Source organism: Massilia sp. YIM B02763 (assembly GCF_030412015.1).
In the GTDB taxonomy this organism is placed as follows: domain Bacteria; phylum Pseudomonadota; class Gammaproteobacteria; order Burkholderiales; family Burkholderiaceae_D; genus Telluria.
Genome location: NZ_JASNRD010000028.1, coordinates 1 through 50,536, shown reverse-complemented (window position 1 = coordinate 50,536; position 50,536 = coordinate 1). Strand labels below are relative to the sequence as shown.

At 71.0% G+C, this 50,536-nt stretch carries 42 protein-coding genes; 15 read left to right on the top strand and 27 right to left on the bottom strand.

The features are described 5' to 3' along the window. The first annotated feature begins 123 nt into the window (after positions 1 to 123). Entirely contained in the window at positions 124 to 972 is an 849-nt protein-coding gene (locus QPK32_RS24000; protein WP_290415300.1) for an aldo/keto reductase, read from the top strand. Between the two features lie 12 nt (positions 973 to 984). Here QPK32_RS24000 and QPK32_RS23995 read toward each other — a convergent pair whose 3' ends face one another. The 3 genes from QPK32_RS23995 to QPK32_RS23985 are packed head-to-tail and all read right to left on the bottom strand — an operon-like array spanning position 985 to position 4,493. Next, positions 985 to 2,775 (bottom strand): bifunctional diguanylate cyclase/phosphodiesterase, encoded by a 1,791-nt coding sequence (locus QPK32_RS23995; protein ID WP_290415299.1) that lies wholly within the window; start codon positions 2,773 to 2,775, stop codon positions 985 to 987. Positions 2,776 to 2,788: 13 nt separating this feature from the next. Continuing rightward, positions 2,789 to 4,096: a sensor domain-containing diguanylate cyclase gene (locus tag QPK32_RS23990; RefSeq protein ID WP_290415298.1), complete on the bottom strand. Its 1,308-nt coding sequence runs from the start codon at positions 4,094 to 4,096 to the stop codon at positions 2,789 to 2,791. Positions 4,097 to 4,103: 7 nt separating this feature from the next. After that, positions 4,104 to 4,493 carry a phosphonate transporter gene (locus tag QPK32_RS23985; protein WP_290415297.1) on the bottom strand — a complete coding sequence of 130 codons (390 nt, stop codon included), beginning with the start codon at positions 4,491 to 4,493 and terminating at the stop codon, positions 4,104 to 4,106. A 177-nt stretch (positions 4,494 to 4,670) separates the two neighbouring features. Between QPK32_RS23985 and QPK32_RS23980 the strand changes: the two genes are divergently transcribed. Next, positions 4,671 to 5,888 (top strand): AMP-binding protein, encoded by a 1,218-nt coding sequence (locus QPK32_RS23980; RefSeq protein ID WP_290415296.1) that lies wholly within the window; start codon positions 4,671 to 4,673, stop codon positions 5,886 to 5,888. Between the two features lie 17 nt (positions 5,889 to 5,905). Here QPK32_RS23980 and QPK32_RS23975 read toward each other — a convergent pair whose 3' ends face one another. Continuing rightward, positions 5,906 to 6,346, bottom strand: coding sequence for a thioesterase family protein (locus QPK32_RS23975; RefSeq protein ID WP_290415295.1), 441 nt, complete (start codon positions 6,344 to 6,346; stop codon positions 5,906 to 5,908). 104 nt (positions 6,347 to 6,450) lie between these two features. Here QPK32_RS23975 and QPK32_RS23970 point away from each other — a divergent pair, with 104 nt between their 5' ends. Continuing rightward, a complete protein-coding gene (locus QPK32_RS23970; RefSeq protein WP_290415294.1) occupies positions 6,451 to 6,804 on the top strand; it encodes a hypothetical protein in 354 nt (117 codons plus the stop codon). A 1-nt stretch (position 6,805) separates the two neighbouring features. Here QPK32_RS23970 and QPK32_RS23965 read toward each other — a convergent pair whose 3' ends face one another. From QPK32_RS23965 to QPK32_RS23955, 3 genes are all read right to left on the bottom strand, one after another. Further along, positions 6,806 to 7,510 carry a hypothetical protein gene (locus QPK32_RS23965; RefSeq protein WP_290415293.1) on the bottom strand — a complete coding sequence of 235 codons (705 nt, stop codon included), beginning with the start codon at positions 7,508 to 7,510 and terminating at the stop codon, positions 6,806 to 6,808. A gap of 7 nt (positions 7,511 to 7,517) precedes the next feature. Next, positions 7,518 to 10,181: an aminopeptidase N gene (gene pepN, locus QPK32_RS23960; protein WP_290415292.1), complete on the bottom strand. Its 2,664-nt coding sequence runs from the start codon at positions 10,179 to 10,181 to the stop codon at positions 7,518 to 7,520. 157 nt (positions 10,182 to 10,338) lie between these two features. Beyond that, positions 10,339 to 10,830, bottom strand: coding sequence for a type II secretion system protein (locus QPK32_RS23955; RefSeq protein ID WP_290415291.1), 492 nt, complete (start codon positions 10,828 to 10,830; stop codon positions 10,339 to 10,341). Between the two features lie 170 nt (positions 10,831 to 11,000). Here QPK32_RS23955 and QPK32_RS23950 point away from each other — a divergent pair, with 170 nt between their 5' ends. Further along, entirely contained in the window at positions 11,001 to 11,141 is a 141-nt protein-coding gene (locus tag QPK32_RS23950; protein WP_290415290.1) for a hypothetical protein, read from the top strand. 17 nt (positions 11,142 to 11,158) lie between these two features. On the opposite strand, the gene QPK32_RS23945 is transcribed toward QPK32_RS23950, so the two are convergent. The 5 genes from QPK32_RS23945 to QPK32_RS23925 form a co-directional block, all read right to left on the bottom strand. Continuing rightward, entirely contained in the window at positions 11,159 to 12,133 is a 975-nt protein-coding gene (locus QPK32_RS23945; protein WP_290415289.1) for a succinylglutamate desuccinylase/aspartoacylase family protein, read from the bottom strand. Between the two features lie 144 nt (positions 12,134 to 12,277). After that, positions 12,278 to 13,072, bottom strand: a complete 795-nt coding sequence (locus QPK32_RS23940; protein ID WP_290415288.1) for a hypothetical protein — start codon at positions 13,070 to 13,072, stop codon at positions 12,278 to 12,280. A gap of 233 nt (positions 13,073 to 13,305) precedes the next feature. Beyond that, entirely contained in the window at positions 13,306 to 13,779 is a 474-nt protein-coding gene (locus QPK32_RS23935) for a hypothetical protein (RefSeq protein WP_290415302.1), read from the bottom strand. Between the two features lie 120 nt (positions 13,780 to 13,899). After that, positions 13,900 to 14,775 (bottom strand): pirin family protein, encoded by an 876-nt coding sequence (locus QPK32_RS23930; RefSeq protein WP_290415287.1) that lies wholly within the window; start codon positions 14,773 to 14,775, stop codon positions 13,900 to 13,902. A gap of 63 nt (positions 14,776 to 14,838) precedes the next feature. After that, positions 14,839 to 15,429 carry an FMN-dependent NADH-azoreductase gene (locus QPK32_RS23925; protein WP_290415286.1) on the bottom strand — a complete coding sequence of 197 codons (591 nt, stop codon included), beginning with the start codon at positions 15,427 to 15,429 and terminating at the stop codon, positions 14,839 to 14,841. Between the two features lie 115 nt (positions 15,430 to 15,544). Between QPK32_RS23925 and QPK32_RS23920 the strand changes: the two genes are divergently transcribed. After that, positions 15,545 to 16,456 (top strand): LysR family transcriptional regulator, encoded by a 912-nt coding sequence (locus QPK32_RS23920; RefSeq protein WP_290415285.1) that lies wholly within the window; start codon positions 15,545 to 15,547, stop codon positions 16,454 to 16,456. Between the two features lie 120 nt (positions 16,457 to 16,576). Here QPK32_RS23920 and asd read toward each other — a convergent pair whose 3' ends face one another. Further along, the gene (gene asd / locus QPK32_RS23915; protein WP_290415284.1) at positions 16,577 to 17,428 is read right to left on the bottom strand and encodes an archaetidylserine decarboxylase; all 852 of its coding nucleotides are present in this window, start codon (positions 17,426 to 17,428) and stop codon (positions 16,577 to 16,579) included. Between the two features lie 182 nt (positions 17,429 to 17,610). On the opposite strand from asd, the gene QPK32_RS23910 reads away from it, so the two are divergent. Next, complete coding sequence (locus tag QPK32_RS23910) at positions 17,611 to 19,842, top strand: TonB-dependent siderophore receptor (protein ID WP_290415283.1); 2,232 nt, start codon at positions 17,611 to 17,613, stop codon at positions 19,840 to 19,842. Here QPK32_RS23910 and QPK32_RS23905 read toward each other — a convergent pair. From QPK32_RS23905 to QPK32_RS23885, 5 genes are all read right to left on the bottom strand, one after another. Then, the gene (locus tag QPK32_RS23905) at positions 19,839 to 20,714 is read right to left on the bottom strand and encodes an EamA family transporter (protein ID WP_290415282.1); all 876 of its coding nucleotides are present in this window, start codon (positions 20,712 to 20,714) and stop codon (positions 19,839 to 19,841) included. The genes QPK32_RS23910 and QPK32_RS23905 overlap by 4 nt on opposite strands. Next, on the bottom strand, positions 20,711 to 21,937 hold the full coding sequence (locus QPK32_RS23900; protein ID WP_290415281.1) for a TCR/Tet family MFS transporter: 1,227 nt from the start codon (positions 21,935 to 21,937) through the stop codon (positions 20,711 to 20,713). The genes QPK32_RS23905 and QPK32_RS23900 overlap by 4 nt, the downstream gene beginning before the upstream one ends. Before the next feature lie 74 nt (positions 21,938 to 22,011). Continuing rightward, complete coding sequence (locus QPK32_RS23895) at positions 22,012 to 22,659, bottom strand: HD domain-containing protein (protein ID WP_290415280.1); 648 nt, start codon at positions 22,657 to 22,659, stop codon at positions 22,012 to 22,014. Then, positions 22,649 to 23,338 (bottom strand): ribonuclease HI family protein, encoded by a 690-nt coding sequence (locus tag QPK32_RS23890; RefSeq protein ID WP_290415279.1) that lies wholly within the window; start codon positions 23,336 to 23,338, stop codon positions 22,649 to 22,651. Before QPK32_RS23890 ends, QPK32_RS23895 begins: the two co-directional genes overlap by 11 nt. Before the next feature lie 85 nt (positions 23,339 to 23,423). Beyond that, a complete protein-coding gene (locus tag QPK32_RS23885) occupies positions 23,424 to 23,963 on the bottom strand; it encodes a YXWGXW repeat-containing protein (RefSeq protein ID WP_290415278.1) in 540 nt (179 codons plus the stop codon). A gap of 161 nt (positions 23,964 to 24,124) precedes the next feature. Between QPK32_RS23885 and QPK32_RS23880 the strand changes: the two genes are divergently transcribed. The 7 genes from QPK32_RS23880 (at position 24,125) to QPK32_RS23850 (ending at position 35,877) form a co-directional block, all read left to right on the top strand. Then, positions 24,125 to 27,295 (top strand): penicillin-binding transpeptidase domain-containing protein, encoded by a 3,171-nt coding sequence (locus QPK32_RS23880; RefSeq protein ID WP_290415277.1) that lies wholly within the window; start codon positions 24,125 to 24,127, stop codon positions 27,293 to 27,295. Between the two features lie 107 nt (positions 27,296 to 27,402). Beyond that, positions 27,403 to 28,740, top strand: coding sequence for a hypothetical protein (locus tag QPK32_RS23875; protein WP_290415276.1), 1,338 nt, complete (start codon positions 27,403 to 27,405; stop codon positions 28,738 to 28,740). Next, positions 28,733 to 29,302: a hypothetical protein gene (locus QPK32_RS23870; protein WP_290415275.1), complete on the top strand. Its 570-nt coding sequence runs from the start codon at positions 28,733 to 28,735 to the stop codon at positions 29,300 to 29,302. Before QPK32_RS23875 ends, QPK32_RS23870 begins: the two co-directional genes overlap by 8 nt. 15 nt (positions 29,303 to 29,317) lie before the next feature. After that, complete coding sequence (locus QPK32_RS23865; protein ID WP_290415274.1) at positions 29,318 to 30,436, top strand: hypothetical protein; 1,119 nt, start codon at positions 29,318 to 29,320, stop codon at positions 30,434 to 30,436. Next, positions 30,433 to 31,458 (top strand): hypothetical protein, encoded by a 1,026-nt coding sequence (locus tag QPK32_RS23860; protein WP_290415273.1) that lies wholly within the window; start codon positions 30,433 to 30,435, stop codon positions 31,456 to 31,458. The genes QPK32_RS23865 and QPK32_RS23860 overlap by 4 nt, the downstream gene beginning before the upstream one ends. A gap of 109 nt (positions 31,459 to 31,567) precedes the next feature. Next, entirely contained in the window at positions 31,568 to 33,589 is a 2,022-nt protein-coding gene (locus QPK32_RS23855) for a hypothetical protein (RefSeq protein ID WP_290415272.1), read from the top strand. A gap of 11 nt (positions 33,590 to 33,600) precedes the next feature. Then, positions 33,601 to 35,877: a bifunctional serine/threonine-protein kinase/formylglycine-generating enzyme family protein gene (locus tag QPK32_RS23850; protein ID WP_290415271.1), complete on the top strand. Its 2,277-nt coding sequence runs from the start codon at positions 33,601 to 33,603 to the stop codon at positions 35,875 to 35,877. A 262-nt stretch (positions 35,878 to 36,139) separates the two neighbouring features. Here QPK32_RS23850 and QPK32_RS23845 read toward each other — a convergent pair whose 3' ends face one another. From QPK32_RS23845 to QPK32_RS23810, 8 genes are all read right to left on the bottom strand, one after another. Beyond that, on the bottom strand, positions 36,140 to 37,732 hold the full coding sequence (locus QPK32_RS23845; protein ID WP_290415270.1) for a methyl-accepting chemotaxis protein: 1,593 nt from the start codon (positions 37,730 to 37,732) through the stop codon (positions 36,140 to 36,142). Positions 37,733 to 38,170: 438 nt separating this feature from the next. Beyond that, positions 38,171 to 39,718, bottom strand: coding sequence for an FHA domain-containing protein (locus QPK32_RS23840; RefSeq protein WP_290415269.1), 1,548 nt, complete (start codon positions 39,716 to 39,718; stop codon positions 38,171 to 38,173). A gap of 131 nt (positions 39,719 to 39,849) precedes the next feature. After that, complete coding sequence (locus QPK32_RS23835) at positions 39,850 to 40,824, bottom strand: PP2C family serine/threonine-protein phosphatase (protein WP_290415268.1); 975 nt, start codon at positions 40,822 to 40,824, stop codon at positions 39,850 to 39,852. Between the two features lie 72 nt (positions 40,825 to 40,896). Beyond that, positions 40,897 to 41,391, bottom strand: a complete 495-nt coding sequence (locus tag QPK32_RS23830; RefSeq protein ID WP_290415267.1) for an SH3 domain-containing protein — start codon at positions 41,389 to 41,391, stop codon at positions 40,897 to 40,899. Continuing rightward, positions 41,388 to 42,914: a hypothetical protein gene (locus tag QPK32_RS23825; RefSeq protein WP_290415301.1), complete on the bottom strand. Its 1,527-nt coding sequence runs from the start codon at positions 42,912 to 42,914 to the stop codon at positions 41,388 to 41,390. The genes QPK32_RS23830 and QPK32_RS23825 overlap by 4 nt, the downstream gene beginning before the upstream one ends. Continuing rightward, on the bottom strand, positions 42,797 to 45,307 hold the full coding sequence (locus QPK32_RS26765; protein ID WP_290415266.1) for an FtsW/RodA/SpoVE family cell cycle protein: 2,511 nt from the start codon (positions 45,305 to 45,307) through the stop codon (positions 42,797 to 42,799). The genes QPK32_RS23825 and QPK32_RS26765 overlap by 118 nt, the downstream gene beginning before the upstream one ends. Continuing rightward, positions 45,304 to 46,284 (bottom strand): protein kinase, encoded by a 981-nt coding sequence (locus tag QPK32_RS23815; protein ID WP_290415265.1) that lies wholly within the window; start codon positions 46,282 to 46,284, stop codon positions 45,304 to 45,306. Before QPK32_RS23815 ends, QPK32_RS26765 begins: the two co-directional genes overlap by 4 nt. Before the next feature lie 105 nt (positions 46,285 to 46,389). Further along, the gene (locus QPK32_RS23810) at positions 46,390 to 46,854 is read right to left on the bottom strand and encodes a PXPV repeat protein (RefSeq protein ID WP_290415264.1); all 465 of its coding nucleotides are present in this window, start codon (positions 46,852 to 46,854) and stop codon (positions 46,390 to 46,392) included. 249 nt (positions 46,855 to 47,103) lie between these two features. Between QPK32_RS23810 and QPK32_RS23805 the strand changes: the two genes are divergently transcribed. Together QPK32_RS23805 and QPK32_RS23800 are read left to right on the top strand one after the other, a co-directional pair. After that, entirely contained in the window at positions 47,104 to 48,240 is a 1,137-nt protein-coding gene (locus tag QPK32_RS23805; RefSeq protein WP_290415263.1) for a metallophosphoesterase, read from the top strand. Between the two features lie 96 nt (positions 48,241 to 48,336). Next, positions 48,337 to 49,875 carry a M20/M25/M40 family metallo-hydrolase gene (locus QPK32_RS23800; RefSeq protein ID WP_290415262.1) on the top strand — a complete coding sequence of 513 codons (1,539 nt, stop codon included), beginning with the start codon at positions 48,337 to 48,339 and terminating at the stop codon, positions 49,873 to 49,875. A 114-nt stretch (positions 49,876 to 49,989) separates the two neighbouring features. On the opposite strand, the gene QPK32_RS23795 is transcribed toward QPK32_RS23800, so the two are convergent. Then, positions 49,990 to 50,361 carry a DUF1566 domain-containing protein gene (locus tag QPK32_RS23795; RefSeq protein WP_290415261.1) on the bottom strand — a complete coding sequence of 124 codons (372 nt, stop codon included), beginning with the start codon at positions 50,359 to 50,361 and terminating at the stop codon, positions 49,990 to 49,992. Between the last annotated feature and the right edge of the window lie 175 nt (positions 50,362 to 50,536).

The window sequence follows — 50,536 nt, the reverse complement described above, 5'->3', positions numbered from 1 at the left end:
ATCCTGGAGAAGCCTGATGACCAACACAACATTATTATCCCAAACAGCAGTGCGCCTTCGCGGGAACGACGTTTTTTGTTTTTGGGGTATCTTCGATAACTCGACTTCGAACGCGGAGGCAAGATGAAACAACTGACTCTTCCCAGCGGCCGCACGATTCCCATCCTCGGCCAAGGCACCTGGAACATGGGCGAAGACCCGGCCGCCCGCGCCGCCGAGGTCGCGGCCCTGCGCCTCGGCCTGCAGCTCGGCATGAACCTGATCGACACGGCCGAGATGTACGGCGAGGGCGGCGCCGAGGAAGTCGTGGGGGAGGCGATCGCCGGCCGCCGCGACGGCGTCTACCTGGTCAGCAAGGTCTATCCGCACAACGCCAGCCGCGCCGGCGTGCGCGCCGCCTGCGACCGCAGCCTGCGCCGCCTCGGCACGGACCGCCTCGACCTGTACCTGCTGCACTGGCGCGGCGGCGTGCCCCTCGCCGAAACGCTGGACGCCTTCCAGCGCCTGAAGGACGAGGGCAAGATCCTCGACTACGGTGTCTCCAACTTCGATCTCGACGACATGCTGGAAGCGGCTGCCTTGCCGGCCGGCGCCGGCATCGCCGCCAACCAGGTGCTGTACAACCTGGCCCAGCGCGGCATCGAATGGGACCTGCTGGGCTGGTGCCGCGAGCGCGGCATTCCCGTGATGGCGTATTCGCCGCTGGAGTCCTCGCCCTCGGAGCAGGCCGGGCTGCTGGGCCGGCCGCAATTGCGGGCCGTGGCCGCGCGCCACGGCAGGACGCCGGCGCAGATCGCCCTGGCCTGGCTGCTGCGCCAGAAGGGCGTGGTGACGATCCCGAAGGCGGTGCGGCTGGAGCACGTGCGCGCCAACAGCGAGGCGCTGGACATCGAACTGAGCGCCGAAGACCTGGCCCAGCTCGACGCCGGCTTCGCGCCGCCGCAGCGGCGCCGGCCGCTGGCGATGCGCTGACCGGCGCCGGCGTCAGGCGGCGACCGTGCTCGACGATGCCCCCGTCCCGGCCAGCCAGTCGAGCAGGTCGCCGGACGGCAGCGGGCGGCTGAACAGATAGCCCTGGCCCTTGGCGCAATGCAGTTCGCGCACCACGCGCGCCTGCGCCTCGGTCTCGATGCCTTCGGCCACCGTGTTCATGCCCAGGCTCTGCGCCACCTTGACGGTCGCTTCGATCAGGACGCGGTGGTGGTTGCTGGTATCGGCCTGGCATACGAAGGAGCGGTCGATCTTGACCGTGTCCACCGGCAGCAGGTGCAGGCTGGAGAGCGAGGAATAGCCGGTGCCGAAGTCGTCCAGCGCCAGCTTGACCCCGAGCGCCTTCAACTCGTGCAGGCGTTCCTGGACGTGCTGGTCCTGGGCCGCCAGGCTTTCCGTCACCTCGAGCTGGAGCTGCCGCGGCTGCATGCCGTATTCGCGCAGCACGGCGGCGACGGTGACGGGCAGGTCGGCCTGGCCCAGCTGGGCGCGCGACAGGTTCACGGCCAGCAGCCGCGGTGCGCGCGGACCGAGTTCACGCTGCCAGGCGGCGAAGTCGCGGCAGGAGCGGCGCAGCACGAAGTCGCCGAGCGCGCCGATCAGGCCCGATTCCTCGGCCACCTGGATGAAGTCGATCGGCGGGACGATGCCGCGCACCGGATGGCGCCAGCGCACCAGCGCCTCGACGCCGGCGGCGTGGTCGATCGAGCCCGCCGGCGCGAAGCCGACCACGGGCTGGTACACGGTGAACAGCTGGTCGTCGGCCAGCGCCAGGCGCAGGTCGGATTCGATGTCGGCGCGGCGCGCGGCGCGTTCGCGCATCGCGGTCTCGAACACCACGCAACGCGCGCCGCCGGCGCGCTTGGCCTCGACCATCGCGATGCTGGCGTCGCGCAGCATCTCGCCGGCCAATCCGCCGGCATCGTCGCTCCATACCAGGCCCATGCTCATGCGGCAGGTGATGTCCTGGCCCGGCAGCTGGTGCGGCCTGGCCAGCGCATCGAGCAGGCGCAGCGCGACTTTTTCGGCGTCGGCGCGGCAACGCATGCCGTCCAGCACCACGGCGAATTCGTCGGCGCCAGTGCGCGCCGCCAGCTGGCCGCTGCCGGCGGCCGGGTCGATGCGGTCGCTGGGCGGGCGCAGGGCGGCGCGGATGCGCTCTCCCACCTGCACCAGCACGCGGTCGCCGACGGCCTGGCCGTGGGCATCGTTGATCTGGCGGAAGCGGTCGCAATTCAGGAACAGCAGGGCGAAGCCGGCGGTGGCTTCGCCGGCCGGCCGAGCCAGCATTTGCTGCAGCTGTTCCAGCAGCGCTTCCCGGTTCGGCATGCGGGTCAGCGCATCCGTGCGCGCCTGGCTTTTCAGGCGGCGCGCCAGGCGTTCCTGCTCGCGCTGCATTTCCGCGGTGGCGTCGGTCACGGTGGCCATCAGGCGGGTGCCGTCGAGCTTCAGGATGGACAGCGACAGTACCTGGGGACCGCCCGGCACGGCGGCATCGCCCAGCGGCAGGCGCAGGCCTTCGCACACGACGCCGGACGGCTCGGCAAAGGACGCGGCCACGTCGCGCAGCTGCGGCGCGACGTCCTGCAGCACGGTGAACAGGTTGTCCAGGCTGCCGTCGCGCGCCAGCGGCATCAGCAGGCTGGACGACATGGGGTTGAGCATGTCCACGGCGCCGTCCAGGCCCGCCTGCACCAGTCCGATCGGGGCGCGGTAAAGGAACTGGACCAGCGCCTCGTAGGCATCGATCTTGTCGGCGTGCGGCGCGAGTTCGTCGTGTGTCATCGGATCCCCGGGGTCAGGAAGCAGTCCAGCATTCGATGCGATTGCGGCCATTGGCCTTCGCGGCGTACAGCGCGCTGTCGGCGCGCTTCATCAGGGTATCCAGGCTGACCGGCTCGCCGTCGGTCGCGGCCACGCCGACGCTGACGGTGCAGGCGATCTCGCGGCCGTCGAACACGATCGGCTGCCGCGCGATCGACAGGCGCAGGCGCTCGGCGACGGCGGCCGCGCCGGCCAGCGTGGACGAGGGCAGCAGCACGGCGAATTCCTCGCCGCCGACGCGCGCCACCACGTCGACCTGGCGGAAGGTGCGCGTCAGCAGGTTCCCCAACGCGTGCAGGACGGCGTCGCCGCCGGGATGGCCGTAGCGGTCGTTGACGTCCTTGAAGTGGTCGGCGTCGATCAGGATCAGCGCGGTCGGGCGCGGCGCGCGGCGGTTGCGCTGCAGTTCCAGCTCGGCCGCCTCGAAGAAGGCGCGGCGGTTGGCGACGCCGGTCAGGTGGTCGGCGAACAGCGCGTGGCGCCGTTGCTCGATGGCGTCGTGCTTGTCGCTGATGTCGCGCACCACCATGCAGTAGGCCGGCTCGCCCGCTTCCTCCGCGGCCTCGTCGCGGTCCGGCAGCGGCGAGATCATCGTGCTGCCCCAGAAACGGCGGCCGTCGGCGCGCAGGCGCGGGCCCTCGTCGAGCGACCAGCCGTTCTGGTCGGCTTCGCGCAGGCGGTCGCCGGCCTGGTCGGGCGTGGTCGCGTCGGGCGGATAGAACACGGAATACGGCTGGCCGACGACGCCGGCGTCGTGGCCCGTCACGCGGCCGATGGTCTCGTTCCAATCGCTCACGCGCCCCTCCCGGTCGAGGCCGACCAGCGCATAGTCGGTGATGCTGGTGAGGAGGGCGTTCAGCCAGGCATCGTTCTGGCGCAGCTGGCGTTCGCGCCGCACCTGTTCGCTGACGTCCTGCAGCACGGCCATGAGTCGGGTCTCGTCCAGTTTCAGCAGGCTCAGCGACAGTACCTGGGGACGCCGGCGCGCGGGCGGCGCGGCGCCGTTCAGGTGGATGTGCAGGCCGTCGCAGACCATGCCGCTGGGCTGGGCAAATTGCGCGCACAGGTGCCGCAGCTCCGGGGCCACGCGTTCCAGCGCCGTGAACAGATTGGTCAGGTTGCCGTCGCGCTGCAGCGGCATCAGCAGTTGCGCCGAAATCGGGTTGATCATGACGATCTCGCCGTCGGCGCCCGCCTGCACGAGGCCGACGGGGGCCAGGTACAGGAACTGGATCAGGGCCTCGTGTTCGGCGGCCAGCTGGGCGCAGGCATCGTGCGTCATCGCGGCATCACACCTTGCGCTGGACCAGCACGTAGCGCGTGGCCATGCCCGGTTCGGCCAGCAGGCGCAGCGCCACCTTGATGGGGCGCATGCGCAGCGTCAGCACGTAGTCGATGGTGTCGTCCAGGCTGGCCGACTCGTCCTGCGCATCCTCGAAACGCTGCGCCACCATGAAATTGTTCAGGCACGGGGCCACGTTGGTAAACAGCGGTTGGCCCACCACGCGCGGCGCGGTCAGGCCGGCCGCCTCCGATTCGACCCGGTTGTAGCGGCTGACGTTGGTGTCGCCGTCGAAGCCGATCACGCCGAAATCCAGGTTGTCGAGCGCATCCGCATCGAGTTGCTCGAGGCGGGCGAAAAGGCCGGGAGCGGAAAAAGTCAGGTCGGCGGCGTTCATGGTGTCTCCAGCGAAGTTTGGGCGGGAATGTTGCAGATAAGAAAGTCATAGTGACACGGCGTCATGTCCCTGTCAAATCAATCGTGCGCAGGTATTGACGTGGGTGCGGGCTGGCGATTTGACAAGCCTTGGACATGCGTTATGCTGCGCTCCCGCCCCTTTTTTGCGATGCCGACCATGTCCCAACCAAGCCTGCCGCATGCCTCCTGGTGGGAGGATGCGAACGCGCTGAGACGCGTCGTCGCCGACCTGCTCGCCGCCGAGCTGGCGCTGGCGCGTCCCGGCCGGCCGCCGCCGCCGTCCCCGTGGCCGGACGGCCTGGACCTGGTGCGCGACCTGGGCGCCGATTCGCTCGAGCTGATGGGCATGTCGACCGCGCTGGCGGAAGCGCTGCACCTCGCGCCCGGCAGCGCCGACACGCACCTGCTGGCCGAGCCCCGGTTCGCGCACTGGGTCGCGGCGGCGGCCGCATCGTTGCGTGTCGACGACAGCCGGCTGACCTTCCGTACTTCCGGCAGTTCCGGCAGCCCGAAGCGCTGCACGCATGCATTGGCGACACTGTGGCAGGAAATCCACACGCTGGCCGATTTGCTGTCCGGGCGGCGCCGCATCCTGTCGGCCGTGCCGTCCCACCACATCTACGGCTTCCTGTTCACCGTGCTGCTGCCGCGCCGCCTCGGCATCGCGGACGTGGTCGACCTGCGCGCCGTCGGCCCCGCCGCGCTGGCCGGCATGGCGCGACCCGGCGACCTCGTCGTAGCCCATCCGGGGTGGTGGGATGCCGTCGCGCGCCTGGCGCCGACATTCCCGGCCGACGTCGTGGGCGTGACGTCGACGGCGCCGTGCCCCGATCCGCTCGCCGATGCCCTGGCAACGGCCGGCCTGCGCCTGCTGCAGGTCTACGGCAGCTCGGAGACGGCCGGCGTCGGCTGGCGCGAGCAGGGCGGGGCCCCGTACGCGCTGCTGCCGTACTGGTCGCGCACCGACGAGGCGGCGCAACTCGCGCGCGCGCTGCCCGACGGGACGATGGCGCGCTATCCGCTGCAGGACAAGCTGGAGTGGATTGCCGCGGATTGCTTCCGTCCGGCCGGCCGCATCGACGCGGCCGTGCAGGTAGGTGGCACCAATGTGTTTCCGGCCTACGTGGCGGACGTGCTGAGGATGCATCCGGCGGTGCTCGACGCCAGCGTGCGCCTGATGCGTCCCGACGAGGGGACGCGCCTGAAGGCCTTCGTCGTGCTGCGCGACGGCGCGCTTGCATCGCAGGAGGCGTTGCTGGACTGGTGCGCGCAGCGCCTGTCCGTGCCGGAGCGGCCGGCCGCCCTCACGTTCGGACAGCGCCTGCCGCGCCAGGCCAGCGGCAAGCCGGCCGACTGGATCATCGACGCGCAATAGCGGGCGTCGGACGGACGTCAGGCAGCGGCGGCCACCACCACCGGCATGTAGGTATCGAGGAACTCCTGCGGCATGCGGCGCGGCCGGCCGCTGCTGATCTCGATGCAGACGAGGTCCCAGCGGCCGCGCAGCACGGTGGCGCCGTCGCGTTCGCGCACGAGCTGGAAGCGGCGCTCCATCGCCAGCTTGCCGTCGCCGCCCACGAGCCAGGTCGCAAGCAGCAGCGCCTCGCCCTCGGCGGTCGGCAGCAGGTAGTCGTAGTCGCCGCGGCGGATCGCCATGGCGCGGTCCAGGCGCCGGTAATCCTCGAGCGACAGGCCCAGCGCTTCCGAATGCGCCCAGCCGACCTGTTCGCACCAGCGCACGTAGACGGCATTGTTCGTGTGGTTCAGGCCATCGATGTCGGCCGGCTGCGGCGTGCGCGGCAGCGTGAACGGATTCGGGTAGTCCCAGTCCAAGTCGTTTCCTCGTTCGTCAGTGCAGCCGTATTCTACGCTGCCGCGGCGTTTGCGATAATGGCAAGGAGCCAGTGGCAAGGAACTGGAGCACAAGAAAGGTCCCCATGTATACGATGATACTGTTGGTGTACCTGCAGCAGAACCTCGACGTCTCGCTCGACCAGGCCAGGCTGCGCGGCGAGTACCTGCGGCAAGCCGACTGCGAGGCGGCGGCGCGCAAGCTGCGCGGCCCCGTGCCGATCCCCGCCAACTACGCGGCCGCCTGGCAGGACGTCATGTGCGTCAAGGTCGCCAACAACGTGCGCGTCAACGAAGCCGCGCCGCTGGACCTGGCCAGGGCGCTGCAGGCCCATGCGCCGCTGCGCTGCCAGGCCGAGGGCGCGTGGGAGCGGCTTGCCGCGCAGTGCCGTCCGTCCGAGACGAATGGAGCGGCGGGGGAAAAGGCGGCGCGCCGCTGAGTCAGTCGCGCTGCCAGGAGGCGCCGCTGGGACAGGGCACGTTCGCGGCCGATCCCGCTTCGGCCATGCTCTGCGGCAGCACGCCCACGCCGCCGCTGCGCCTGCAGCGCACGCGGTTGCCCTGGCGGTAGCGATAGTAGATCACGCCGTCGGGCGACGTATAGGTGTCCGTCGCCAGCGTGCGCGAATCGTCGATGTGCGCCGCTTCCAGCCCGCGCCGGAAGCGCGCCCACGGCGTGTCCGCTTCCAGCGGCACCCCGGACTTCCCGTTGCGCAGTTCGCGGTCGGCGCGGCCGGCCTGGCGCCGCGCCAGGCCCATCGCGAAGCCGCCGGCGGGCGCCCCGTCGGCGGCAGGCGCCGCCGCGGGCGCCTCCTCTGCGGGCGCCGCGTCCGGCTGCGCGGGCGGCGCGGCAGGCGTGTCGGCGACGGGGGCATGTATTGCCGGCGCCGTCGCGGGAACGGCCTTGCGTCGCGGCACGGGCGCGGGAGGAGGAGAGGAAGCCGGCGCGCGCGGAACCAGGGCCGGCGCGGGCAGTTGCAGCAGGACGCCGACGACTTCCGGCGCGTGCGTGTCAGGCGGACGGGCCTGCTGGCGCAGGAACAGCAGCAGCGCCAGCAGGTGGAAGGCACACGTGAACCCCAGCGCCAGCCGCCTGCGCGAGGCGTCCGGCGCGCCGTTCCACACGGCCGTGGCGCCGGCGTTCACGCGTGCGTCACTTGGCCGTCATCGCCTGCTTGATCGCCACGCAGCGCTGGTCTTCCTGCAGCGTGTCGAGCAGGTTGCGGCGCGTGCCGGCCGTCAGGTCCTTGTTCGCGTCCGCGGCCGCCTGCAGGCGCTTGACGCTGGCCGGCGTGCAGCCGACCGGGATCATCGAGGCGCCGTAGGCACGCATGAACACGGGGCCCGCCGCCTTGTCGATCGCGGCCAGGCCGGACAGGCGCTGCGCGGCGGTCTGCTCGCTCAATGCGCCCTGGCCGGCCGGGTACATATTGCCCATGGCCGTGCGCACGCGCGAGAACTGCAGCTTGGTCTGCAGGTCCTGGATCTTGCCCAGCCATTCCGCCTTGACGGCCGGATCCGGACGCACGACGGTCGCGCCCAGCGCCGCGGCCTGGCCCGTGTCCGACTTGTCGCGCGCCTGTTCGGCCGCGATCAGGGCGGCGGCGCCCGGATAATCGTAGCGGTTCAGGCGGTTGATGATGGCCCAGCGCAGGTCCTGGTCGACGGTGAGGCCCTGCACCTTCTGCTTGCCGTCCAGCAGGGCCGCGAGGCGGTCCAGCGCGGGGCGCGAGCTGGCGACGGACAGGTAGGTGCTCATCCAGCGGCGCTGGAAGTTGGCATCGGCGCTGTTGGCTTCCACGGACGTCCACGCCATGTCCTCGAGCTGGCGCGTGGCGGCCTGGGTGTAGGCGCCGTTCGGGTCGATGTTGTCCAGGTAGCGCTTGGCGGCGTCGATCTTGCCCGCGATGTCGCCTAGCAGCGTGTAGTCCTTCTCTTGCGGCGCGTTGTTCAGGGCGGTGGCGATGAAGTCGTTCAGCGGCAGCTTGGCGTCGCGCACGCCGTCCCACAGCGCCTGCCACAGCATGGCGCGCAGCAGCGGGTCGTCGACCTTGGCCAGGTGGGCGCGCGCCGTGTCGAACGAGCGCTGGTCGAGCTGCACCTTCACGAAGCCCCAGTCGCCGTAGTTCGGGTAGACCAGGTCCGGGCAGGCCGCGCCGGCCATGGCCGGTACCGACGTCTTCGCGCCCTTGTAGATCACGGGAACCGTGCGGTCGAGCTTGACCTCCTTGCCGTCCAGCCTGAAGGTGGCGATCTGCACGCGCTGCTCGCGCAGCGTCGGCAGGGCCTTGCTCGGCGCCGTCTGCTCGATGGCGAAGGACGTCACTTTGCCGTTCGCGCAGCTGAAGTTGGCGGCGATCGTGTTCACGCCCGCCTGGTACAGCCACTCCTTCGTCCAGCCCGAGAGGTCGCGGCCGGCGGCCTGGCCCAGCGCGCCGATGAAGTCGTCCAGCTTCGCATTCTTGTACTGGTACTTGACGAGGTAGTTATGCACGCCCTTGCGGAACACGTCCGCGCCCAGCAGGTGGCGCAGCTGCATCAGCGTCGATGCACCCTTCGAATAGGTGATGGCGTCGATATTGTCGAAGGCGTTCTCGGTGGACGGCACCGGCACTTCGATCGGGTGCGTGGTCACGCGCTGGTCCTGCGCGTAGGCGGCCTGCTTGCCCTGCGAGTAGAAGGCGCGCCAGGCATCCTTGAATTCCGTCGCCTCGGCCGTGGCCAGCGTGCCCATGAAGGACGCGAAGCTCTCGTTCAGCCACAGGCCGTTCCACCACTGCATGGTGACGAGGTCGCCGAACCACTGGTGCGCCATCTCGTGCATGATCACGCCGGCCAGGCGCGCGCGCTGCTCGGCCGTCATGTCGGCCTTGAACAGGAAGCCGCCTTCCGCGAAGGTGATGGCGCCCGCGTTTTCCATCGCGCCGTACAGGAAGTCCGGCACCAGCAACTGGTCGTATTTCTCGAACTGGTAGGGGATGCCGAAATAGTCGTCGAAGAAGGCCAGGCCCGCCTTGGTGTAGCGGAACCATTCTTCCGGCTTGACCTGGGACGCGACCGATTGGCGCGCCATCAGGCGCATCGGGTATTTGCCGCTGTCGTCTTCCCAGACTTTATAGGGACCGGCGTGCATGGAGAAGTTGTAGGGGCTGAGCTTCTTCGTTTGCTTGAACGTCCAGCGCTTGGCGTCGCCCACCGTGTCCACCCTGGTTTCGCGGGTGGTCGAGACGACGGTCCAGTCGGCGGGGGCGGTCGTGGTGACCGTATAGGTGGCCTTCAGGTCCGGCTGGTCGAACACGGCGAACATCTGGTGCGCGGCGGCCGGCTCGAAGTGCGAATAGGTGTAGACGCGGCCGTCGACCGGGTCGACCATGCGGTGCAGGCCTTCGCCGTTGGTGCTGTGCTTGCGTTCGTAGGCGACGACGACCGTGTTGCGGCCCTTGGCGAGGTCCTTCGCCGCCAGCGTGATGAACCAGCCGTTGTACTGCGGCGTGACGCTCTTGCCGTTCACGCTCAGCGACTTGATCGTGGCCTTGTCGAGGTCGACGGTCAGCGGGCTCGCCGTGTCCTTCAGGTCGAACGCAAGGGTCGTCGTGCCGGAGAAGGTTTCCTTGCCCGTCAGCGTGAAGTCCAGCTTGTAGTCGACGTTCGACACGCGCGCCGAGCGGGCGGCCGCTTCGCTCTGTGACAGGAAGGCGTTCTCGGCGCGCGCCGCATTGACGGTTGCCGCGGTGGCGGCGTGGGCGATCGAGACGGAGGCGAGTGCCAGCGCGGAGGCGACGGCGAGCGACATCAGGCGGGGTACGAGGGTATTCACGATGATCCTTGCGAGGATTGACGACATGGACGCGGCTTGTGGCCCCGCCCTTGGGAATTTCGCAAGAATAGCATGACAGCAACGCTATCCGGACCGCATGGAAACGGTTTTTTTACTGGCCGGCGCCCGGCGCGTATGCATGCATGGATCGGATGGTTCAGCTGCAGTCCGACGTCGTGACGGCGATGGCGGGTGCAATGCCCGGTGCCGGCGCCTGCGCGTACGTGACGTTGCACCGGTCCACGGCATGCACGCCGGCCGGCGCGACGACGACCTTGCCGCCGGCGAACGCGACCTGCCAGTCGGATTGCCCGTCTTCCGTCATGAAGCCGGCCGCGGCGGCCAGGCCCGCGTCGGCCGCGGGATAGCCGTTGCGCAGGGTGACGGTCGCCGACTCCAGCCGCAGGGCAGTGCCGTCGCCGCGCGCTTGCGGATCGACCAGGTGGCTGGCGTGGACGGTTCGCGCCACGGTCCCGAGCGAGGCCCGTGCCGACTGGAGGACGGCGGCGCGGGCATCGGATTCCAGGTGGGCGTAGGCCGGCAGGGCGGTGGCCGCGAGTACGCCGACGACCGTGACGACGGCGAGCAGTTCCACGAGCGTGAAACCCGACTGGGCGGCCCGCGCGCGTCGGGCAGAGATGGCGTTCATCGATGTCCTCGTCCTGATGGAAGCGTTGACCCGATTGTAGTGTTATCAATAATGCAATGGCGCGCGATTGGGCGCGCCGGCTTGCATGAGCAAAAGTGCGTGGTTATGCTTGGGGCATCCCGCTGCCGAGGGGCTCGGCGGCGACATCGACACATGCCTCAAGGAAAACCATGAAAGACGTGAAAGTAGATGTGCGTGTCAACGTGGGCGTCGACGCCGCGAGCGTCGTCCTGCTGCTCGCCTCGGCGGCGACGGCCCTGTTCCTGTACAAGCAGCACAAGGAAGACAAGTTGAAGCTCGCCGGGTCCTGAGCAGGACCCGGCCGGGCTCATTCGCGCCCGAAGTCCGGATTCCGTCGCGTCATGTAGTACCACTCCTGGTTCGGCCCCGCGTTCGTGTCCGGGAACAGGATGCGGCCCGAGAACTCGGCCAGCACCGGCGTGCCGTCCGCGCGGGTGCCGATCCGTTCGCCTTCCTCGACCGGATCGAAGCTGGCCCACGCGCGGCTGAACGTGTCGCCCGCGTCCAGCCTGTCGTGCACGACGACCATCTGCAGCGCTTCCATTTCCTCGAACGGTACCGGCTGCGGCGCCGGCGCCTCGACGATCTTCAGGTGAGCCAGCGTGTTCATGATGGCGCGGTAGGCCACTTCCGGCGCCTGCGGGTCGAGGTGCTGGCCGCATTCCAGCGTCAGCGCATAGCCGCCCGTGCTGCGCATGTATTCGGTGGTGCCCACGCCGTAGCGCATCACCGTCTCGAGTTCGGCCGCATTGCCGCGCGCGCGGCGCTGCACGCCGCCGCCGTAGGCCGCCATCCAGCCCGTGACGAAGCGCCGCACGCCCAGCACGCGGGCCAGCGCGCGCTCCTCGCGCATGTGCTTGAACGGTTCGATGGGGCCGTCGTTGTCGAGCGGGCCGACCATGACGAAGGGCTCGCCGTGCGCCGCATTGAACGAGTGCAGGTCGAGCAGCACGTCGTGTTGCGCCAGCAGCGGGCACAGCCAGTTGGCGACGTGGTCCTCGAAATCCTGCGGCGCGGCCTTCGGGAACAGGTCGCGGTTCAGGTTGCGGTCGCCCGAGCGCGTGTTCTTCTCGTACGCGAGCGGGTTCACGACGGGCACGAAGGTCACGCTGCCGGCGGCGACGTGCAGGCGTCCGCTGTCGATCTCTTCCATGACGCGGCGGATCGCGATCGTCCCGCATTTCTCGTTGCCATGGGTCGCGCCCATGACGATGACCTTCGGGCCCGGCTGCATGCCGGTGTAGTTGACGGACTTGAACTGGTACTGGCTGGCGGCGCTCATGCGGCGGCTTCTCCGTGGGTTGAATCCGGGAATTCTAGCGGAACTTTGGGGGCTGGACGCCGACCGCGCGCATTCGCGCATCGCCGCGTCCCTGACGGGGACCGTCAGGGTCGGCCGCTCGCCCGTGCGTTTGGCACCTTGGCCTCAGCCGCGGTACCAGGGCTGTGCGGTGCCGTCCGCAACATACCGAACGATGGGCGCTGCCGGCGCGTTGACATGCTGCATGAACAGCAGCACGTCGAAGACACGTCCGTATTCGCCTGCAAGCTGGGGATAGTGGCTGATGGCGATCGCCGCATCCAGCAGCGTCCCATTGCGCGCGGCGCACTCGGCCACGAGGAAAGGCAACATGCACAGCTTGCGCGCATTGGCGCATTCCCGGTCCGGGAGCGGAAGGCTTGTTGCGCCGACACCGCTCAGCCCAGCTGTTGCCATGCCACCGCGGACCCGGCCGTCCAGCGCCGGCATCAAGCCGGTGATCAACAGCAGGACCTTCATCGGATAGGTGACATTGGTCGCGCCGTAGAACAGGCCGGCGGCGAGCTTGCGCAGCGCTGCGAGCAGGCACTGGTCGAAATGCGCCGCCGTAGCGAACGGTGAGCCTGCTGCGAGACGACGCCTCCCGCACCCCGGTTCGGGTTGCATGGCCAGGAATGTCCGGCTGGCGGCCAACCGCCGCAACATGTCGTGCAGCACTGGATCGGCCAGCGCCTCGGCAGCTGCGTGCATCGGGCGGCAGCGCGGTGCGCGACGTCGTTCGGCACCCCAGCAACGCAAGACGGGCTGGAGCAAGGGCACCAGGACGGAGGCGTACCGTGGCGATTCCAGATAGGCGCGGGCATGCGGCCGCATGTCGAGATAGTCGCGGTGGTAGCGTTCGTCGAAAGCGTCGATCGCTGCGGCGAGGGGGATGGGATCCGGGGTTAGTTGAAGACGCATGGGAGCTCCGTGAACGGGTTGACGACGTTCTGAATGAGAACGAACCAACCAGTTATTCACGGCCATGCCTCAGCGATTGCTGCGGGAGCGCGCTTGCCAAGCGCCATGGGGCGATGATTCACCGCTGCCAGATCGGGTTGAACGGGTGTGATCGGCAGCGATATCGGTGGAAGCGGCTATTAACCCGCTGCCAGCACTAGCTTGCTTCTGGTGGGAAGATTATAGCGCGAACTTCAGCTGCGCGCCTCGATGACGTCGAACGCCGCCGGCATGTCGAGCAGGTAGGCCTGCAGGTGCGCCACGCGCATCGACGGGTCGTAGCCCTGCGTCGAGGCGATGGCCGCGCGCAGGCCCGGCAGCGCTTCCGGCGTGTGGGGACTGTCGTAGGCGTCGATCAGCATGGCGACCAGCTCCGTCGGCGCGCTGGCGCCGCGGCGCAGGCGGGCGTGGATGACGCCCAGCAGCGTGCGCTGCATGCGCGGGGTGGGGTGCGCGATCCAGGCGAATACGCTGGGCGTGTTGGCGATGGCGTCGCAGATCGCCGTTTCCATCTGGTCGGACTTGAGGTCCGAGGCGATGTCGAAGTAGGCCTGGTCCCAGCGCGTGCGCGGGTACTGGTGGCCGGGCGGGAAGCGGTCGACGCTTTCCAGGCCGAGCGCGCGGCTGGCGCGCGAGAGCAGGTTCGAGAGGACGTGCAGCAGCGGCATCGTGGACAAATAGGCTACGTTGAAATGAATGCCGCGTAGTGTAGCCGAAGAAAACCATGAGCGCGGGGGGCGGTCGCAAGGACCGCCCGCCCGCGCGGAAAACGGTGGCGAAGCCGGTGCTCAGGCCGCGGCGAAGCGGCCGGCGCGGAAGTCTTCCACGGCCTGGAAGACCTCGGCCTGCGTGTTCATCACGAACGGGCCGTACTGGGCGATCGGCTCGTTCAGCGGACGCCCGGCGATGAGCAGCAGGCGCGTCGCCGTCGCGGCCTTGATGCGCACGCCGTCGGCACCCTGCGCATTGTCGAGGATGGCCATGCGCGCCTGCGGCACGCCCTTGCCCTCGACGACGGCTTCGCCGCGGAACACGTACAGGAAGGCGTTGTGGCCCGCCGGCAGCGGCTGCTCGAAGGTCGCGCCTTCCGGCAGGTCGATGTCGAGATACAGCGGCTCGGTGCCGTCGCGCTGCACGGCCCCGGCCACGCCGTGGCTGCTGCCGGCGATCACCTGCACGGTCGCGCCGGAGGGCAGGGCGAAGCGCGGCACTTCCTCGTTCGGGATGTCGCGGTACCACGGCGCGCTCATCTTGTCCTTGGCCGGCAGGTTCAGCCACAGCTGGAAGCCTTCCATCAGGCCTTCTTCCTGTTCCGGCATCTCGGAGTGGATCACGCCGCGGCCGGCCGTCATCCATTGCACGCCGCCGTTGGTGACGAGGCCTTCGTTGCCGGCGCTGTCGCGGTGGCGCATGCGCCCGGTGAGCATATAGGTGACGGTCTCGAAGCCGCGGTGCGGGTGTTCGGGGAAGCCGGCGATGTAGTCGCCGGCCTTGTCGCTGCCGAAGGCGTCCAGCATCAGGAACGGGTCGAGGCGGCGCTGCAGCGGCTGCGTCAGCACGCGGTTGATCTTGACGCCCGCGCCATCCATCACGAACTGGCCGCCGAGCACGCGCTCGACGCCGCGCGTCCTGGTCACGGTCTGGGTTGCCACTTGCTGGGTCATGATGTCGGTCTCCTTCGGAAAACGCCGCCCGGATGAGTGCGGGCGGCGGTACTGCATGTTTGCTTAGATGGCTGCGACGGCGGCGTCGGCGGTGGCCTGGCCCTTGGCCGCGGCTTCCGGACCCATCGCCAGGCCTTCCGAGTAGATGAAGGTGCTGTCGGTCATGCCCAGGAAGTTCAGCAGCATGCGGATGTGCGGCACTTGCGGGTCGGCGTCGGCCGGGTACACGCCGCCGCGGGCGATCGTGACGTAGACTTTCTTGCCTTTCAGCAGGCCTTCCGGACCCGCCTCGGTGTAGCGGAAGGTGGTGCCTGCGCGGCAGATGGCGTCGAACCACGACTTCAGCTGGCTCGGCATGCCGAAGTTGTACATCGGCGCGCCGATGACGACGACGTCGGCGGCCTGGATCTCGGCGATCAGCGCGTCATCCTGCGCCACGCGCGCCGCCTGCACGGCGTTGCGGTTCTCGGCCGGGGTGAACAGCGCGCCCAGGGCGGCGCCGTCCAGCTGCGGCAGCGGATTGGCGCCCAGGTCGCGCACGGTCACCTGCGCGCCGGCATTGGCGGCGCTCAGCTTGGCGACGATCTGCTTGGCGACACGGGTCGATTCCGAATCGGTGGCGCGCTGGCTCGAGTTGATCTGCAGGATGTTCATTGTGCTTCCTTCGTCGTTGGGTGTGGTTGGACTTGCGATGGAGACACTTTAACGGTTCCAAATAACGAACGGAAGACGGTAGAATGGATAACATTATTCAACCGATGGAACAATCATGGACGTCGAACCGAACGACCTGCTGCTGTTCGCCCGTATCGTGGAAGCGGGCAGTTTCAGCATGGCGGCGCAGCGCCTGGACCTGCCCAAGTCGACCGTGTCGCGCCGCATCGCGCTGCTCGAGGCCAGCGTGGGCGAGCGCCTGCTGCAGCGGACCACGCGCCGGCTGGTGCTGACCGAATTCGGCGCCAGCCTGCTGGAACACGCGCGCAAGGTGGCCGAGGAGGTCGAGGCGGCGGGCGCGCTGGCGCAGCACCGCCAGGCGGAGCCGAGCGGCAAGCTGCGCGTGTCGGTGCCGAACGACTTCGCCAACATCGGCATGACGGAGCTCATTCCGCGCTTCTGCGAGCGCTATCCCGCCGTGTCGCTGGAACTGGACTTGTCGCCGCGGCGCGTCGACCTGGTGGCGGAAAACTTCGACGTGGCGATCCGCATGGGCGACCTGCCCGAGGATTCGACGCTGGCCGCCCGGCGCATCGCCGTCGAGCGTTTCGGCCTGTACGCGGCGCCGCGCTACATCGCCCAGCACGGGCTGCCGGAACAGCCGGACGACCTGCTGGCCCACGACCTGCTGTGCATCCTGAGCCGCAGCGGCGGTCCCATGCCCTGGACACTCACGCGCGGCAAGGTGAAGTGGGAGCGCGCGCTGCCCGCGCGCCTGACGGCCAATTCCCCCGAGCTGCTGGCGCGCATGGCGCGCGGCGGCGCGGGCATCGCGGCCAGTTCCGACCTGTTCGTCGCGGACTACGTCAAGAAAGGGGAACTGGTGCGGGTATTGCCGGAGTGGGAACTGCCGACGGCGACCGGCTGGGCCGTGTTCCCCGGGCGGCGGCTGATGCCGGCCAAGACCCGGGTATTCCTCGATATGCTCGAAGAGATGTTCTGCAAGGACCGCGACAAGGACGCGTGAATCACCGGTAGCGGGAACGACGTCGCGCCTGCGCAGGCAGGGGCCCAAGGTTGCATGCGTAGGCGCAGCGCGTCGAAAATTGGGTCCCTGCCTGCGCAGGGACGACGTGCTCGAGCCGCGTTACGCCGGCCGGTTGCCCATCAACTCGCCCAGCCGCACCGAGCGCTCCGGCGCCCAGTCGCCATTGAAGGCGATGGTGTCCTGCCGGAACAGCATGACGATGGTCGACCCGAGCAGGAAGCGGCCCATTTCCTCGCCCTTCTTGAGCACGATGTCCTGGTCCGCATACGTCCATTCGGACACCTTGTTCGTCCGCTTCGGATTGACGACGCCGTGCCACACGGTGGCCATGCTGCCCACGATGGTCGCGCCGACCAGCACCAGCACGAAGGGGCCGTGCTCCGGCGACTCGAACACGCACACGACGCGCTCGTTGCGGGCGAACAGGTTCGGCACGCCGCGCGCCGTCGTCGGGTTCACGGAGAACAGGGCGCCCGGCACGTAGATCATGCGCGTCAGTTTGCCGTCGCAGGGCATGTGCAGGCGGTGGTAATCCTTGGGCGACAGGTACAGGTTGGCGAAGCTGCCGTGCCGGAACTGCGCCGCCAGCGTGGCGTCGCCGCCCACCAGTTCCGTCGTCGTGAAGCGGTGGCCCTTGGCCTGCAGGATGTGGTGGTCGTCGATGGCGCCGAACTGGCTGATGGCGCCGTCCACCGGGCACACGAAATCGGCCTGCGCGAGCGGGCGCACGCCGGCTTTCAGCGGGCGCGTGAAGAATTCGTTGAAGCTCTTGTAGCTGGCGATGTCCGGGTTCTCGGCCTCGTTCATGTCGACCCCGTATTTACCCACGAACCAGCGGATCAGGCGGGTCGTCATCGTGCCGCCCTGGGCGCCCGCGACGCGGCCGGCAAAGGAGGTCAGGCGCTGCTTGGGCAGCAGGTATTGGGGCAGGACTTTCAGGCGATCGGACACGGTAAACCTCGGATGGAAGACGGCCCATTATAGCCGCACGGCCGGCAGGGGGAATGGTTTTGCCGGCAAGCTCCCATGGCTGGACATGCATATTAAATTTATTTTCGTAAGAGCAACAAAAAGATTGCAAGATCGAGCACAATATCGCCGCCCCCACTTCGACGATGTCGCCCGATTCCGCCATGCCTACCGCCGTGCCCCCGCTTCGCCCGACGCTGCTCGCCGCCGCGCTGTCCCTCGCGTTTTCCGTCCATGCCCAGCAGGCCGCGCCCGACAAGGACCATGCGGCCGACGCCGCGCCCATGACCCGCGCCGAGGCGGACAAGACGCAGAAGGCGCAGAAGATGCAGACCGTGGAAGTGAAGGGCGCCGCCGAATCCTACGATCCGCGCCGCGACGACACGGCCAGCAAGATCGTCGTCAACCACGACGAGATCACCAAGTACGGCGACACCAGCGTGTTCGACGTATTGAAGCGCGTGCCCGGCGTGACGGTCAGCGGCAGCGGCGGCCGCGGCAGCGAGATCCGCATGCGCGGCCTGGGCGCCGGCTACACGCAGATCCTGCTCAACGGCGAACGCGCGCCGGCCGGCTTTTCGCTGGATTCGCTGGCGCCGGACTCGATCGAGCGCATCGAGGTCCTGCGCGCGGCCAGCGCCGAGTATTCGACCCAGTCCATCGCCGGCACCATCAACATCATCCTCAAGAAGACGATCAAGACCGCGCAGCGCGAGGTGAAGACGCACTATGGCTACGCATCGAACGCGCAGAATCGCGGTGTCAACGCGCTGTTGTCGGACAAGGCCGGCCAGCTGTCCTACTCCGTGAACCTGAACCTGTTCCGCGGCCACTTCACGAATACGAGCACGTCGACGGAGGAATTCTTCGACGCCGCCGGCAACCGTACCGGCCTGCGCCTCGGCGAGGACGGCGGCCCCGGCACGTTCACGGCCATCAACCTGGGGCCGCGCCTGAACTGGACGTTCAAGAACGGCGACACGCTGACCTCGCAGACCTTCGTCAACATCCTGCATTTCAGCCAGCACGGCGACGAAACGTTCGACACCGTGTATGGCCAGCCGCCCGCGTATCCCGTCAGCGGGCAATCGGTCGCCAACGACAACCGCTTCTTCCGCGAGGAGCTGAACTGGGTCCACAAGTTCGCCTCGGGCGGCAAGCTGGATGCCAAGGCGAGCGCCTTCTTCGCGAACACCGCGAGCGACAGCTGGCGCTACGGCGACGGCAACCCGGCCGTCGGCGACCTGCACGACCGGATCCTGACCGACGGCGTCGAGCGCGGCGCTTCCAGCCAGGGCAAGTACACGAGCGCGCGCTGGGAAGGCCATGCGCTGGCCTTCGGCTGGGACGGCGGCTACTCGACCCGCGGCGACGCGCGCCGCGAAAGCGACTACCTGCGTCCCGATACGGTCGTCCCGGACGGCATCGAGGACTACGATTCCTCGCTGGCGCGCCTGGCCGTGTACGCCCAGGACGAATGGAACGTCACGCCGCGCTGGTCGGTCTACCTGGGCGCGCGCTGGGAAGGCATCCGCATCCGCACGGCCGGGGAATCTTTCGGCGTGGGCCATTCGCGCTCCTCGGTACTGAGCCCCTTGATGCAGACGCTGTACAAGCTGCCCGATACCAAGGGCGACCAGGTGCGCTTCGCCATCACCCGCACCTACAGGGCGCCCGGATTGCAAAGCTTGATCCCGAGCCGCAACATCTCCGTCAACAACAGCCAGACCGAGCCTGATTCGATCGGCAACCCGAACCTGAAGCCCGAGCTGGCGCTGGGCTTCGACGCGGCCTACGAGCACTACTGGGCGGAAGGCGCGCTGCTGTCGGTGAGCGGCTCCACGCGCCGCATCGAGGACTACACGCGCAACCTGACCGTGTTCGACGGCGCGCGCTGGGTGTCGACGCCGTCCAACGCCGGCGATGCCCGCACCTACGGCCTGGAACTGGAAGCGAAGTTCCCGCTGAAGGCCGTCATGGACACGAAGGAGGCGCTGGACCTGCGCGCCAGCGTGTCGCGCAACTGGTCGACCGTGGATTCCGTCCCCGGGCCGGACAACCGCCTCAACGCCCAGACCCCGCTGTCCGCGACGCTGGGCGCCGACTACAAGAAGGGCCCGTTCACGGTGGGCGGCACCTACGTCTTCAAGAACGGCGGTCCCGTGCGCGTGTCGTTCAACCAGTACAGCTACCAGTCGGTGCGGCGCGACCTCGATCTGTACGCGCTGTGGAAGTTCGATCCGAAACTGCAGCTGCGCGTGGCCGGCAGCAACCTGCTGGCCCAGGACTGGATCAACGAGGGCAGCTACGTGACCCCTGGCGTGGGTTCGCAGACGTTGCGCACGCTGCAGCCGGGCCACCGCAGCGTGCGGGCGACGCTGGAGATGCGCTTCTAGCCGAGCCGCATCGCCACCGCCCCGCAGGCGATCAGGCAGGCAGCCGCCACGCGCGTACGGCCGACCGGTTCGCGCAGCACGCAGGCGGCGATGGCGGTGGCGAACAGGATCGACGTCTCGCGCAGCGCGGCGACGGCCGCCACCGGTGCGCGCGTCATCGCCCATAGCGCGATGCCGTACGAGGCCAGCGATGCCAGCCCGCCCAGCGGCGCCATCAGCGGCTGGGCGCGCGCATGGGCCAGCAGCGCGGGCAGCCGCCGGCGCGCGGCGATCAGCCACGCGGCCACGCCCGTGAACAGGAAGATCCACAAGGTGTAGGCGGCCGGCGCGCCGGACCTGCGCACGCCCGCGCCATCCACGAGGGTATAGGCGGCGATGACGCAGGCCGTCGCCAGGGCCAGGCCCGTCGCCCGCCCGCGGCCGCGCGCGCCCAGCCACATCGCCAGCACCCCGCCGCAGATGAGGCCCGTCGCCAGCCATTGCGTGCCGGCCAGGTGTTCTCCCGTCAGCGGACCGTTGGCGAGGGCTACCAGCAGCGGCGCGCTGCCGCGCATCAGCGGATAGGCGTGGCTGACGTCGCCCGCGCGGTAGGTGGCGGCCAGCAGCAGGTAGTACGCGGTCTGGAGGACGCTCGAGGCGGCGATGAACGGCCAGCTGGCCGGCGCCGGCGCGTCCAGGAAAGGCAGCAGGATGGCCGCGCAGCCGGCGGCGCCCGCGACCACGAGCAGCGTGGCGACGAGCGGGTCGCCGGTGACGGCGCCGCTGCTCGTGTTCGCAACGCGGCGCTTCAGGAGCGCGTTCCACCCCGCGTGCAGCAGCGCGGCCCCGAGTACGGCGCCCAGCACGAACGGCGGTATCGCGCCCGCGCTCACGCCCTGGCGCGGAAGTGGTGGCGTGCCGCGAGCAGTGCCGCGGCCTGCATCGCCGCGCACAGGAAGAAGGTGCCGCCCACGCGCCAGTCCTGCGGCGGCAGGTGGCTGGCGGCGCCGAGGATGGTGCTGCCCAGCAGCGGCATCAGGACCAGGCCCAGGCTGGCGATCGATTGCAGGGAGCCCATCAGCTCGCCCTGGGCACGGGCCTCCGTCGTCTTGGACAGGATGCTCTGCAGCGCCGGGCCGGCCGCGAACGCGAGCACGTTACACAGGATGAACACGTACATCATCCAGCCGCGCGTGGCGAGGCCGTACAGCAGGTAGGTAATGGCGCCCGAGCCCAGGCCCAGCAAGGTGAGGCGCACCTCGCCGAAGCGCCGGATCAGCAGCGACAGCAGGCCGGCCTGCACGGCGATCGAGCACACGCCCACGCAGAACAGCGACAGGCCGTTCTCGCGCGGGCCCCAGGCGAAGCGGAAGGTCGTGTACAGCACCCACGTCGACTGCAGCATCATCTGGGCGAACTGCAGCAGCGTGTAGCACGCGAGCAGGGCGCGGATGTCGGTGCGGCGCGCCAGGCGCAGCAGCGCGGCGAAGGGATTGATGCGATGCCAGGCGAACGCCGAGCGGCGTTCCGGCGGCAGCGATTCCGGCACCGCCAGCCAGCCGTAGACGAAGTTCGCGGCCGACAGCGCGGCGGCGATGTAGAAAGGCAGGTGCAGGTCCTGGTTGCCGAGCAGGCCGCCCAGCACGGGGCCGCAGACGAAGCCCAGGCCGAAGGCGGCGCCGATCTTGCCGAAGCTTTTCGCGCGGTTTTCCGGCGTCGAAACGTCGGACGCGTACGCGGAGGCCACCGACATGCTGGCCGACGAGGCGCCGCCGATCACGCGGCCGATGAACAGCCACGCGAGGCTCGGCGCCCAGGCCGTGCTGAGGAAGTTGATGCACATGCCGGCCATCGAGTACAGCAGCACGGCGCGGCGCCCGATGCGGTCGCTCAGCGCGCCGACCATCGGCATGCACAGGAATTGCATCAGCCCGAACACGGCGCCCATGACGCCATACCACAAGGCCTGCTGCTCGCGGCCGTGCACGTATTCGCCCACCAGGGCCGGCAGCACGGGCACGATGAGGCCGATGCCGAGCATGTCGACGAATACGCAGATCAGGACGAAGTTCAGGTTGCCGGACGGCGGTTTGGCCAGGGTCGCGCTGCTGGTCATGGGAAGGCTTCTCGCGGGAGACGGATTCCCATGGTAGCACTGATTGCTACAAAGACATGAAGGACGCGAGGCGCCTAGGTCCCGCTCCATTCCGCGGCGAACGTGGCCCGGAACGTTTCCAGCAGCGCCAGCCGCGCCTCGGCCAGGGCGCGCCCCGCGTCCGTCTGCATCATGCCCGGCAACAGCGCCAGCTTCACGGGGATGTGGTCGAGCGCATAGCGCTTGTCGTCGAGCGGACGGTCCCGCGCGAGCGGATCGCTGCCGTGCGCCAGGCTGCTGCCCATCCGCCCGGCGATATAGAACATGCGCGCCAGGCCCACGGCGCCCAGGCCGTCGAGGCGGTCGGCATCCTGCACGATCTTCGCTTCCAGCGTCTCGGCCGGAATCCCCGCCGAAAAGCTGTGCGCCGCGATCGCGTGGGCGACGGCATCGAGCCGGTCGGGCTGGAACCCCTGCTCGGCCAGCAGGCGCCGCGCCAGGTCGGCCGACAGCGTGGACGCCTGGGCGCGGCGCGGGTCGTTCTTTTCCAGGTTGACGAGATCGTGCAGGTAGCAGGCGGCCAGCACGACGAGGCGGTCGGCGTGCGGGTAGTGTTCCATGATCGCCTCGGCATTGCGCCGCACGCGTTCCAGGTGGCTGGCGTCATGGGCGCCGTCGTCGCCGGCAGCGCTCCTGGCGATGGCGGCCAGGCGCGGCTGCCAGGTGTCGAGTTCAGTCTGCATCGGATTGGGTGGTGAGGGTGCGTTCCAGCGCGCGTTGCGACAGCGCGTCGGCATCGAGGTTCCTGTGGCGCGGCACCCAGCGCAGCGTCGCCTGCGGCAGGCGCGCGAGCAGGGCTTGCGCCCTGATGCGCCAGGCGGCCAGCACGGGAGCGGCCATGGCGTCGGGGGCCGCCACGTCGTCGATCACGACGCGGCTGTCGCCGTAGATGGTGAGGTCGGCAGCGCCATGCTCCAGCGCCGCTTCCAGCACGGCGACCAGCGCCGCATATTCCGCTTCGCTGCTGTTGCCATGGCCGACGTCGCGCGCGATCTCGACGGAGAATCCGTCCGGCCCCGTCAGCAGCGCGCCGATGCCGCAGCGGCCCGGGTTCGGGCGCGCGGAGCCGTCGAACCAGGCGCGCCAGGCCGTCGGCCGGCCCGCATGCCGGGCATCGCGCCTGGCCTTGGCGGCGGCGCGGAGCAGCGCCCGTGCGGACGCGCGTTCGGCGTCGCGCGCGCGCACCAGGGCGCGCTCGGCCAGCAGGGCGGGGAGGCCCGCCTTGCCGGCGCTCGTCTCCAGCGTGCGCTTGAGCGCTTCCGCTTCGCTAAGGCCCAGCGTGCGCGCCAGGCGGCGGCTGGCCGTGCGCTCGCTTTTATAGGCGGCTTGGGCGAGATCCTGTTCGTCGACGACATCGTTCATGCCGGAAGGATACCCGATTTCAGCGCCAGCCCGCCAGAATGCGAAAAAGCGCCCGGAGGCGCTTTCGAGGGGACCGGCCTGCGAATCAACGGCGCCACGCATTGTCGGGCCGGTGGTCGTAGCGGTTCGGTACGCCGTCGCCATCGCGATCGCGGTCGTAGCGGTTCGGGATGCCGTCGCGGTCCTCGTCGTGGCGGCCGCCCGGACGGCCGTAGCGGTCGTAGCGGTCGCGGTAGACCGGACGGTCGTAGCCGTAGCGCGGGCCGTCGTAGCGGCGTTCGAAGCGGTCCGGCACGCCGTCGCGGTCGCGATCCCGGCCGTAGGGCGTCCAGGCCGCGGGGCGCATCGCCCAGCCGCCGTTCGACCGGTACCAGACCGGCGCGCTGTAGGCATAGCCCGGGCGTTCGACGACCCACACGCCGCGCGACCACACGTGGCGACGGCCGTTCCACTCCCAGTGGCCTGGCGCCCAGACGTAGCCGCGGCGCGGCGCCGGCACGACTTCATACAGCGGCGCGGGCGGCGCGGTCGATACGAACAGGCTGACGTCGGCGTGGGCCAACGCGGGGAGCGGGGCGGCGACGGCGCCGACGGCGATCAGGGCGGCAAGTGCGAAGGGTTTCATGTCTGTCTCCAAAAACCGGGATTCCGATGGCTTCACTATAGCGTGGTCCGCCGTGAAAAAAGCCTGTTGAAGCAACTACTTACATCTGATACGAGTTTGTTCGGCCCGCCTTTTCGGCGTCCCCCGGCTAGGCAGGGGAAACACCCATGGGGAGAGGACGGATGATCGGAGCGGTAGTCGAGGCCCTGGCGGCCAACCGTACGCGCTGGCGGCGCGCGCGCAACCTGCGTGCGGGGACGCGCGGGAGCCGCCCGGTCCAACTCGGCGCGCATCGTGGCTGGCGCATGGCGTGGCCGTCGCCGCTGGGCTGGTTGACGGCCGCCTGCGCGTTGCTGGCCATCGCCGGCGCCGTCGTCATCGCCCTTCATGCGCGCTGGCTCGCGGGCGCGGCGGGCGCCGCGGCCGAAGTCGATGCGCGCCTGGCCGCCTTCCAGCCGGTACTGCCGGGCGTCGCCTTCACGGTACCGGAGGGCGCTGGCATCCAGGTGCGGACGCATGGCGGCACGACGCTGCTGATCCTGTCCGGCATGCAAGCCGAGCCGGCGCAGCGCATCGATTTGTGCACGCAGATGCTCGATCCCTCGCGTCCCGGGCGGCTGCTGGCCCTGCGCGCCGGCTGGCGCTTCGACGACGTGGCGGCGCTGGCGGCCCGCAACGCCGTGGCGGCCAATCCTGTCGCGCTGCGCAACATCGTGCTGGCCAGCGATCCGATGCCGCGCGTCCTTGTCTCCGGCTGGGCTGCGCCCGACTTCCGCCAGCCTGGCGCGCGCGGCCTGGACCTGCGCTGGGAGGGGCAAGCGGCGCGGTGGCTGGGCGGCGGCACCCCCCTGGCCGCGGCGCCGAACGGCGAGGCCGCGCTGGGCACGGGCGGCTGGCTGCTGTGGGGCGACCGTGCGCTGCGCATCGCGCGCCACGCCAGCCGCACCTGCCCGACCGCCGGGGAGATCGTCTTCCAGCTGTATCGCCCGGCGCCGTCCGACACTGCTTCGGCACGCGCGCTGGTGACGGCCTTGCCCGCCGCCGGCGCGCCCCTCGAGACCTGGCTGGCGCCAGGCGACTGGCGCGTGCCGGGCGCCGCCCCGGCCGCGCGCGAAGACCAGCAGCTGTTCGAGCGCCTCAGCGCGCGCGGCCTCGTGCGGCTCGATGCCGGCGGCCTGGCCGAACTGGCGCCGCCGGACCTTGCAGCCTGGCGCGCGCAGGATCCGAAGGCGTGGGAAGGCGTCGCCGTCGACGACGAGGCGAAGCGCCTGCTGGAACAGCTGTACCGCCGCGCCGACGGCGCCTACGTGCGCGAACAGGTGCGCATCTTCAACGGCGAGCGCCGCCTGCTGGCGTGGCGGACGAGCGCCGGCCGCCCGCTCGCCGCCCGTGCCGAAGCATCGGGCGACGCCCAGCGGCGCGACGCCATGCCGGTGACGGTGGCCGACGACATGCCGGCGGCCGCGGCCCGGCTGTTCGCGCGCCTGCCGCAGGGCTGGGCGCCGTGGCGGCGCGTCGCGTCCTGGCCGGCGGCCAGCAGCGCGGCCCGGCTGCGCCTGCAGCCGGACGGTGCGCAAGCGGTGCGCCTGATGCTGGCCGGTCGCCTGCTGGGCGTGCAGGGCGCGCAGCTGCGCGGCGCGCCGGCGCCCGCCTGCGACGGGCGCGCCTGCCGCCGTCCGGACGAGGTGCAGGTGCTCGACCTGGTGCCGGAAGCCGGCGGGCGCGAGATCGTGCTGGACGTCGCGCCGCTCGGCATGGACGCGCTGGCGACGCCGGGCGACGCCCGCTACCGCCACCTGGCCGTCAAGAATGGGCGCCTGGCATGGCAAGCGCTGCCCATCGGCGCCGGCACGGCCCGGCCCGCGACGGCGGACGTGGCGCTGGCCGACCGCAACGGCCAGCCCCTGTGGCGCGACGGCGTGCCAACGGATGCGGCGCGCGACGCGGGCCTGGCCACGCTGCTGGGCGTGCACGCGGGCCAGGAAGGCGGCGTGGCCGGCATGCTGGGACGCCTGCGCGGCGCGCGCCACGAGGCCCGTCTGACGCTCGACCTGGACCTGCAGCGTGCCGCCCACGACGCGCTGGACTGCATCGGCCTGCGCGGCGGCCGCTGGGACGGCAAGGCCTGCGGCGGCGCCGGCGCGGTGCCGGCCGGGCGCCAGGCCGGTGTCGTCGTGCTGGACACGGAAACGGGCGACATCCTGGCCGCGGCGGGCGCCGGCAACGGCCGCGTCGATGCCGCCAACTGGCGCGAGGCGCGCGACTTCGACCGCATCGACCCCGCCGCGAGTCCGCTGCGCCTGCCGGCCTGGCAGCACGACGGCGGCGCCGAACGCAGTCCCGGCTCGACGTTCAAGATCGTCAGCGCGCTGGGCCTGGAGCTGGCTGCCAAGCGCGACCGCGAACTGGATGCGCTGCTGGACGGCCTGCCGCTGCCAGCCATCAACGGCCTGGCCGCGCGCCGCGGCTACGCCTTCCGTACGGACGCTCCCGTCTATCCGCTGGACCAGGGCGCGAAGATCACGAACTTCCGCGACCAGGGGCTCGACCGGCGCGCCCAGGACGGCCGCCTCGGGCTGGCCCAGGCGCTGACCTACAGCCTGAATACCTGGTTCGCCTGGAGCGGGGAGCTGTCCGACCGCAGCCTGCTCGGCAAGCCGGACGGCGGCGTGCCGGACCTGCAGCCGCTGGAGCCGGGCAGCCTGGATGAGGTCCGTCCAATCGTCGCCATGGCGCGCCGGCTGGGCTTCGGCGCGGCGCTGCGCCTGGACGGCGGCCTGCTGCCGCCGGACTACCGCTGGTCGGCCTGGGACGCGTTGCAGGCCAGCGCGGCCGGCATCGACCCCGTGCATACGCGCCACGAGTTGCGCCAGATGGCGATCGGCCTGCGCATGCAGGCGACGCCGCTGCAGATGGCGCTCGTCGCCGGCGCCGTCGGCGGGGGCCGCGCCGTGGTGCCCCGGCTGCTGGCGGAGCTCGACGGCCAGGCGGCGGCGCCCCGCAAGGGAGCGGCGCTGGGCGTGCGCCTGGACCGCATCCGCGCCGGCATGAAGGGTGTCGTCGACGCCGGCACGGCGTCCGGCGCCTTCCGCGGCGCCGACCTGGAAGGCGTGCGCCGCGGCCTGTCCGGCAAGACGGGCACGGCCCCCATCGGCGACGGCGACCTGGCCACCGTCTGGTTCACGGGCTGGCTCGAACCCCATAGCCTGCCGGACCAGCCGCACCGGCTGGCCGTCGCCGTCTTCGTCAGCCGTTCCGAGGGCACGGGCGGCGGGCATGCGGCGCCGGTGGCGGCGTCGATGCTGCGCTGGATGGCGCAGCGCGCGCATAAGGGAGAATTGACGGGTAAATAAGCGTCAGCTGCGCGCCTCGACGATGTGTTTGTGTGGCATGATTTAGTGAAAGGATTCACGCAAGTCAGTCAGGCCGGCGCCACCGCCGGCACATCGAAGAGGGAAGTATGCGTTTGCCGGGCACCCGGTACCAGGAACCTGGTTGGGAAGAAGTGCGCAAGCTGCTGGGGCAGTGTTCGCTGGCCGCCTTGCGCGGCTGCGATCCCGCGCGCCTGCGCGACCCGGAAGCTCGCGCCGCCCTGCTGGACGATTACGTGGACGCGGCAAGCGTGCAGTTGCACGCATTGCGCGCGGGCGGCCGTGCCCAGGCCGCCGGCAACGGTTACGGCGACACCGTGCTGGAGCTGGCGACGGACCTGTTGTTCGAATTGCAGGCCAGGCAGGGCGACTGGGAGGCGTTCTGCGCCGCCGTGGCGGGAGAAACCGAACGCGACCCGGCGTTCTGGGGCGCGGCCGGCGAGGGACTGCTACGCAAGAAGGTGAACGACATGTATGCGCAGCTGCGCGACAAGGTCGATGCCGACAACTACCAGGCCGCCTGCGGCCGCGCGTGCAGCCCGAACCGCATGTATGCCTACCGGATGCTGGACACCGCGTACGGCGAACTGGCGCGCCTGTTCGCCGCCTGGGAGCAGCACCGCGCCCAGGTCGGCGCCATCCTGGGCCGCGACATCCCGGCCGGCATCGCCCCGATCGAGGTGCGCCAGTTGCGCTCCATCGCCGACTGCCGTCCCGAGTGGATCCTGCGCTGGAGCGAGACATTGCAGGACTTCGGCGGCGCGCCCGGCCCCCTGCATACCCGCTCCAAGCGCTTCGCGAGCCTGAAGACGAGTCCCGACAAGATCGGCGCGATGTTGCGCGAGATCGGCGAGTACGAGGCCTTGTCGGCGAATCGCGACCAGGATTGGCTGCAGGACCTGGACGATGCGTCCGTCTGGGTGGAAGATTACTGGCGCGTCATCCAGGAGTCGCAGGAGGCCGCGATCCCCGGCCCGGACCGCATCCTGGAAGCCGCGCAGGACGCGCTCGACGTGGCGGAACCCGCGCTGGACGAGAGCCCGGCGCCTGCCGTCGTCGACCCGGCCTGGCCGGCGCTGGCGCTGTCCGTTTCACTGCCCCCCGGCTTCATGGAAGCGGCGGGCCAGCCGGCCGGCGCGCTGGGCCCGGCCGAGCGCCTGCTGGCGCAGGACGGCGTGCCGGTACGGCTGGCCGTGTATGCGAAACTGCTGGGGCCGGGCGACGAGTCCTATCCGGACGGCTGGCGCGATCCGGCCACCGGCGAATTGCCGACCATGCAGCAGCTGGCGGCGCTGGCCCGGGTATCGCTGCCGACGCTGCGCAAGCGGCGCGACGCCGCCATCGCGCGGCTGGAGGCGGCCCTGGGGCGGTCGACGGCAAGGCCGATGGCAAGCGAGGTACATGAGGAGGCGGATGCGAATGGATAGCAAGGGAATGTCGACGACGCGCAGGCTGGAGGAGAGCCTGCTGCTGGGACGCCGCGTCGAGGGCGACCGGCTGGTGCTGGACGACGCGACGCTGGCCGCCGCGCTGGACGGCAGCCGTCCCTTGACGCAAGGCGAACGCGCGGCGCTGCAGGCGTCGCCCCTGACGGCGCGCCGGTTGCGCCACCTGGCGCTGGAACGGCGCGCGCGGCAGGCCCCGGCACGCTGGCGGGGCAGCCGCGGCATGCTGCGCGCCGCCAGCACGCGCGCGGGCACGGGCGACAAGCTGCTGCTGCACACGGACGACGGCTGGTGGACGCTGCACCTGGTGGCCGCTGGCGGCGACGGCTGGCGCGCGATCCTGCAGCTGGCCCCGCAGGCGCCGTTCGCCGGTGCGCTGCTGGCCGACCGCGCGCCGCTGCGGGTGCTGGACGGCGCTGGCCGGACGGTGCTGGAAGGCTGCCTGGATGCCGACGGCGAGTGCGAGGCCGCCTGGCCGTTCGCCGGCACGCCGTCCGCCCACCTGCAGGAACACGGGGCGGCGTTTTCCGTCGCTCCCGCTTGAGACCATGAGGACAGCATGATCGGATTCTTCAAACGCGCCGCGCCGCCCGCCGAGGCCTGCGAACTGGGCCGCTCGGCGGTTGCGTTGCCCATGCGTGCCGGCTGCGCCGCGCCGCCGGGATGTCCGGTCGTGATCATCGACACGGACGGGCGCACGCGCCGCGCCACGACGGCCGCCGGCAAGCCCGTGCCCCTGCGCGACGGCGAACTGGCCTGGACCTATCATCCGGGGCCGTACACGGTCGACCTGGTGCCGCTTCCCCAGGCGCCGGAACTGGGCCTGCGCACCAGCTTCGCCGTGGATGCCACGGAAGCGCTGGCGCAGCAGCGCTTCGATCTCTACCTGTCGGCCGAGGCGGCCGGACGGCTGGACCTGGCGGAGCTGGGCCGCGCCGTCGAGGCCGCGCTGCAGCGCGAGCTGGCGCAGGGCGGCCTCGACCTGCCGCCGTGCACGACGATCGAAGAGTGGAACGCGTTCCGCCAGGGCCTGAACCAGCTGCTGTACATGCGCTTCGGCCTGACCGTCGACGATTGCGTGCCCGTGGACCTGGGCGAGTCGCGCGACCATGCGGCGCTGCTGGCCGCGCGTGCGGCCGGGCAGCCCGCGACCCGGGCGGTGGACGGCGCGCCGTCCGCGCCGTCCGCGCTGTCCTTCCCCGCGCTCCCCCACGAGGCCGGCGAGCGCTTCGAGCCGGCCGTGGCCGACGCGCGCGCGCTGCGCCGCCTGTTCCTGGAACTGCCGTGCCTCATGTGCGGCCTGCGCGGGGCGGCGCTGCCGTCCGGCCAGGACCTGTTCCGGCGCCAGCAGGCGCTGCTGCAGCGCCTGGACCTGCTCAGCGTCGGCGCGAACGCGATGCCGGCGCTGGCGCTGGCGGCGCCGGGCCAGCCGCTCGACGCGGGCGGCCAGCTGCGCCGCGCGCGCCACAGCCGGCGCGCCACGGTGGCGCTGGACGAGGCCTGGGCGCTGCTCGCACGCATGCACCAGGGCGGGCAGGCAGCGCCGATGGGCGACGCCGCGCTGGGCGAGCTGTACGACGAGGCCGAGCGCATCGTCGCGAACCTGGAGGCCGACTGCGCCGGCCGGCGCGCGGTAGCCGCCCACGTGCAGGCTAGTCCGGCAGGGGAGGCCGCATGAGCGCCGCACCCAGCCAGGCGATCTGCCGCAGCCGGCTGGCCGACGGCACGCTGCTGACCGTGACGGCCACGCGCCGCAGCCGCGACGGCCGCGCCGACGTCAAGTGCACCGCCCCCGGCGACGCCCGCCTGGCCGAGCGCATGGCCGAAGTGGTGCGCCTGGCGCGCCACACGGAAGCGCGCATCGACAGCCGCGACCAGGTCGTGCTGGGCATCGACCGGCTGCCCGCGGCTGGTGGACAAAACGTGGAGCGCGACTGGGAACTGGCGCTGGTGCTGGCCGACCGCATGGTGCGCGGCCTGTGGCAGCCGCGCGGCGAGATCGTCGCCAACGGCTGGTCGGACAGCTGGCAACTGGGCCGCGTCGACGGTCACGGCATCGATGGGGCGCCGGCCGGCACGCTGCTGGGCGGGCCCGACGGCCTGTCCCACCTGGGCCAGTTGCTGGGCCATCCGGACCCGGCGGCGGCCGTGTCGAGCGCGCGCGCCTGGTTCCCCCTGCACAGCGGCGGCGTGGCCGACAGCCTGTGCTGGGTCGAGGTCAGCGTCCATCCGCTGGCGCGCGACGGGCAAGCGGCAGAGGACGAGGAGCAATCCATCGCCGTGCCGGGCCAGGACGCGGCGCTTCAGCTGGCCGTGCGCCAGGCGCTGGCGGCGGCGCGCCATTTCGATGGACGCGGCCTGGGCCGCTGGCGCACCACCGTACGCTTCGGCGCCGGGCGCTTCCAGGGCCGTTCCTACGAACTGGCGCTGGTGCTGGCCGACCGCATCGCGCGCGGGCGCGAGTTCGTCCCGCGCGGGCGCCTGCTGGCGACGGGATGCTCGGACGCCTGGCATGCGGGCCGCGTCGAGACGGTCGAGGGCCTGGCACCGAAGTGCGCGCTGCTGCTGCGCGAGGCGGCGCCGGGCGACCGCATCCTGCTGCCGCGCGCCTGGCAGGACGGCCTGCCGCAGGGCTTCGCCGCCGGCATCGCCGCGGCCGGCGCCAGCCTGGCCTGCGTGGAACGGATCGGCATCATATAGACAGGCGACAGGCGGGGTATGCGCGGGCGTGCGCACGGCGGTGCGTACGCCGGATTTCGCGGCCGGCTGCTAGAATCCGCCGGTTGCACAGGGCAAGAAGGAGACGGTGATGGTGAAGATGTTCGGATTCGGCGGCGCAAGCTGCCCGCGCTGCGACCGCAGGCACCACGCGGCGGACGGCTATTGCGCCGGCTGCGGCCTCACCCTGGGCGCGCCGCGCAATCCCCCCGTGCTGGTGGACAACCGCTGGATGCCGGGCCCGGACGAACTGGCCGTGTTCTTTGGCGTGCGCGAGCTGTCGGGCGTGTTCGTCAAGACGCTGCGCGTGCCCGCCACCGCCAGGGCCTTCATCCTGCAGGGCGAACAGGCCACCGAGGTGCCGCAGGGCGAATACGAGATCGAGGGATTCTTCACGCGCCTGAACCACCTGCTGCGCGACCAGCACGCCGAGATCCTCGTCACGCGCAGCAGCGCGCTGCCGGTGGACTTCGACTTCGACGACCTGCCCAGCGCCGAGCACCTGATGGTGAGCGCGCGCCTCGTGCTGCAGCTGCGCATCGAGAACGTCCCCGCGTTCGCGCGCCATTTCATGACCATGCCGGGCACCATCGGCGCGGCCCAGCTGCGCGAGCTGCTGGCGGCGCCGCTGCGCCAGCTGGCCGCGGAGTTCGTCGCGGCGCGCTCGCTGCGCGACATGGCCGGCCGCGCCGAGCTGCGCCCGGAACTGGACCAGCACCTGCAGGGCGGGCTGGCGCTGCTGCTGGCCGATCACGGCCTGGCCGTCGTGCGCGTGGAGACGCTGGCGCTGCGCCACGACCGCTTCGACGCCAACCGCCAGCGCATCGCCAGCCTGTGGCTCGCCGCGGACGAGGCGCGCGTGCGCATCGAGCATGCGGCCCAGCTGGACACGCTGTATACCGAGGGAGAGTGGCGCAAGATCCGGCGCGAGGAGCAGGACTACCGCCTGCGCCACAAGCGCACCGAGCTGCGCCAGGAGCACGGCCTGGAGCGTGCCGAGCTGTCGCTGCAAAATGCGGAACGGGCCCAGGCGATCCGCGCCCGCGAGATCGAGCTGTACGGCCGCATCGTCGAATCGCGCACGCGCAAGCAGGCGATCGAGCGCGGCGCCCAGGACCTGGTCGCGGAGCTGGAGCACGAGCTGGCGCAGAAACGCGGGGCGCGCATGGACCAGGACGCGGAATGGACGCACCTGCGCGAACTGGCCGCATTGCGCATGCGCGAGGAGGTCGCGCTGACCCAGGCCGACGCGGCGCAGGCGCGCACGGTGGCGGCGCAGCGCTTCACGCACCAGCTGCTGCAGCAGCAGATCCGCAACAAGATCGAGCAGGCCAGGCAGATCGAGGATGCCGCGCGCCAGCGCGCCGAGCTGGCGCGCCTGCACGAGGCCGAGCAGGACGCGGCCCGGCGCGCGCGCGCGATCGACGCCGAGGAGCATGCGGGGCGCCTGAAGCAGCTGGAGCTGGCCAACGCCGCCCGCCGGCGCGAGGCCGAGCGCGGCATCGAATGGGACGATGCCCAGCTGCGCCGGCGCATCGAGGCGCTCGACACCGAGTCGCGCCACGACAAGCTGCTGCGCACGATCGAGGCCGATGCGCTGCTGGCGCGGCGCGAGCAGGAAGTGCTGCTGGATGCGGAACGCACGCGCACGGGGCTGCGCCTGGAAGAGCAGGATGCGCAGCGCCGCCACGAGCTGCAGCGCATGGAGACGCTCGGCGCGCTCGACGACGCCGCCAAGCTGGCGTTCGCGCCGGAACCGAATGCCGCGCTGCTGGCCGAGCTGCTCAAGACGCGCGTGCATGCCGGCATGGACGCCGACCAGCTGGCCGCGCTCGCGGGTATGACGCCGCAGGAAGCGATGGCGCTGGCCCGCGTCGAGGTCGAGGAAGAGCGCCAGCGGCGCGAGCGCGAGGTGGACAAGGATCGCCGCCACCAGCTCGACCTGCTCGACCGCCAGAACGACGTCAACAAGGCGGCGCTGTCCACCCAGGCCAGCCTCGGCGCCGGCCTGCTGGCGGCGGCGCCTGGCGCGGCGCGCTGCGGCCATGCGGCCGCGCGCCCCGATGACCGTTTCTGCGCCGACTGCGGCGCGGCGTTGCCGGCCAGGGGATGATGCAGACGGCGATGGACAAGCTGCGCGAACTGCGCGCGCTGCACGAAGACGGCTTGCTCAGCCGCCAGGAATTCGACAGCCGCAAGAACGCGATCCTGGACGCGGCCTATGCGGCGGCGCCCTCGGCGTCCGCCGCCAGTTCCACCGCCACCGATCCCGGACTGGCGCGCTCCAGCACGGAGATCGGCCTCATGGCGGGCCAGGAGGTCGGCCCGCCGAACCGCCGTTACCGGCTCGAGGGCCTGATCGCGTACGGCGGCATGGGCCAGGTGTGGGAAGCCACGGACCTCGCCACCCACGCCGAGCTGGGACACAGCGCGCGCGTGGCCTTGAAGATCCTCCCGCCCCAGCTGACCGAGCAGAGCGCCTGGGCCAGGCTGCTGGTCGAGGAAGCGGCAAGGGCCCGCCAGCTGGCGCACCAGCACATCGTGCGCGTCTACGACTGGGCGCGCGACCCGGCCACGGCCAGCTATTTCATCATCATGGAATGCCTCGAGGGCGAGGACCTGGACAGCCTGCTGGCGCGCGAGGGACGCCTGCCGCTGGCGCGCGCGCTGGAACTGCTGGCGCCGCTGGCCGATGCGCTCGACTACGCCTGGGACAAGCACCGCCTCGTGCACCGCGACATCAAGCCGGCCAACGTCTTCCTCGCCGGCGGCGACGTCAAGCTGCTCGACTTCGGGATCGCCGCGCGCGCCCGCGCCAGCACGGCGCAAGGCATGGAAGCACCGGCCACCTCGGGCACGGCGGGCTACCGGGCGCCGGAAGCGGGCCGCGCGGAGGGTGCGCCTGGCCGCGCCCTCGACGTGTACGCCACGGCCGTGATGGCGTACCAGATGCTGGCCGGGGCGATGCCCTTCGCCGACCGCCGCGCGGCCGGCGACGTTCCCGCGCGTCCCGACGGATTGCTGGACGCCCAGTGGGAAGCGCTGCAGGCCGGTTTCGCCTGGGAAGCGCAGGCGCGCCCCGCCAGCGTGCGCGACTGGCTGGAGCGCCTGCTGGCGGCGGGCGACGAGGCGGCTCGCCGGGCCGAGGAGCAGCGCCGCGCGGCCGCCGACGCCGCGGCGCGCGCGGAGGCTGCGCGGCGCGAGCAGGAGGAAACCCGGCGCGCCGAATTGCGCGCCCGCGTCCAGGCCGAGGCCACGGCCGCCGCCAGGGCGGCGATCGAGCGCCAGCGCCGCGAACAGGAACGGCTGGCGCGGGCGGCGGCCGAGGAGGCGCGCCAGGCGCGCAAGGAAGAATTGCGGCGCCAGCTGCACGAGCGCCGCGCCATCGAGGCGGAAAAGGCGCGCCAGGAACGCGAGGAAGCGCTGCGCAAGGCCGCGCTGGCGAAGGCGGCCGCCGCCCAGCTGGCGCAGCAGAAGCGTGCGCGCCACGAAGCCGCCGGCCAGGACGAAACCGCCGCGCCGGCCGCCGCCGCGCCGCCGGACGACCCCGTGGGCGCCGCGGTGCCGGTGCAGACGGAAGGCGTGCTCACCGAAGGCATATTGCGGGACCGCTTCCTGGACGGTTCCTCGAAGGGCCCGGAACTGGTGGTGCTGCCGACGGGACGCTTCCAGATGGGCTCTCCGGAGCACGAGCGCAAGATCGCGACGCAGGCGGGCGCCCAGAAGGGCTGGCTGGCGCGCGAATTGCCGCAGCACTGGGTCGGCATCGCGCGTCCGGTGGCGATGGGGCGCTATCCGGTGACGGTGGGCGAGTGGCGCGCATTCGTGCAGGCCACCGGCTGGGCCCAGGGCGGCGACGTCGACTGGGAGGCTCCGGGCTTCCCGCAGGACGCGCGCCATCCGGTGGTGGGCGTGAACTGGTTCGATGCGGTGCGCTACGCGCGCTGGCTCTCCGAGGCCACCGGCAAGACCTACCGCCTGCCCAGCGAGGCCGAGTGGGAGTATGCGTGCCGCGCCGGCACGAAGACGGCGTTCTCGTTCGGCGACGCGATCACCAGCGACCAGGCCAACTACGACGGCAACTTCAGCTACAACGGCGGGCCGCGCGGCGAATACCGGGGCGGCACGACGCCGGTTGGCAGCTATCCCGCCAATCCCTGGGGCCTTTGCGACATGCACGGAAACGTGTGGGAATGGGTGCAGGACGTCGTGCACGACAACTACGAGGGCGCGCCGGCGGACGGGAGCGCCTGGGAAGAGGGCGGCGACCAGGCCCGCCGCATTTTGCGCGGGGGCTCGTGGCTGTACAACCCGCGCTACCTGCGCTCGGCGCTGCGCAACGGCTTCTCGGCCGTGCTGTCGAACGACATCGTGGGATTCAGGGTCGTGCGCGAGCTGTAGAAAAGTACCACGTAAAAAACGCTGAACACAAAAGCGTCGCCCCCGCGCAGGCGGGGGCCCAATTCCTGTACGCGTCACGATAACGCATGCACGATTGGACCCCCGCCTGCGCGGGGGCGGCGTGTATTTATACGTTCTTAAGCTGCCGTCAGTGCCGGCACGCGGCGCTGTTCCAGGCGCTGCTGGCCGGCATCCAGGCGGAAGGTGTCGACCAGGTGGGCCAGCGCCTGCGCCTGTTCCTGCAGCGAATCGGCNTACGTTCTTAAGCTGCCGTCAGTGCCGGCACGCGGCGCTGTTCCAGGCGCTGCTGGCCGGCATCCAGGCGGAAGGTGTCGACCAGGTGGGCCAGCGCCTGCGCCTGTTCCTGCAGCGAATCGGCGGCGGCGGCGGCTTCCTCGACCAGGGCGGCGTTCTGCTGGGTGACCTGGTCCATCTGCACGATGGCCTGGTTGATCTGCTCGATGCCCGAGCTCTGCTCTTCGCCGGCGGCCATGATCTCGGCCATGATGTCGGTCACGCGCGCCACGCTCGAGACGATGTCGCCCATCGTCGCGCCGGCCTTGTCGACCAGCTGGGCGCCGGTGTCGACGTTGTTCACCGAGGTCGTGATCAGTTCCTTGATTTCCTTGGCGGCGGCGGCCGAGCGCTGCGCCAGGTTGCGCACTTCGCCGGCGACGACGGCGAAGCCGCGGCCCTGTTCGCCCGCACGGGCTGCTTCCACGGCCGCGTTCAGCGCCAGGATGTTGGTCTGGAACGCGATGCCGTCGATGACGGCGATGATGTCGACGATCTTCTTCGACGAATCGTTGATCGAACCCATGGTCTGGACCACTTCGCTCACCAGCTGGCCGCCGCGCACGGCGACTTCCGAAGCGGTCAGCGCGAGCTGGTTGGCCTGGCGCGCATTGTCGGCGTTCTGCTTGACGGTCGAGGTCAGTTCTTCGAGCGACGATGCGGTTTCTTCCAGGCTGCCGGCCTGCTCTTCGGTGCGGCTCGACAGGTTCAGGTTGCCGGCGGCGATCTCGCTGCTGGCGGTGGCGATCGACGAGCTGCTGTCGCGCACGCTGCGCACGGTCACGGCCAGCTGGCCCTGCATTTCGGCCAGGCCTTGCAGCAGCTTGCCCATTTCATCCTGGCGGTCGACTACGATGCGGGCCGACAGGTCGCCCTTGGCCATCGCGTCGAAGTGTTCCAGCACGCGGTTCAGCGGATTCATGATGGCGCGCAGCAGGGTCACCGACGACACGACGATCAGGAGCGCGCCCAGCACGATGGCGGTGATGGCGGCGGTGTAGATGCGGCCGGACAGCTGCTGGCTCGCTTCGTAGCTGGCCTTGGCGCCGTCGACCTGGTATTCGTCCAGCTTCATGGAGGCGGTGTTGAACTCGCCGTAGGCGGCCTGCATCTGCTTCATGAACAGGACTTCCATCTTGTCCTTGTCCTGGGCGCGGATGGCCTGGGTCAGGTCCTTGAAGCCGTTGATGTAGCCGGCGCGTTTCTCGGCCACGGCCTTCGCCAGCACGTCTTCTTCCGGCTCGCGCGGCAGCGCCATGTAGGCGGCCCACGACTTGTCGGCATCCTTGATGAAGCTCTCCATGCGGCTGATCGTCTTCTCGATGTCCGGCGAATCCGGGTGCAGCACGGCGCGGTCGAGGTTGAAGCGCGCGCGGCTCAGGAAATTCTTCGAATCGCCCAGGGCGATGATCGACTGCATCTGGTTGGCGTAGGTGTTCTCCAGCGCGCCGCTGGTCGACTTGATGCCGTAGATGCCCAGCAGGCCCACGGCAAGGATGATCAGCCCGAGGAACGCCATGGTGGCGATCAGGCGGAAGCGAAGAGTCAATTTACTGAACATAGCGTCTTTGAAGGTGACAGCGCCGCGGAGCGTGCTGGTTGAACGAGACTTGCTCTCATTTCCATGCTGACTATTGGTTCGGCACGGGCTAGGTTCGCACTTTATCTTTTAACTTTCCTCACTGCAATATTTTCGGCGCTTTTGTGCAGGATCTTTCCTGCATGGGTTGCGTATCTCCAACAAAAAATACGGTCGTCCCAGAATCACGATACATAATTGCCACTTTTATGCGAATGGCATAATGACGTTCATTCATCTTGGCGGATGCGCCACGTTGCGTTGTCGATCATGGAAAAGGAGGCCGCCATGCGGATTCCCGAGCACCTGCGGGCGCCGGCCATCGTCTTCGGCTTGCAGTTCGCGCTGCTGGCAGGATGCGGTCTGGTGTTCCTGCTGCTGGCCCAGCGCTGAGCCTCGGCCGGACTGCCGGCGCGGCGATCAGCCGAACAGCACCGACGGCGGCGCGCGGCGCCGCTCGCCCGTGCCGCTGCGGCGGCTGCCGTCCTCAGGACGCGGCTGGGCGGCGAAACGTACCCGGCCGTGGAAGCCGGACAGGCGTTCGAGGGCCGCGGCCGCGGACAGCGGGGTGTCCTGGCCGCTGGCGCGGTCGCGGTGCCAGAAGCCGCCGTCGCGGTGGAACAGCAGCGGCAGCTGCGCCGCGCGCGGCAGGCTGGCGCCGGCGGCGGGTGCGGCATCCGGCTCCACCCCTGGTGCCATCAGCATGAAGGCTTCGGCGGCGCCGCCGGCGTCCACGCGGTGCAGCACGACGGCGTGCCCCAGCACGGCGCTGACGACCAGCGTCACCACGCCGCGGATGCTGGCCGTGAGCTCGATGCGCATGCCGGTGCGCAGCAGCACCGGCACGTGCTTGCCCGGCCAGACGCCGTCCAGCAGCAGGCCGTAGCGCGACACGTCCTCGATCTCGAAGCCGTTGCGGCCGGCGCGCACGATCGCATGGCGCCCCGACAGCCGCCGCGTGAGACCGTCCGCGCGCGCGCCCCGTTCGTCGTAGTGCTGCAGCAGCAGGTCGGCTTCGGCGCGCACGGGTTCATGGCGGCCCAGTACGCATTCGTCCAGGGCGAACAGGCGCAGGTGGCGCTGGAAGCCCGCTTCCGGCTCGGCATGCACGATGCAGCCGGCCGAGGCCGGGGCCGGGTGGGCGCGCGCCGCCGGCAAATCGATCTCGATCAGGTCCTCGTCCCAGGCGATGGTCGGCAGGCCTACGGCGATCTTGCCGCCGTCGGCCTGGGCGGCGTCCAATGCCAGCCGGGCGATGCCGGCGTTGCGCGCGCTGATGTCGATGTCCATCGGCCCGCCGCCGGCCAGGCCGCTGAGCCGCGCGATCGAGCCGTCGTCGGCGCTGATGCGTACGTTCTTGTGGGTCGACAGGAAGGTCTGGTGGATCTCGCCCAGCGACGCATCGGCGCGCGGCACCAGCAGCACGAGCGTGGCCACCCAGGTGCGCGCCGTGCCGGCCCCGTCCGGGTCGCGCGCATGCACTTCGACGTCGATGCGGTACTGGCCGTGCTCGCGTCCGCGCGAGGAAAATTCCAGGAACAGGGGACGCCAGCTGCCATCCAGGCCGCGCGCCAGCCGGCGCGGACCGGATTCGAGCGGCAGCAGGTCCGATTGCAGCAGCAGCGTGACGGTGCCGGGCGCATCGGCCGGCATGCCGCGCAGCTCCAGCCGGATCGCATGGCGTCCGCCGGCCGCGCGCGGATCGAAGCCGCTCACGTGCAGGTGCGGACGGGCCGGCGCGGCGGCGCGCCGCACGGGGTGGGCCGGCAGGCCGTGCTCCGTGCGCGGACGGATCGCGTCCCCCGCCCGCTCGGTGCGCAGGCGGGTCAGCATGTCGAAGCTGGAGCCGAGGGCATCCGCCGCGGCGCTCGCCTGCGCCGGCTGCGGATGGCCGTGCGCGCACGCCGCCGCACCGGGGGCGACCCAGACGGTGCAATGCGGGTGGGCAGGGCTGCTGCAGCGTTTCATGGCGGCGTGGGCGGGAGCGGGTTCGTGTCGCGAATGGTTTGTCGGCAAAGCTTACGCGATTCTAGCCTGCCGCGGCGCACGCGGTTCGGCAAATGGCAAGACTTTTTTCCAAAATGCATCATTTACAACGATCAAGCGACGGGCAACACCGTTTCATCGGCCGCGGGCGGCCCGGGCACGCGCAACAGCACGGCCGTGATGTTGTCAGGATGGAAAAACGCGGGCGGATGGGCTTCGTAGGCGTCCAGCAGCGCCGCCAGCATCGTGGCCGCGTCGGCACCGCTGCCGAGCAGCTGCGGCCACCGTGCCACCCAGCCGTACGGATCGGCGCATGACCACAGGCCGTCGGTCGCCAGCAGGTAGGCGGCGCCCGGGCGCAGGGCGATCGCGCGCCGGTCGGCGAGCGGCGCCAGCCAGGCCGGCAAGCCGTCCGGCGCCAGCGCGAACAGCGCGTCGTCCAGCCGGGCCGGGTCGGCGATGGCGTTCCCGAGGATGAAGGCCTGCGACAACTGGGGCCGGTGCTCGCCGTGCACCTGCTGCCACCACTGGGCCTCGTCGAGCAGGCCGCCGATGGCGAAACCCGTCGCCGGGACGTGGTCGATGGTCATGGGGGTGGCGCGTGCGCGGGTGATTTCGTACAGCCGCGAATCGCCCACGTGGTACAGCAGGGGCGCTGCGCCGGCCGGCAGTTCCAGCAGCGTCAGCGTGGTGCCGGGACGCGGGCCCGGGCAGTCCGCGAACGCGCGCTGGAGCCGCGCATGCAGGACGTCGAGGTGGTGGGCCAGCGTGGCGCCGTCATGGCATGGCGGCAGCGCCAGCAGGCCGGCGACGACGGCTTCCGCCGCTTCCCGCCCATGGCCGTGGCCCCCCATCCCGTCCAGCACGGCCAGGCGCGCATGACCGGCCGGCCAGCCCGCCAGCGCTTGCCGCTGCAGGCGCTGGCCGTGCAGCCAGGCCGCGTTGCCGGCGTCGTCGACGACGAGGAGGTTGTCCTGGTTCTCCTCGCGCAGGCGGGGACCGGCGCCGCGCCGCGAGCAGGCGGCGACGTCGAGGGCGCCGATGCGCGCGGCGAGGGGGACGGCGGGGAAATCGGGAGCGGTGGACATGGCGTTACTCTAACCGACAATCGCGGCAAGCCGGGCAACGATCAGCCGCGCTGTTCCTTGCCTGCCGCGGGTTCAACGACCATGTCCCTCGTCGGCGCGGCGCAGCCACAGGCTGCTGGCCCAGCCTTCGACCGGCGCGCCGTCCACGCGGGCGCGCACCTGCCACCAATCCCCGTCCACCTTGCCCGTCGCGCGCACGACGGTGCCCGCGGCCAGCACGCGCAGGCGCGGCGCGCCGACGCCGTTGTCGCTACGCAGGTTCAGGTCGTCCACCACGCGGTAGCGGACCCCGGCATCGGGCCGCGTGGGCGGCGGCGCCTCGGGGACCAGCGTCACAGGGGCCGGCGCCGGCAGCGGTTCGGCCAGCGCCAGCGGGGGCGCCGAGGCCCCGAGTCCGGCCAGTGCGCCGAACAGCGTCCCGAGCGCCAGCGTGCCGCCGGCGACGACGGCGAAGGCGCGCAGGTTGGCGCGGCGCCACCAGCCGCGCGGGGTCAGGCGCGCGGCCAGCGCCAGCGTCAGCACGAGGGCGGCGCCGTAGGCCAGCAGCGCCGGCAGCCAGGCGTTCATGCGTCGAAGCGCAGCACGTAGTGGCCCGCGACCAGGTGGTGCCCGGCGGGCAGGCGGTAGGGCGCGTCCGCCGTCGCGTCGCCGATGGCGGCCACGAACTGCAGCCCCTCGTCCAGGTGGTACAGCGCCTGGGTCGGCGACAGGCGTGCGATGCGCCAGCCGTCGGTGTCCGCCTCGAAGCTGAATGCCGTGCGCGACAGGCCCAGGCGGTCGGCGCTGCACGGCGCGCCGCTGCTCTTGAGGAAGCGCGGCGAGTCGAGCACGCGCAGCCCGGCGAGCATGGGCGTGCCGCGGCCGAACACGAAGCGGGCGCCGGCCGCCACCGGCTGCGACGGCGGTCGGGGCAGGCGCAGCAGCGCGCAATAGCGGTCGGCGAGCGCCGGCGCGGGCGCCAGCAGGTCGACGCGGGTGCTGTCGACGGGGCTGAAGCTGGCCGGCGCGGCGATCCGCTCGCGGCCCGCCGGCGTGATCGCCTGCAGGCCGTCGTGCTCGTCGACCGCGAAGCCGATCAAGGCGTCGGGGCCGGCGGCCGCCGGGGCGAAGGCTCCGTCGAGGCCGATCTCCAGCGCCTGGGCGCCCGTCTCGCGGTAGCGCGACAGGCGCGGCAGCGCCAGCGCGGCGAGCGCCACGCGCTGGCGCGCCAGCGGCGCGAACGTGGCGTCGGCGATCGCTTCGCTTTCGCGCGGCGCGGGCGCGGCGGCCTGGGCGACGGGGACGGCCGTCATCTCGGGCTGGGGCGCGACGCGCGGCTTCCATACGGCCGGCCGTGCGGAGGGGGCGGTGGGACGCGGCGATGCACCTGCCATCGGAATCGGGCGCTGCGCCGCCGGCGCCGCCGGCACGTGCGCCGGCTGGGCCGGCGTGATGCGCAGCAGCAGGCGCAGGGGCGCGCCGGCCGCATCGACGGCGCCGCGGCGCGACTTGACCGTGTACCAGCCGGCCGACGCGTCGTAGTTGCATTCGAACGCGTCCTTCGGGCGCACCTGCACCTCGAGCGGAGTGCCGGGACCATCGTTGATCAGGAGGACGCCGCCCTCGGCACCGAACGGCCAGCCGGGGGCGGCGCAGGTGGCGCCGTATTCGTCCTGGCCGATCACGGTGAGGCGCTGGTTCGGATAGATGGCGCAGGCGGTCTTCCAGACGGCGCTGTCGCGCGAGACGGCCACCGTGTACTGGACTTGCTCTTCCGCCGCCGGCAGGTAGACGGCGTGGCCGAACTTGACCTCGACTTGACCCGGTTCCAGGCGCTCCGTGCCGACCACGTGGTAGCGCACGTCGTCGCCGGCCAGCAGGTCGCCGAAATCCTTCTGGTGCAGTGCGGCCAGGCCCTGGGCCAGGTCGCGCGCACGCGCACCGCGGGTCAGGTGGCGGTCGTCGTCGACTTCTTCCTGCGGCAGCATCAGCGTCACGTGCGAGAAGCAGCGGGTGGCGGCGCGGCCCCGTTGTTCGCGCGGGGCGCGTTCGAGCAGGTCGCGCAGCAGCGCGCGCCGCGAGAACAGGGCGAGGCCGGGCGATTGCCAGATGGCGTCGGCGTCGAACACGTCGTCGACCCGGCCCAGGGCTTGGTGTTGCACGTAGACGGGCATGATTCGTTCTCCTCTAAAGATTGGCTGCTGGCGGCAGCGAAGCCGAGCAGGGGGCAGATGAAAAACAGCAGGTGCGAGCCGCCGGCGGACAGGAAACTCATCGGCTGGCCCATGACGGGAAAGATCGCCAGGTTCGTACCCCAGGACAGCAACATGTGGCCGAACAGGAAGGCGGCGCCGCCGGCCAGGAAGAAGCAGCGGAACCGCGCCTGCCACGCCAGGCGGAAGTCGCGCGTGCGGCCGCCCGCCTGCCAGCAGCGCAGGGCCAGGCGCAGCAGCCCCGCCAGCAGCAGGGCCTGGAGCAGCCACAGCGCCAGCGCTGCGGCCAGGCCGTGGCGGTTCAGGAAGAAGGACGGGGCGAAATCGTCCTGCACGGCCGGGATGCGCAGGGCGCTCCCCGGGCCGGGACTGCCCAGGCCCAGCACGCCGTCGGCGCCCCACCAGCCGCCATCGCCGATCGCGCGCGCTCCCAGCAGCAGCTGCTGGCCCGTGTGCGGATGGCCGGCCGGGTCGAGCCAGACGAGGAAGCGGTCCGCATAGAAATCCCAGCGCGCGATCTCGCCCGGCCCCGCGTCGCGCAGGCCGGCCACGGCCAGCACGCCCAAGAGCGCGCAGCCGACCAGGAGGCCGGCGGCCAGGCGCTGGCGCGTGGCCAGCGCATGCGCCAGCGCCATCGCGCCGCCCCACACCGCCAGCAGCACGAGCGGGGAAAAGTCGTCGACCTGGACCACGGCGACGGCCAGCAGCAGCATGAACAGCAGGGCCGGCGCCACCAGGCGCAGCAGGCGCAGCCAGGCGCCGCCCGGCAGCGGATGGCCCGCGCAGGCGAGGGCCAGGCAGTGGGCCGACAGCAGCGCCAGCGCCAGCTTGGCGAATTCCACGGGCTGCAGGTCGAACACGCCCGTCTCGCTGCCGAGCGCCACCTGCAGCACGAGGCCCGCCAGCGCGAGGCCCGTGAGCAGCAGCAGGCCCAGCTCGACGCGCGCCTGGCCAGGCGGCAGCGCCGGTCGAACGAGACCGGCCAGCAGGCAGGCGCCGGTGCCCAGCGCGGCCAGCGCGCCCGTCTTGCCGGCATGGCGCAGCCAGGACGAGTCGGCGGCATCCAGGCCCAGTTCCAGCTGTGCCAGCAGGCCGAGGGCGAGCAGCAGCACGGCGGCGCCCAACGCCGGTTCGAAGCGGCGCGGCGCCAGCACGGCCAGCCACAGGGCGCCCCAGGCGGGCAGCAAGGCGACGCCGGCGCCGGCCGGCATGCCGGTGCGCTGCAGCCACAGCGACAGGACGCCGGTGGCGGCGAGCAGCACGCCGCAGCCCGCGCCCAGGGCCGCGCGCACGGCGACCCCGCGCCCGCGCCCGCGCCGCCGCGGCAGGAAGGCCGCGAGGCCGGCGCCCAGCGCCAGCGCCGCGGCGGCCAGCAGCGGCAGCGCCGCCGCTTCCGGCACGTGCCACAGCGCGCGCTGCGTCCACGTCCAGACGACGCCGTCCGGCAGGCGCACGCGCGGTTCGGCATACAGGCCCACGCCGGCGACCGGATGCAGGTGCAGCACGTCGCCGTTCGGTTCCACCAGGTAGCGCGTGCGGCCGGCGACGAGCACGTGGCCGCTGTCGGCACCCAGGCGCAGCGCGCGCCGTGCCAGCAGGTCCGCCCGGCCGCCTTCCTCCAGCAGCAAGGGGGCGGCGTCCGGGCCCGTCGCGGCGGCAAGCAGCAGGCCGCCACGGTCGCGCGCGATGGTGGCGGCGGGGGCCGGCAGGCCGGCGATGGCGATGCGGTTGCCGCAATCGAGGTTGCCGCCGAAGACGAGCGGCCGCGCCATCGTCAGCGCGCGGGGGGCGATACGGTTCCAGGCCGCGGCCAGGCGCGTGCCGAGGCGGGCGTCCGGGCAGCTCGGCTGCGGCACACCGTCGCGCTCGAGGAGCGCCCCGTCGTAGCGCCAGCGCACGGCGCCGCGCGAGAACGACATCGTGCCGCCGTCGGCGGCGTCGACGGCGAAGCGCGCCGCGCCGAGCTGGAAGCGCTGGCCGCTGGCCACGGCCACGCTGCCGCTGCGCTGCTGGCGCTCGCCGTCGAGCAGGCGCAGGGGCGTGGCGCCGCCGTTGGCGATCCACCAGGCGCCGCCGGCGTCGCGGCGCAGCAGCAGCTGGTCCTCGTCGGCCAGCGGCGCCGCGAGCGCGGCGCGGCCCAGCGCCAGCGATGCGTCGCGCCCCAGCGTGACCGTGATCTGGGACGGCATCCAGGCCGCCGGGGCGCGCAGCAGCGCGAGCAGCTGCAGGGCGCAGACCAGCAGCAGGACGGCGGCGGCGACCGTGCGCGCCTGGAAGCGGAAAGCGTTCATGCGGCGGCCTTGAGTCCGGGCGCCGCCACCGACGCCAGCGCCGCCGCGGCAGGCGCCAGCAGGCGGCTGATCTCGAGCGCGTGGCGCGGGCGTTGCTCCGGCCGCGGCGCCAGCAGGGCGCGCAGCAGGGCCAGCAAGGGCGCGCGCGCCGTGTCCGGTGCCTGGCCGAGTGCGTGCGCCAGGAACAGCGCCGCTTCGTCCGCTTCCAGCGGGTCGGCGTGGCCGGCCAGGGCGCGCGCCGCGCCGGGCGCGCCCAGTTCGCGGTAGGCCTGGGCGCAGCGCGCGCACCAGCGCAGCACGGTGCCGGTGACGAGGTAGTACAGCAGGGCGCCGAGCGCGAAATAGTCGCTGCGCGCGTCCGTCCGGTAGGCCTGGTCGGCCTCCGGCATGCATTGTTCGGGCGCTTGCCAGCCGGCGGTGCCCGCATAGGAATGGGCGCCGGCGTCGAGCAGCGGACGGTTGGTGCCGAAGTCGGCCAGCTTGAGGGCATTGCGGGGCGCGTCCAGCAGCAGGTTCGACGGTTTCAGGTCGAGGTAGCGCCAGCCGTACTGATGCACCTTGGCGAGCGCCTGGTTGACCTGGGCGATCCAGTCGAGCGCCTGGGCGGCGCCGACGGCGTCGCCCCGTGCCCGCCGCGCCGCCAGGTGCGAGGCCAGGTCGCCGTCGAGCAGTTCCAGCGCCATCGCCGGCTCGCCTTCGTGGGCGCCGCTGTCGAGCAGGCGCACGATGTGGCGCCGGTCCCAGGGCTGCAGGCCGCGCAGGAACGCGATCTCGGCGGCGGCGCAGGCGCTCCAGCGCGCGCGCTGGGGCGGCAGGGCGAGGGCCATCTGCTCGCGGTTGACCAGTTTCAGGGCGGCCGGCGTGCCGCTGCCCAGCGACTCCGCTTCCCACACGATGCCGTAGCTGGACCCGGCCAGCGGCGCGCGCAGGCGCCAGGCGTCGCTGCCGAGAGTGATGATGTCGCCCGCTTCGAGCATGTCTCCTCCTGTCTGCCGCGGCAGATGCCGCCGCGAGGGCCTAGCGGGGGGAGGGCGAAAAAAAACCGCGCACGGGGCGCGGTTTTTCGTCGGAGCCGGGATGAATCAGCGGTGGTGGTCCCAGTGGCCACGACCGTGGCCGCGATCCCAGCCGCGGTCGTAGTGTCCGCGATCCCAGCCGCGGCCGCCGCGGTCGATGACGACGACATCCGGGCGCGCATCGTAGTAATAGCGCGGCGACTCGACGTACACCGGGCGCGGTTCCACGTAGACCGGGCGCGGTTCGACGTAGACGGGGGCGGGCTGGTAGTAGCCCGACGAGTAATAGGTGTTCGAATAGCCGCGGTCGCGGTAGTAGTAGTTGTCGTTCGTGCGGATCGAATTGCCGACGACCGCGCCGATGGCGCCGCCGACCAGGGCGCCGTTGCGGCCGTTCGCAGCGCCGCCGATGGCTGCGCCGACCAGCGCACCTGCTACCGTATTCGCGCCGCGGTCCTGAGCCATTGCCGTAGTGGACGAGACGGCGGCCGCGGCCAGGAGTACCGCACCAAAGCATTTTTTATTCAACATGGCTGTTCCTTTTGCCGCAACGGGGATCGAATGATCGTGACGACGCCCGGCATGCAAGTATCATAGACCCGCGTTCGCCAGATTCCACGGGTTAATACGAATTCTTACATTCACACCCGACTTCGTAACAATCGGTATCGGTTTCGTTGCAAACGGGGCTGCCCTCCGCCTTTCGATAGGGGTGTTGGCTCTTGCACCACGAACAGTTCGCCCCATCTAATTAGCTCGACCACTCACGCATCGACATCCATGGCCCGACGACGCTCCGGTATTTCCCTCCTCGTGATCCTGGCGCTGCTGCACGCCTATATCGGGGTGCGCCTCCTGCCCGCGATGGAGATCGGCCTGGCCGGCCTGGCGCTGGGCGCCGTGCTGCTGGCCATCTCGGCCGTGCTCGTGCGCATCGGGCTGGTGGCACCCACGCTGCGCCGCACGCGCTGGTCCGAGCAGGTGGCCTGGGCGGGCCTGCTGGCCATGGGATTCTTCTCCTCGCTGTTCGTGCTGACGGTGCTGCGCGACGTGGCCCTGCTGGTGCTGCACCTGGCAGGCGCCGGCGGACCCGTGTTCACGCGCGACAGCGCCGTCGCCGTGCCGCTGCTGGCGCTGGCCGTGACGGCGATCGGCTTCGTCAATGCGCGCCGGGTCGCCCGCGTCGTCAAGGTCGAGGTGCCGATCGCCGGGCTCCCGCCCGCGCTGCACGGTTATTCGATCGCCCAGATCTCGGACATCCACGTGGGCCCGACGATCCGCCGGCCCTACCTGAACGCCATCGTGACCCGGGTCAACGCCTTGAAGCCGGACGCCATCGCCGTCACGGGGGACCTGGTCGACGGCAGCGTGCAGCGCCTGGCGCCGCATACGGAGCCCTTGTCGCGCCTGTCGGCGCCGGACGGCAGTTTCTTTGTGACGGGTAACCACGAGTATTACTCGGGCGCCGAACAGTGGATCGCGGAAGTGCGCCGGCTGGGGCTGCGCGTGCTGATGAACGAACACGTGATCCGGCGCCGCGGCGATGCCGCCCTCATGATCGCCGGCATCACCGACTATTCCGCCCACCTGTTCAACCCGGGCCACAAGAGCGACCCGCACCTGGCGGCGGCGGGCGCGCCGGACGACGTCGCCGTACGCATCCTGCTGGCCCACCAGCCGCGCAGCGCGCCGGCGGCGGCGGATGCCGGCTTCGACCTGCAATTGTCCGGCCATACGCACGGCGGCCAGTTCTTCCCCTGGAACCTGTTCGTGCCGCTGCAGCAGCCGTTCGTCGCCGGCCTCAACCGGGTGCGCTCGCTGTGGGTGTATACGAGCCGCGGTACCGGATACTGGGGGCCGCCCAAGCGCTTCGGCGCTCCATCGGAGATTACCTTGGTCAAATTAGTGCCTGCCTAAATCTCAATAATGTATTTACGGCAACAATTTCTCCCAAAGGGGAGGCTTATGCGCTATCGTTGGGGTTTTTCCTACCCCCACTAAAGGATAGTGCGCATGAATCGCCGTACCCGTCTTCCCGTCCTGACCATCCTGGCTGCGAGCCTCATCGCTGGTGCCGCGCACGCCGCCACGCCCGGCAACGATCCGGCCGCGCTCGCGAAGGTGCGCGACACGGCGCTGCAGAGCGACTACGCGTACCAGCGCCTGGAAGACCTGACGGACCTGGTCGGGCCGCGCCTGTCCGGTTCGCCGGGTGCCGCGGCGGCGGTGAAGCAGGTGGCGGACGAGTTGCGCAAGCTGGGCGCCAAGGTCACGTTGCAGCCGGTTAAGGTGCCGCACTGGGTGCGCGGCGCCGAGGCGGGGTCGCTGGTCGACTACAAGGGCCGTCCCGAGGGCGTGACGCAAAAGATCGTGCTGGCCGCGCTGGGCGGTTCGGGCGCGACGCCGGCCGCCGGCATCACGGCCAAGGTCGTCGTGGTCGGCAGCTTCGAGGAGCTGAAGGCCAAGGCGGCCGAGGTCAAGGGCAATATCGTCCTGTTCGACGTGCCGTTCGACCAGCGCATGGCCGACCGCGGCCTGGCGGGCACCGCCTACGGCCAGGCCGTCGCGTTCCGCGGCGCCGGCCCGCGCATGGCGGCCGAGATGGGCGCGTCCGCGGCACTAGTGCGCGCCGTCGGCGGCGCGGCCTATCGCATCGTCCATACGGGCGCCACCAATCTGCAGGACGGCGCGCGCATTCCCGCGGCGGCCGTCACCATCGAGGATTCGATGCTGATCGCGCGCCTGGCCAAGCGCGGCCCCGTCACCATGCACCTGACCCTGACCCCGCAAATCCTGCCGGACGCCGACAGCTTCAACGTCATTGCCGACTGGCAGGGCACGGACAAGGCCGACGAGATCGTGCTCGTGTCCGGCCACCTGGATTCCTGGGACCTCGCGACCGGCGCCAACGACGACGCCTCGGGCGTCGTCAGCGCGATGGAAGTCATCAATACGCTGCGCAAGCTCGACTATCGTCCGCGCCGCACCATCCGCGTGGTGGCCTGGATGAACGAGGAAAACGGCGGACGCGGCGGCGTCGGCTACGACGCCGCCTACAAGTCGACGGCCGAGAAGCACTTCGCCGCCTACGAGGACGACAACGGTTCGGGCCGTCCGTTCGGCTTGCGCGCCGGCCTGAGCCAGGCGTCGATGAAGCTGCTGGCCCCGCTCCAGGCGGCGCTGTACCCGATGGGCGCCGGTGCGCTGCGCCGCGAAGACGTGGTCGGCTCCGGTGACCTGCATGCGCTGGAAAAGTCCGGCGTGCCCAGCTTCGAACCGTGGATCGATTCGTCCGACTACTTCAATTACCACCATACCCCTGCCGACACCTTCGACAAGGTCGATCCGGACAACCTGCGCCGCCACGCAGCCGTCATGGCAACCACCGCGTGGTTCCTGGCGAATATGGATCAGCCGATCGGCCGCTCCAATATCTACGCGAGCGCTGCCCCGGCTGCCAATGCCGTCGCGGCCGGCGCCAACGCTGCGGCGAACGCCGGCGGTGGCGCCGGCGCCGCTGTCTCGTCTAGTGCCCCGGCCAAGGCCAAGTAAGGCGTGTGGGCCGGCGTCGTGCGCCGGCCCTTGCCCCGGGCTTGATCCTGGGACGTGTTGCGGCACGCGCGGGCACGAAGCACGCGGAGGGCAGGGCAGTGCCTGTGACCGGACTCAGCCGCCGCTGATGCGCCGGATCGCCCGCGCATGTCCACGGAACGGACGGCCATAGACTGTCTGGATGCCGCTGGCAAAGTTCTGCCCCCAGACCAGTTGCGGCCGCGTTTCGTGCTGCTCGGACGACCAGTACCAGACGCGATCGAAGGACTCGCGCTGGTTGGCGAACAACAGGGCCAGTTCGCGCCGGGTCGGTAGCGCGCCTTCCTGCATGCTTGCCCACTCGCTCGCTGCCGGCCAGCTGACGTCGGAAGCTTCGTCCGCCAGCAGTACCAGGTGGTAGTCGGGGTCGCCATTCTTGCCGAGGATGACCCCGGCGTAGACTTCGCCCTCCTTCAGCATTTCTTGGATCCTCAGGTAATCGCCCATCGCGCAGTCCTTTCGTGAGTGTAGCGTTCCTTAAGACCTTGATCGCCGCGCTTGGTTGCGGCACGGGACTCGACCTAGCTCATAACGGATAGCGCTGGCGCTGGTTCATAGCGCGTACTCGAGTTCGGGCACCGATGCCGGCGGCATCAAGACCACCGCCAGCGGCACCGCCGCG

Coding starts and splice junctions, on each gene's coding strand:
- QPK32_RS24000 (WP_290415300.1), top strand. CDS start 124: ATGAAACAACTGACTCTTCCCAGCGGCCGCACGATTCCCATCCTCGGC.
- QPK32_RS23995 (WP_290415299.1), bottom strand. CDS start 2,775: ATGACACACGACGAACTCGCGCCGCACGCCGACAAGATCGATGCCTAC.
- QPK32_RS23990 (WP_290415298.1), bottom strand. CDS start 4,096: ATGACGCACGATGCCTGCGCCCAGCTGGCCGCCGAACACGAGGCCCTG.
- QPK32_RS23985 (WP_290415297.1), bottom strand. CDS start 4,493: ATGAACGCCGCCGACCTGACTTTTTCCGCTCCCGGCCTTTTCGCCCGC.
- QPK32_RS23980 (WP_290415296.1), top strand. CDS start 4,671: ATGTCCCAACCAAGCCTGCCGCATGCCTCCTGGTGGGAGGATGCGAAC.
- QPK32_RS23970 (WP_290415294.1), top strand. CDS start 6,451: ATGTATACGATGATACTGTTGGTGTACCTGCAGCAGAACCTCGACGTC.
- QPK32_RS23955 (WP_290415291.1), bottom strand. CDS start 10,830: ATGAACGCCATCTCTGCCCGACGCGCGCGGGCCGCCCAGTCGGGTTTC.
- QPK32_RS23950 (WP_290415290.1), top strand. CDS start 11,001: ATGAAAGACGTGAAAGTAGATGTGCGTGTCAACGTGGGCGTCGACGCC.
- QPK32_RS23945 (WP_290415289.1), bottom strand. CDS start 12,133: ATGAGCGCCGCCAGCCAGTACCAGTTCAAGTCCGTCAACTACACCGGC.
- QPK32_RS23940 (WP_290415288.1), bottom strand. CDS start 13,072: ATGCGTCTTCAACTAACCCCGGATCCCATCCCCCTCGCCGCAGCGATC.
- QPK32_RS23935 (WP_290415302.1), bottom strand. CDS start 13,779: ATGCCGCTGCTGCACGTCCTCTCGAACCTGCTCTCGCGCGCCAGCCGC.
- QPK32_RS23930 (WP_290415287.1), bottom strand. CDS start 14,775: ATGACCCAGCAAGTGGCAACCCAGACCGTGACCAGGACGCGCGGCGTC.
- QPK32_RS23925 (WP_290415286.1), bottom strand. CDS start 15,429: ATGAACATCCTGCAGATCAACTCGAGCCAGCGCGCCACCGATTCGGAA.
- QPK32_RS23920 (WP_290415285.1), top strand. CDS start 15,545: ATGGACGTCGAACCGAACGACCTGCTGCTGTTCGCCCGTATCGTGGAA.
- QPK32_RS23910 (WP_290415283.1), top strand. CDS start 17,611: ATGCCTACCGCCGTGCCCCCGCTTCGCCCGACGCTGCTCGCCGCCGCG.
- QPK32_RS23900 (WP_290415281.1), bottom strand. CDS start 21,937: ATGACCAGCAGCGCGACCCTGGCCAAACCGCCGTCCGGCAACCTGAAC.
- QPK32_RS23895 (WP_290415280.1), bottom strand. CDS start 22,659: ATGCAGACTGAACTCGACACCTGGCAGCCGCGCCTGGCCGCCATCGCC.
- QPK32_RS23890 (WP_290415279.1), bottom strand. CDS start 23,338: ATGAACGATGTCGTCGACGAACAGGATCTCGCCCAAGCCGCCTATAAA.
- QPK32_RS23885 (WP_290415278.1), bottom strand. CDS start 23,963: ATGAAACCCTTCGCACTTGCCGCCCTGATCGCCGTCGGCGCCGTCGCC.
- QPK32_RS23880 (WP_290415277.1), top strand. CDS start 24,125: ATGATCGGAGCGGTAGTCGAGGCCCTGGCGGCCAACCGTACGCGCTGG.
- QPK32_RS23875 (WP_290415276.1), top strand. CDS start 27,403: ATGCGTTTGCCGGGCACCCGGTACCAGGAACCTGGTTGGGAAGAAGTG.
- QPK32_RS23870 (WP_290415275.1), top strand. CDS start 28,733: ATGGATAGCAAGGGAATGTCGACGACGCGCAGGCTGGAGGAGAGCCTG.
- QPK32_RS23865 (WP_290415274.1), top strand. CDS start 29,318: ATGATCGGATTCTTCAAACGCGCCGCGCCGCCCGCCGAGGCCTGCGAA.
- QPK32_RS23860 (WP_290415273.1), top strand. CDS start 30,433: ATGAGCGCCGCACCCAGCCAGGCGATCTGCCGCAGCCGGCTGGCCGAC.
- QPK32_RS23855 (WP_290415272.1), top strand. CDS start 31,568: ATGGTGAAGATGTTCGGATTCGGCGGCGCAAGCTGCCCGCGCTGCGAC.
- QPK32_RS23850 (WP_290415271.1), top strand. CDS start 33,601: ATGGACAAGCTGCGCGAACTGCGCGCGCTGCACGAAGACGGCTTGCTC.
- QPK32_RS23845 (WP_290415270.1), bottom strand. CDS start 37,732: ATGTTCAGTAAATTGACTCTTCGCTTCCGCCTGATCGCCACCATGGCG.
- QPK32_RS23840 (WP_290415269.1), bottom strand. CDS start 39,718: ATGAAACGCTGCAGCAGCCCTGCCCACCCGCATTGCACCGTCTGGGTC.
- QPK32_RS23835 (WP_290415268.1), bottom strand. CDS start 40,824: ATGTCCACCGCTCCCGATTTCCCCGCCGTCCCCCTCGCCGCGCGCATC.
- QPK32_RS23830 (WP_290415267.1), bottom strand. CDS start 41,391: ATGAACGCCTGGCTGCCGGCGCTGCTGGCCTACGGCGCCGCCCTCGTG.
- QPK32_RS26765 (WP_290415266.1), bottom strand. CDS start 45,307: ATGAACGCTTTCCGCTTCCAGGCGCGCACGGTCGCCGCCGCCGTCCTG.
- QPK32_RS23815 (WP_290415265.1), bottom strand. CDS start 46,284: ATGCTCGAAGCGGGCGACATCATCACTCTCGGCAGCGACGCCTGGCGC.
- QPK32_RS23810 (WP_290415264.1), bottom strand. CDS start 46,854: ATGTTGAATAAAAAATGCTTTGGTGCGGTACTCCTGGCCGCGGCCGCC.
- QPK32_RS23805 (WP_290415263.1), top strand. CDS start 47,104: ATGGCCCGACGACGCTCCGGTATTTCCCTCCTCGTGATCCTGGCGCTG.
- QPK32_RS23800 (WP_290415262.1), top strand. CDS start 48,337: ATGAATCGCCGTACCCGTCTTCCCGTCCTGACCATCCTGGCTGCGAGC.
- QPK32_RS23795 (WP_290415261.1), bottom strand. CDS start 50,361: ATGGGCGATTACCTGAGGATCCAAGAAATGCTGAAGGAGGGCGAAGTC.